Here is a 55399-nt window from a genome sequence, read left to right as displayed (position 1 = left end):
ACCGAGGAGGAGCGGGCCCACTACGCCTCCCTCGGTGTGGCCGCCGAGATGGCCGCGCACCTCTTCGACGCCGAGGGCCGCCGGGTCGGACGCGACCTGGGGGAGCGGTGCATCACCGTCAAGGCGGACCAGCTCCGCCGTATCCCCGAGGTCGTCGCGATCGCGGGTGGGCAGCGCAAGGCGGCCGCGATCGACGCGGTGCTGCGTTCCGGGCTCGTCACCAGCCTCGTGACGGACACGGCGGCGGCGGACTACCTGATGACGGCGGGCTCGACACCGACCCCCGCACTGAACCGGGCGGACCCCGACGGACACTGACCGGACGGACAGGACCTTCCCAGGAGGCGGCTGTGGCAGCGATCGGCACCATGCTGCCGCGGTCCGTCTCCCGCCTGCTCACGGGGCTCCTCGTCTGGCTGACCGTCCTGCTCACCGGGTGCTCGGCCACCGACACCGGCACCCCCGCGCGCGCCCCGTCGTGGGCCGCGCACATGGCCACGGTGGAGGAGAGGCGGCTGCCCGCCGAAGCCCGGCACACCCTCGCCCTCATCGACAGTGGCGGCCCCTACCCCTACGCGCGGGACGGCACCGTCTTCGGCAACGTCGAGCACCGGCTGCCCGCGCGCCAGCGCGGCTACTACCACGAGTACACGGTGCCGACCCCCGGCGCGCACGACCGCGGGGCCCGGCGCATCGTCACCGGGCAGGGCGGGGAGATCTACTACAGCGACGATCACTACAACACGTTCCTGGCGGTGCTGAGATGACCGACGACCTGGCTGACCGGTTCCTGGTCACGCTCGATCTGGACGGTGTCGCCGACAAGGCGGCGTTCATGGAGCGGGTCGTGCGCGCCCTGGACCTGCCGTACTGGTTCGGCCGCAACTGGGACGCGCTCGCCGACTCGCTCACCGACGAGACCGTCTGGCCCGAGCAGGCCGTCGAGCGGGGCCTGCTGCTCGTCGTCCGCGGCTGGGAGGAGTACGCGCGGGCATGCCCGAAGGAGTGGGAGACCGCGCGTGAGGTGTTCTCCCGGGCGGCGGACGACCTGCCGGGCCTGTCCGTGGCACTGACGCTTGGATGAACCCACAAAGACCCTCTGACCTGCCTGGATGATCCGCCCGGGGTTCGTGGAGGGCCCGGCATGGGAGAATGAAGTACGTGCTCTTCCCCCTGGCTGACCTGCCCGGGGGCCACCTCTGATCGACTGGGATGTGCAGCACGTGCGTTTCCTCAATGACATCCGGCCTGCCTACGACCTGACGTACGACGACGTCTTCATGGTGCCGAGCCGCTCCGCCGTCGGATCCCGCCAGGACGTGGACCTCGCCTCCCCGGACGGCACGGGCACGACCATCCCGATCGTCGTCGCCAACATGACCGCCATCGCCGGCCGCCGGATGGCGGAGACGGTGGCCCGGCGCGGTGGCCTGGTCGTCATACCGCAGGACATCCCGATCGACGTCGTCACCGAGGTCATCTCCTGGGTGAAGGGCCGCCACCTGGTGCTGGACACCCCGATCGTGCTGGCCCCCCACCAGACCGTCGCCGACGCCCTCGCGCTGCTGCCCAAGCGCGCGCACAACGCCGGGGTGGTCGTCGACGAGGAGCACCGGCCGATCGGCGTGGTCACCGACACCGACCTCTCCGGCGTGGACCGCTTCACCCAGCTCGAAGTGGTCATGTCCAAGGACCTGCTGCTGCTCGACGCGGGGATCGACCCCCGCGAGGCCTTCAACGTCCTGGACACGGCCAACCGCCGCTACGCGCCCGCCGTCGACAAGGACGGCAGGCTCGCCGGCATCCTCACCCGCAAGGGCGCCCTGCGGGCCACCCTCTACACGCCGGCCACCGACGGGCAGGGCAGGCTGCGCATCGCCGCCGCCGTCGGCATCAACGGCGACGCGGTCGGCAAGGCCAAACAACTGCTCGACGCGGGGGCCGACACGCTCGTCATCGACACGGCACACGGCCACCAGGAGTCGATGCTCAACACCCTCAGGTCCGTCCGGGCGCTGGACCCGCAGGTGCCGCTCGTGGCGGGCAACATCGTCGCCGCCGAGGGGGTGCGCGACCTGATCGAGGCCGGAGCGGACATCGTCAAGGTCGGTGTGGGCCCCGGCGCCATGTGCACCACGCGCATGATGACCGGCGTCGGCCGCCCGCAGTTCTCGGCGGTCCTGGAGTGCGCCGCCGAGGCGAGGAAGTACGGCAAGCACGTGTGGGCCGACGGCGGTGTCCGCCACCCGCGCGACGTCGCGATGGCGCTGGCGGCGGGCGCGTCCAACGTGATGATCGGCTCCTGGTTCGCGGGCACCTACGAGTCGCCGGGCGACCTCCAGCAGGATGCGAACGGCCGCCTCTACAAGGAATCCTTCGGCATGGCGTCGGCGCGCGCGGTCCGCAACCGCACGTCGGAGGAGTCCGCGTACGACCGCGCCCGCAAGGGACTGTTCGAGGAGGGCATCTCGACGTCGCGGATGTTCCTCGACCCGGCACGCCCCGGCGTCGAGGACCTGATCGACTCGATCATCGCGGGTGTCCGGTCCTCCTGCACCTACGCCGGTGCCGGTTCACTGGAGGAGTTCGCGGAGCGGTCCGTGGTCGGCATCCAGAGCGCGGCGGGCTACGCGGAGGGCAAGCCGCTGCACGCCAGCTGGAGCTGACCCGACTCCCTTTCCCGCGGCCCCTGTGCTGCCGCACGCGGGACCACAGGGGCCGTCGGCGTGCCCGGACGGAGGGACCACCGGTCGCCGAGTCGCCGGTGAGGGGCGCAGACATCGAAACGGTCCGCGCAACGAATGCGCGCGAACGTTCGATGAACGCAATGATCCTGCGGAGACGGGCAAGCCGCCGCATTACGCCCGTGAAGGGCGGCGCACAGGGTCTGCGCTGTACGTGGCACGGCGAGGACCCGCTCGGCGGTCCCCCAGGGGGCTGCCGGTCCTCGCACGCGCCCCGCGCCCGGCTTCGCCTTGTGCGTGTGGACGACGGGCAGCCTCTCGGCTGTCACCCGGGCGGTCTTCGGGGTCTGGAGGGCCATCGGGCTCGTGTTCTACTTCCTGTATGGCCACCGGCGTTCCCGGCCGGCCGCCGTGGAAACCGCGGCACCGACGTCGCCACACAGAAGTGAACCATCCGCCTTGCTGAACGATCTCGACGAACGCATCGTGCACGCCCTGGCCGAGGACGCCCGCCGCTCCTACGCGGACATCGGGCAGCTGGTCGGCCTGTCCGCGCCCGCCGTGAAGCGGCGCGTGGACCGGCTGCGCGCGACGGGTGCCATCACCGGGTTCACCGTCCGGGTGGACCCGGGGGCGCTCGGCTGGGAGACCGAGGGGTTCGTCGAGATCTACTGCCGGCGCAACACCTCGCCGGAGACCATCCAGCGGGGCCTGGAGCGCTACCAGGAGGTCGTGGCCGCCTCCACCGTCACGGGTGAGGCGGACGCGATCGCCCAGGTCTTCGCCTCCGACATGCGCCACTTCGAGCGCGTGCTGGAGCGCATCGCGGGCGAGCCGTTCGTCGAACGGACGAAGTCGGTCCTGGTCCTGTCCCCGCTGCTGCGCCGCTTCTCGTCGGGATCGCCCACCCGGTCCGGGTGAGCGGTCACTCGGCCGTCTTGCGTGCCAGCGCGTTGTTGCCGATCGAGTTGCGCACGCTGAAGCTCACGGCGTCCGAGCGGTAGCGGTCGTCCGACCACTCCACCGGGCGGCCCTCGTGCGTGGTCGTGACCCGGCGGACCCGCAGCAGCGGGCTGGTGCGGCGGATGCCGAGCAGGTCGGCGTCCAGGGCGCCCGCAGCGACCGCGTCGATGACGTGCTCGCCGTATGCGAACACCAGGCCCGTGTCGTCGAAGAGCCGCTGGGTGACGGAGGGGCAGTCCGGTTCGATGGCCTCGACCGCCGGGGCGATCCAGTCCGCGTACACGGTCCGCTCCAGCAGCACCGGCTCGCCGTCCAGACCGCGTACCCGCAGGACGTGCAGCACGGGTGTTCCGGCGCGCAGTTGCAGGCGGACGGCGTCCTCCTTCGTCGCCGGGCGGTGCTCCTGCGCCACGACGTGTCCCGTCGCCTCCCGGCCCATCGCCCGCGCCCACTGCGCGAAGCTGCGCAGTTCCTCGAAGCTCTGGCTGCGGTGGCCGGCCAGGACCACCCTGCGGGCGCCCTGACGGGAGCCGATGAGCCCCTCGGCGGTGAGGGCCGCGACGGCCTGGCGGACGGTGCCGCGTGAGACGCCGTAGTGCGCAGCCAGCTCCGTCTCCGAGGGCAGCCGACTGCCGACTGTGTACTCCTCGCGGTCGATCGCCCGCCGCAGCTCGTCGGCGATCTCCTCGTGTCGCGCAGCCATGCTTCCTCTCGAGGTCGGTTGCTGTGCACAGCGTGACCAGCCTAATCGAGACCTGAGCGTGATCTGCAACGGTCTGGATTGTGCATATAACCAGGGCCCAAAGTTTCGCCACGGTTTACAGACAGGACACCGGCAACGGGCGTACTGTGACGCAACTTGTTCAGACAAGTTGTCCCCGTCTCGTCCCGTCTCCTCGCTCGTGCGTACCCCTGGAGTGACAGTGACAGTGTTCCCGCCGAGAACCGCCGTGCTCGCCGGTGGCCTCGCCGCAGCCGCCGCACTCGCCCTCAGCGCCTGCGGCGCCGCCCCCGACAACGCGTCGACCACCGCGAACGGCAAGAGCGCGGCCACCGCGACCTCGGCCGCGGACTTCGGCGGCCTCGACGCCCTGGTGAAGGCCGCCAAGAAGGAGGGCACGCTGCACGCGATCGCCCTGCCCCGCGACTGGGCCAACTACGGCGCCCTGATCGACGGCTTCCAGAAGAAGTACGGCATCAAGGTCGAGGTGGAGAACCCGGACGGGTCCAGCCAGGACGAGATCAGCGCCGTCACCTCGCGCAAGGGCCAGGACCGCGCGCCCGACGTCCTCGACCTCGGTAGCTCGTTCGCGCTCAGCGCCGCCCAGCAGGGACTGCTGGCCCCGTACAAGGTGGCCTCCTACGCCGACATCCCGTCCGGCCAGAGGGACCCGCAGGCCCGCTGGTACAACGACTACGGCGGCTACATCTCCATCGGCTGCGACGCCAAGCGCGTGAAGGCCTGTCCGACGACCTTCGCCGACCTGCTCAAGCCGCAGTACAAGGGCCAGGTCGCGCTCAACGGCAACCCCACCAAGTCGGGTTCGGCCTTCGGCGGCGTGTACGCGGCGGCGCTCGCGAACGGCGGCTCGTTCGACAACATCCAGCCCGGCCTCGACTTCTTCGCCAAGCTGAAGAAGAACGGCAACTACACGCCCGTCGAGTCGACCCCGGCCACCGTCGAGAAGGGCGAGACGCCGATCAGCATCGACTGGGACTACCTGAACGCCGGGTACGCCGACGAGTTCAAGTCCAAGGGCCTGGACTGGAAGGTCGCCGTGCCGACCGATGGCGTGTACGCCCAGTTCTACTCGCAGGCCATCAACAAGGACGCCCCGCACCCGGCGGCCGCCCGCCTGTGGCAGGAGTACCTCTACAGCCCCGAGGGCCAGAACCTCTGGCTCAAGGGCTACGCCCGCCCGGCCCTGATGGCCGCGATGGAGAAGGCCGGCACCCTGGACAAGACCGCGGCGGCCAAGCTTCCCGAGGTCTCGGGCACCCCGTCCTTCCCGACCGAGGCCCAGCAGAGCAAGGCCAAGATGGTCATCGGGCAGGGCTGGGGGAAGGCCGTCTCCGGATGACCGCCGTCCTCACCGAGGCCGAGGCCGAGGTCGCGCCCGCCGCTGCTCCTCAGCAGCGGCGGCGCCGCGCCTCCGGCGCGCTCGCCGTGCTCCCCCTGCTCGCCTTCACGGCGATCGCCTTCGGGATCCCCGCCCTCGCCATGCTGAACGGCGCCTTCACCGTCACGGACCAGACCACCGGCGCCACCTCGTACAGCACGGCCAACCTCACCGCCTCGCTGCACGGCGCCTACCTCACGGCTCTGGTCGGCAGCGTCAAGCTCTCCGCCGTCTCCGCCGCCCTCGGCACCGTACTCGGGCTGCTGTTCGCCCAGGCGGTGGTGACCTCCCGCTTCCCCGTGCTGCGTGAGGCCGTGCTCACCGCATCCGGGGTGCTCGCCAACTTCGGCGGCGTCCCGCTGGCGTTCGCCTTCGTCGCCACGCTCGGCAACTCCGGCGTGCTCACCCGCCATCTGGGCCTGACCGACAAGGGCTGGAGCCTCTACAGCTTCTGGGGCCTGGTGATCGTCTATCTGTACTTCCTGATCCCGCTGATGGTCCTCACCATCACACCGGCCCTCGACGGACTGCGCGTCCAGTGGCGCGAGGCGGCGCAGAACAACGGCGCCACCACCGTCCAGTACTGGCGCCATGTCGCCCTGCCCGTCCTGCTGCCCTCACTGCTCGGCGGATTCGTGCTGCTCTTCGGCAGCGCCTTCGCCGCGTACGCCACCGCCGCGGCCATGGTGGGCAGCGCCGTCCCGCTGGTCACCCTGCAGATCGCCGACGCCATCTCCGGCAACGTCCTGGTCGGCCAGGAGAACGTGGCGCTCGCCCTCAGCCTCGACATGGTTCTGGTCGCGGGCCTGGTCATGGTCGTGTACCTGCCCCTGCAACGACGGAGTGCGCGATGGCTCGCCTGAACCCGTGGCGCTGGGTCGTCCTGGCCTGCGCCGGCCTGTACTTCCTGGTCCCGCTCACCGCGTCCGTGATCTTCACGGTGGACGTGCCGAACCGGGGCGTCACCTTCGACGCCTACACCCAGATCGTCTCCACCGACGGCTTCGGCTCCAGCCTGCTGCTGTCGCTGGAGCTGGCTGCTGCCACGATCGTCCTGGTCCTGCTGCTGATGGTGCCCGCGATGGTCGCGCTGCGGCTCGGTGCGCCCCGGCTGCGGCCCGTCGTCGAGACGGTGTGCTCGCTGCCGCTGGTCGTGCCGCCGATCGCGTTCGTCGCGGGGATCGCCACGGTGCTCAAGTGGGGCCCCGACCATCTCTCGCGCACGCCGCTCTTCCAGACGTTCGTGGCGATCCAGAACCCGGGCTTTCCGATCGTGCTCGTCCTCGCCTACGCCGTGATGGCGCTGCCCTTCGTGTACCGGGCCCTGGACGCGGGCCTGCGCGCCATCGACGTGCGCACCCTCGTCGAAGCAGCGCGCAGTTGCGGGACGAGCTGGCGGCAGGCCCTGGTCCATGCCGTGCTGCCCAATCTGCGCGGCGCGCTGCTGAACGCTTCCTTCCTCACGCTGGCGCTGGTCCTCGGCGAGTTCACGGTCGCCCAGCTGCTGGGCTTCACACCGTTCGCCGTGTGGATCTACAGCGTCGGCGGCTCGCAGGCCCAGCTGTCCGTCGCCGTCTCCGTGCTCAGCCTGCTCGTCACCTGGGCCCTCCTGCTCTCGCTCGCCGTCTTCGGCGGGCGCTCCCGTACCGCCGCCAAGGGATGAACCACATGACGCTCGACATGGCCGCAACCCGCGCGAAGACAGCGACGGTCGAATTCCGGGAACTGCGCCGCGCGTTCGGCCCGACCGTCGCGCTGGACGGACTCGACCTGACCGTACGTCCCGGCGAACTCCTCGCCCTGCTCGGCCCGTCCGGCTGCGGCAAGACCACCGCGCTGCGCATGCTCGCCGGATTCGAGCACCCCGACTCGGGTGCCGTCCTCGTCGACGGGGAGGACGTCACCCGCGTTCCGGCCCACCGCCGCGACGCCGGGATGGTCTTCCAGTCCTACAGCCTCTTCCCGCACCTGAGCGCCCTGGACAACGTGGCCTTCGGGCTGCGCATGCGCAAGGTGCGCACCACGGATCGGCGTGCCCGCGCGGCCGAACTGCTCGACCTCGTCGGCCTCGGCGACAAGGGCGAGCGCTTTCCGCACCAGCTCTCCGGCGGCCAGCAGCAGCGCGTCGCACTGGCCCGCGCGCTCGCCCTGCGTCCGCGCGTCCTGCTGCTCGACGAGCCGTTGTCCGCCCTCGACGCCAAGGTGCGGCTCACACTGCGCGAGGAGATCCGACGCCTCCAGCAGGAGCTCGGCATCACCACCCTGTTCGTCACGCACGACCAGGAAGAAGCGCTGTCCATGGCGGACCGGGTGGCGGTGATGCGGGCCGGAAAGCTCGAACAGTGCGCCGCTCCCGCCGAGTTGTACGGCCGCCCGGCCACCGCCTTCGTCGCCGAGTTCGTCGGCACGATGAGCCGGATCCCCGGGCGGCTCTCCTCGGACGTCGTCGAGGTGCTCGGGCAGCGGCTGCCCGTCGACGGCCACGCGCCCGCCGCGACCGAGGTGGACGTGCTGGTGCGGCCGGAGGCGGTACGGGTGACCGCGGACGACGAAGGGGAAGCACGGGTGATCACTACCGCCTTCCTCGGGGCTGCGGTCCGGCTGACCGTGCGCCTCGCCGACGGCACCGAGGCGAAGGCCGATCTGCCGGCGCACGAGGCCGCCGCCCTCGGCGCCGGCGCCGCGGTCACGGTGACCCTGCCGGACCGCCCGGTCCTGGTCGCCGAGCGCGCCCACTGACCCCTGAACCGAACCCCCCGCGAACCCCCACAGGAAAGAGAGAACCGTGACCCTGCTCCCGCTCCAGGCCGTCCTGTTCGACATGGACGGCACGCTCGTCGACACCGAGCGGCTGTGGTGGGAGGCGGTGGAGCGGGTCGCGGCCGGACTCGGCCGACCGCTCGGCGGCGGCGACCGGCCGGACGTGCTCGGCCGTCCCGTGGAACACACGGCCGACTGGCTGGCCGGGCTCACCGGCGCCCCGGCGGGGGACGTGGCCGCCGAGCTGCACCGGGAGTTCGCCGACCGGGTCCGCGGCGGCGTCGTGCCCCGCCCGGGCGCGGTCGACCTGCTCGACGCCCTCGCCCGCGACGGCGTCCCCACCGCGCTGGTGACCGCGTCCCCGCGGGCCATCGCCGACACCGTCCTGGAGGTACTGGGCGCCGCCCGGTTCGCGGTCTCCGTCACCGCCGACGACACCGAACGCACCAAGCCCGCGCCCGACCCTTACCTGGCCGCGTGCCGGGCGCTCGGAGTCGACCCCGGCGGCTGCGTGGCCGTGGAGGACACTCCGACGGGCGTCGCCTCCGCCGAGGCGGCCGGGTGCGTGGTGCTCGCCGTACCGTCGCTCGCGCCGATCGAGGCGGCGCCCGGGCGGACCGTGCTGGCCAGCCTGGAGCAGGTCACGCCCGAGCGGCTGAGGTCCCTGCTGACCCGCGAACTGCGCGTGATGACCTGGAACCTCTGGCTCGGCGGGAGCATGGTCGACGATCACCGGGCCAAGCAGCTCAAGGCCGTCGTGGAGAGCGGAGCCGACGTGGTGGGTCTGCAGGAGACGGGCGGCACCGCGGCCCAGGAGCTGGCGGAGGCACTCGGCTGGTACCACCACCGGGCGGGTGAGAACCTCGGCGTCATCAGCCGCCACCCGATCACCGCCCGCTTCGGTGACCCCGACGTGGGCTTCTACGGAGCGGCGGGCGTCCGCATCCGACTCGGCCACGGGTGCGAGGTCGACGTCTGGACGGCCCACCTGGACTACACGCCGTACGGGCCGTACGAGTCCGCCTTCGACGGCCTTGCGGCGGCCGAGCTGATCGCCCACGAGGGGGAGCGGCTGGCACAGATGCGGGACACACTGCGCAGGATCGGGGAGTCGGCGGACAGTGGCGTTCCGGTGGTGCTCGTCGGCGACTTCAACTGCCCCTCTCACCTGGACCGGCCCGACGTCGCCTGGCCGGTGACCAGGGCGGCCGAGGAGGCGGGCCTCAGCGACTCCTACCGCGAGGCGCACCCCGACCCGGTCCGCGACCCGGGCCACACCTGGTCCCCGATCCACCCCGTGCACGAGGACGGCAGCGGACGCCCCGAACCGCAGGACCGGATCGACTACGTGCTGCACCGTGGGCTCACGGTCCTGGACTCACGCACGGTCGTCACGGGCACTCCGCGCCCGTGGCCGGACGTCGCCGGCAACGACTGGCCCTCGGACCACGCCGCGGTGCTCACCACCTTCGCCGTTGCGCGGACCGCCTGATCCGGGGCGGCCCCGGCGACCGTGGCCGCCCCCCACCGTCTTCGCGGTCGACGGCCTCCACCGGCTGAGCCCGGTCGAGGACCGCTGCCCGGGCAGCTGCCGCTCGCCCATCGGGCTGACGGTCCCCCCACGTCACAGCAGGGCCCGGCCACGGGGGCTGCGGGCAGCAGGCGCCTCGGGGGGACGCAACGAATCGCCGCCCTCCCGCCGGCGGACGCAACGATTCGCCCATCGGCGCGCAACGGCTCCTCCTTGTCGGGCCCCAGGCGCCGACCGTACGGTCTAACCGACCCCCGAACCCCCTTCCGCACCGGTGGAGAAACACGCATGCGCACCGCCCTGCTCCAGAGCTCCGGACGTCCCGGATCGGTCGGCGAGAACCTCAAGGTCCTCGACCAGGCCGCGGGACGCGCCGCCGCCGCGGGCGCGGGGCTGCTGGTCGCGCCGGAGATGTTCCTCACCGGGTACGCGATCGGCGGTGACATCGACCGGCTCGCCGAGCCCGCGGACGGCGACTCGGCGGACGCGATCGCCGAGCTCTCCTCGCGGCACGGTCTCGCGGTCGCCTACGGCTACCCGGAGCGGGACGGCCAGAGGGTCTTCAACTCCGCCCAGCTGATCTCCGCGGACGGCTCCCGCCTCGCGAACTACCGCAAGACCCACCTGTTCGGCTGCTTCGAACAAAGCCACTTCACCCCGGGTGACCAGCCGGTCGTCCAGGCGGACCTCGACGGTCTGCGCGTCGGCGTCATGATCTGCTACGACGTCGAGTTCCCGGAGAACGTCCGCGCGCACGCCCTGGCCGGCACCGACGTCCTGGTCGTGCCCACGGCGCAGATGCATCCGTTCCAGTTCGTCGCCGAGTCCCTCGTGCCGGTGCGGGCCTTCGAGAACCAGATGTACGTCGCCTACGTCAACCGGGTCGGCAGGGAAGGCGAGTTCGAGTTCGTCGGGCTCTCCACCCTGGCCGGTCCCGACGGGATCGCCCGGGCCCGGGCCGGCCGCGGCGAGGAACTGGTCCTCGCCGACGTCGACCCCGTCCACCTCGCCGCCTCCCGTGAGGCGAACCCGTACCTGAGGGACCGCCGCCCCGGCCTGTACGGGTCCCTGGTCTGACCTTCGGTCCTCCCCGAACCCTCCCCGAGTTCTTCCCGCGCAAGGAGTCCGTACCCCATGACGTCCACGGTGCCCAACGCCGTCGAGCACGCAGACGAGCAGCAGCCGCCGATCACCATGTTCGGCCCGGACTTCCCGTACGCCTACGACGACTTCCTCGCCCACCCGGCGGGCCTCGGCCAGATACCCGCGACCGAGCACGGCACCGAGGTCGCGGTCATCGGCGGCGGCCTGTCCGGCATCGTCGCCGCCTACGAGCTGATGAAGATGGGCCTCAAGCCCGTCGTCTACGAGGCCGACCGGATCGGCGGCCGGCTGCGGACGGTGGGTTTCGAGGGGTGCGACCCGTCGCTCACCGCCGAGATGGGCGCGATGCGCTTCCCGCCGTCCTCGACGGCCCTGCAGCACTACATCGACCTGGCGGGCCTGGAGACCAGGCCGTTTCCCAACCCGCTCGCCGAGGCCACCCCGTCGACCGTGGTCGACCTCAAGGGCGAGTCGCACTACGCCGAGACGATCGACGATCTGCCGCAGGTCTACCGCGACGTCGCGAACGCCTGGAACCGGTGCCTGGAGGAGGGCGCCGACTTCTCCGACATGAACCGCGCCATCCGTGAGCGGGACGTCAAGCGCATCCGTGAGATCTGGTCCAAGCTCGTCGAGAAGCTCGACAACCAGACCTTCTACGGCTTCCTCTGCGACTCCGAGGCCTTCAGGTCCTTCCGGCACCGCGAGATCTTCGGCCAGGTCGGCTTCGGCACCGGCGGCTGGGACACCGACTTCCCGAACTCCATCCTGGAGATCCTGCGAGTCGTCTACACCGAGGCCGACGACCACCACCGCGGCATCGTCGGCGGCTCCCAGCAGCTGCCGCTGCGGCTGTGGGAGCGCGAGCCCGAGAAGATCGTGCACTGGCCGCACGGGACCTCCCTGAAGTCCCTGCACGTGAACGGCGAGCCCCGCCCCGCCGTGACGCGGCTGCACCGCACGGCGGGCAACCGGATCACGGTGACGGACGCGAACGGCGACATCCGCACCTACCGGGCGGCGATCTTCACCGCGCAGTCCTGGATGCTGCTGTCCAAGATCCAGTGCGACGACGCACTGTTCCCGATCGACCACTGGACGGCCATCGAGCGCACCCACTACATGGAGTCCAGCAAGCTCTTCGTGCCCGTCGACCGGCCGTTCTGGCTCGACAAGGACGAGGAGACGGGCCGTGACGTGATGTCGATGACGCTGACCGACCGGATGACCCGCGGCACCTACCTCCTCGACAACGGCCCGGACGGCCCCGCCGTCATCTGCCTCTCCTACACCTGGTGCGACGACAGCCTGAAGTGGCTGCCGCTGTCCGCCAACGAGCGGATGGAGGTCATGCTGAAGTCGCTCGGCGAGATATACCCGAACGTCGACATCAGGAAGCACATCATCGGCAGCCCGGTCACGGTCTCCTGGGAGGACGAGCCCTACTTCATGGGCGCCTTCAAGGCCAACCTGCCCGGCCACTACCGCTACCAGCGGCGCCTGTTCACGCACTTCATGCAGGACCGGCTGCCCGCCGACAAGCGGGGCGTCTTCCTCGCGGGCGACGACATCTCCTGGACGGCCGGCTGGGCCGAGGGAGCCGTGCAGACCGCGCTCAACGCCGTGTGGGGCGTGATGCACCACCTCGGCGGCGCGACCGACCCGGCCAACCCCGGCCCCGGCGACGTCTACGACGAGATCGCGCCCGTCGAACTCCCCGAGGACTGAGCCGCCTCCGGGACGGTCACACCCCGGCCGCCCGCGCCTTCTCGTACACCTCCGCGGCGACGTCCTTGAGCTCCTGGGCGTCCCGCGGGGTGGACTGGAGGTCGAGGAGGATCTCCTCCAGACCGATCGACGTGTAGGGGACCAGGTCTTCGACGATCTGGTCGACGCTGCCCCGGAAGGGCCGGCGGTCGGCGCCGTCGTAGGCCTTGGTCCGGTGCTCGGCGTTCACCCGCAGGACGGTCCGCAGGGGCTCCGGGCGGCCGCGCTCGGCCGCCAGATCCTGCAGTTCCTGCCACCGGGTGGCGATCTGCTCCACTCCCATGCCCACCGGCAGCCAGCCGTCGGCATGGTCGACGAGCCGGGTCAGAGCCTTCCTGTTGCTCGCGGCGAGCAGGATCGGGATCGGTCGGGCAGGCTTGGGACCGACCACCGCGGACGTGATCTTGGTGATACGGCCCTCGTAGCGCACCGGATCCGGGCCCCACACCGCCCGGCACACATCGATCACCTCGTCCAGCACCCGGCCGCGCTCCTCGATCGGGCGGATGCCCGCGGCCGCGTACTCGTCCAGGGACCAGCCGGTGCCGAAGCCGGCGATCACCCGGCCGCCGCTCGCCGCGTCCAGCGAGGCCAGAGCCTTGGCCAGCTGGAACGGCTGGTGCAGCGGGGCGACCAGCACGCTCGAGCCGAGCCGGACCCGCTCGGTGGCCGCCGCGGCCAGGGTGAGGGTGACCAGGGGGTCGGCCACATTGCGGTACGAGTCCGGCCAGGGCAGGCCCTCGATGCCGTAGAGCCCCTGACCGGCGGGCTCCGGGTACAGGGCCCGCTCGTAGACCCACAGGCTCTCGTAACCGATCTGCTCGGCGGTGCGGGCCACGTCGGGCACGTCCTTCCCGATGCGGTACTGCCGGTTCTGCGGAAGGCCGAGTCCCAGCCGAGTCGCCATGCCTGTGCTCCTTCGCAAAGGGGTCTGCGCGAATCAACGTGCAGCGGTCTCAAGGGAGTCCCGGCACGGCAGGCGGGGTCGGCCGGGTCGATGCGGTAGTGGTGTGAGGAGCATCCGGCCGGCGAACCCCACGGCCGCGTCAAGGCGCTGCTCGAACTCGTCGGCGACCTCGGGCAGTTCCCGCAGCGCCCACAGGGCGCGGGCGGCCGACCAGGCCGCCTCGCGTGCCCGCTCCAGGCTCCACGCGCCGACCAGATGGGTCAGCGGATCGGCGATCTCGAGCAGGTCGGGACCGGGCATGAGGTCGTCGCGGATGCGCTCCTCCAGCGCGACGAGGATGTCGCCCACGCGCTCGAACTCGTCCTCCAGACCGGCCGGTTCGCAGCCGAGCGTACGACAGGCGTCCACGACGGCGAGCGCCAGGTCGTGCCCGATGTGCGCGTTGATGCCCGCCAGCGCGAACTGCAGCGGCCGTACGCCGGGATGGCGGCGAAGCTGGAACAGGGGCCGCCAGCAGGCCGGGACCGATGTGCCTTCGGCCACGGACAGGTACCGCTCGGCGAACCGGACGTCCAGCGTGATCGCCTGCCGTCGATCGGCGAAGTACCCGGCGTCCAGGCGCCGGTCGACCTCCTCGGTGACGGCGAGGTAGACCCGGTTGAAGACCGCGACGCCGTCGTCTTCCGGCCAGCTCTCACCGAGCGCGCGCATCCGTGTGACGACCGTGTCCACTTCCGTCGTGCACTGCTCCGACCGCACCATGAGGGCAGAGTTCCAGCCCCGGGCCGACCGGAGCAGCGACGGCCCGCGGACTTCCCCGGAACGGGGGACGGCACCGATGGGCCATGAGGGGGACGGGGGAGCGGTACGAGCGGGAGGTGTCGGGCTCACGTGCCCGGCGGTCGGCCGAGCGCCGGGCCGCCCGCAGGCGGCGCGCCGGAACGGCACGGCGCCCCCCGCGAACACCGCGCCGGTCGCGGTGGCGCTGGTGCCGCCCCGCGCCCGGATCAGGGCACCGGCGTGAGCGCCGTCCGACGCGATGACCGGCTGAGCGATCGCTTACCATGGACGTGCTCCGCGCCGCAGCGTCGCGAGCGCCTCACCAGGTCCTGCCGAGGAGCACCGCCCGTGACCGTCGAAGCCCAGGCCGCGCCCGTCCTGTCGTACGGCAGGCTGATCCCCGTCACCGTCCACTTCGACGACCTGGACGCGCTCGGACTGCTGCACAACGCCCGCTACCCGGTCATGGTCGAGCGCGCCTGGTCCACCCTGTGGCAGGAGCGCGGCTTCCGCTTCGAGGGCGACTGGGAGGCGGCGGGCGACTTCTGCAACGCCGTCAGGGAACTGCGGATCAGCTACGAGGCCCCGGTCGCCAAGCCGGGCCCGTACGCCGTGCACCTGTGGCTGGAGCGGCTCGGGAACACCGGTCTCACCTACGGCTTCCGGTTCTGCTCGGCGGACGGGACGGCGACGTACGCGCACGGTACCCGGGTCCTGGTCCGGCTGGACGCCTCGACCCTGCGGCCGACCTCGTGGAGCGAGCGGTTCAGGGACGCGGGTCGCGAACTGCTGCGCTCGGCGGACTGACCGTCGGCCGGTCGCGGTCGCCGGTCCGGAGGACGCCCGCGAACCCCGCGAGCCCGCACGCCAGCACCGTCACCAGGCCGAACGACACGACCAGGCTCGTGGCTTGGGCCAGAGCGCCGATGGCGCCCGGCGCGACCAGGCCCGATGTGTACGTGATGGTGGCCACGCCCGCGATGGCCTGACTCGGGTTGGGGCCGCTGCGGCCCGCCGCCGCGAAGCACAGCGGGACGACGACCGCGATGCCCAGACCCATCAGCGCGAACCCGCCCATGGCGAGAGCCGGCTGGTCCGCGACGACGATGAGCAGCCCGCCGAGCGCGGCGAGGACGCCGCTCAGCCGCACGGTGCGCACCGCCCCGTAGCGGTCGACCACCTTGTCGCCCGCGATCCGCGCGAGCGCCATGGTGAGGGTGAACCCCGTCGTGCAGGCGGCGGCCAGACCGGCGGAACTGTCCAGCTGGTCGCGCAGGTAGACCGCCGACCAGTCGAGGCTCGCGCCCTCCGCGAACACCGCGCAGAAGCCGACGGCGCCGATGAGCAGGGCCGACCTGGGCGGCAGCGCGAAGCGGGGCGGCGGCTCCTCGCCCTCGGCCGGCTGCAGGTCGAGGACCCAGGTGCAGGCGACGAGACCCAGCACGGTCAGCGCCGCGGCGGCCAGGGCGTGGTGCAGCCGGGCGTCCGAGCCGAGGTGGGCGGCGAGCGTGCCGGCCGCCGAGCCGATCAGGGCGCCCGCGCTCCACAGGCCGTGCAGTCCGGACATGATCGACCTGCCGAGACGGTTCTCCACCTCCACGCCGAGCGCGTTCATCGCGACGTCCGCCATACCGGCCGAGGCGCCGTACGCGAACAGCGCCGCGCACAGGGTGGGCAGGTTGGGGGAGAGGGACGGCAGGACCAGGGACAGTGTCCAGAGCGAGATCAGCCCGCGCAGCGCCGTGCGGGAGCCGAAGCGGTGGCTGATCCGGCCCGCGAGCGGCATCGCCAGGGACGCCCCGAGGGCCGGGAACGCGAGGGCGATGCCGAGCCGGCCCGCGCACGCGGGTGGCGAACGAGCCGGTGACGGCGCCGTGCACGGCGAACACCGCCGCCACGGCGTACCGGGCGCGCCGGACCTCGCGTTGTCGGCTCGATTCGCTCATCCCGCTCATTCTCGGGCCCTCCCGGCTGTGTCCTCCCCGCGCGCCGACGTAAACTATCAGGAACCCTGCCTGATAGATACGGTGCCGAGGCCGCGCCGGGGCGGCGCGGTCACCGATCTGGGAGGATCCCGGCATGCCCGCATCCCCGAGCACCGCCCGGGCCATCAACGACCGGCTCGCCCTTCGCCTGCTGCAGCAGGAAGGCCCTTTGACGGCAGCGCGGTTGAAGCAGCTGACCGGACTGTCCCGGCCCACGGTCGCCGATCTCGTCGAACGGCTCACGGCCGCCGGACTGATCGCGGTGGTGGGGGAGTCGGGCGAGCAGCGACGTGGTCCGAACGCGCGGCTGTACGGGATCGTCGCCGACCGCGCCCACCTCGCGGCCCTGGACGTGCGCACCGAGAGCGTTTCCGTCCTGGTCTCGGACCTGCTGGGCGGGGTGCTCGCCCGGGCGTCCGTACCGATCGGCGGCGACACCGGCACCGGGCCCGCGGTCGAGCAGGCGGTGCTGCTGGTGGAGCGTGCCGCGAAGGAGGCCGGTGCCGACAGGCTGCACACGGTCGGGATCGGTGCGCCCGGGCTCATCGACCCCGCCACCGGCGAACTGCGCGACTCCGCGGGGCTGCCGGAGTGGCACCGCCGACTGGTCGCCGCGCTCCAGGAGCGGCTGCCCGCCAGGGTGATCGTGGAGAACGAGACCAACCTCGCGGCGCTGGCCGAGCAGCGCGAGGGTGTGGCCCGGGACCGCGACACCTTCGTCCTGCTGTGGCTGGGCCATGGCACGGGTGCGGCGGTCGTCCTGGACGGAGCACTGCGGCGCGGTGCCTCGGGCGGCACGGGGGAGATCGGCTTCCTGCCGGTCCCGGGCACCGGCACCCTGCCGTCGGCGACGGACTGCGAGGGCGGATTCCACTCGCTGGCGGGGGCGGCGGCGATCGTCGAACTGGCAGGAGAGCACGGGCTGTCGGCGGGGCCGGACGCGCCCGAGCTGCCGGCGGCGGCCCTGGTGAGGGGCGCGGTCGCGGCCCTCGCGCCGGGCGGCGGGAGCGAGGTGGCGGGCGCCGCCCTCGCCGGGCGGGCCGGCCGTTTTCTCGACACCCTCGCCGACCGGCTCGCCATCGCTGCCGCCTCCGTCGCCGCCGTCCTCGACCCCGGCTGTGTCGTGCTCGGCGGCGAGGTCGGGCCGGCCGGCGGGGACGCCCTCGCCGCGCGGGTCGCGGAGCGCCTGGTCCGCCTGTCACCGCTGGCCACCGAGGTACGCGCCGGCACCCTGGGCGGCGGCGCGGTCCTGCGGGGGGCGCTGCTGACGGCACGGGACGGAGCCCAGGAGGAGCTGTTCGGCCCGCTGGAGCGGTAGGCGGCCGTGCCGCCTGTGCGTGCGGAGGTCCGGCGGCGGGCAAGGGCCTTCGTCGCCGCCGCCGGGCCGTTCGAGGACGGTGTACGGCGCCGCGACCGCCGACCCCAGGAGGGCTGGACCAGGCCCGTCGAGAGGTGTGGACCAATTTCAAATGCCGCTCGAAGCGCGCCGGTTGGCCCCGGCGGCGGGGCGTCCCCTGCACCTGTCGTGGGAGATGTCCGGCATGTGAACATGTGAGGGACCGCACAGTAGTTCACTCGTTTGATCACCCGTGGGTCGTGGCACACTGGGGCTGTACCAGAAGCAGCGCACTCCGGGGTCGGTGAAAGTCCGAACCGGCGGTTAAAGTCCGCGACCCGGCCGCTTCCAGCGGCCGGTTGACCAGGTGGAATTCCTGGACCGACGGTTAAAGTCCGGATGGGAGGCAGTGCGCGGCGGGCGGGCATTCGTGCGCGCCGCCGTCTCGGCTCGTCCATGTGGACGGAGCCCGTCCGGCGTCGCCCCGGTGTCCTCGCCCGTGTCTGCTGTCGTCATCGACAGGCCCCGGAGTCCATGCCCGAACAAGGCAGGAGGACCCGGGAAGTGTTCACCGGAATCGTCGAAGAGCTGGGTGAGGTCACCGCCGTCGAGAACCTCGGCGACTCCTCCCGCTTCCGGGTCCGTGGACCCGTCGTCACCGAAGGCGCCCGTCACGGCGACTCCATCGCGGTCAACGGCGTCTGCCTCACCGTCGTGGAGCACGAGGGCGACGAGTTCACCGCCGACGTCATGGCGGAGACCCTGAACCGCTCCGGCCTCGGCGTCCTCGCCGTCGGCTCCCGCGTCAACCTCGAACGCCCCACGGCCGTCGGCACCCGTCTCGGCGGCCACATCGTGCAGGGCCATGTCGACGGCACCGGCACGGTCCTGGAGCGCAAGCCCTCCGAGCACTGGGAGATCGTGAAGATCTCGCTCCCGGCGGACCTCTCCCGCTACGTGGTGGAGAAGGGCTCCATCACCGTGGACGGCATCAGCCTCACCGTCGTCGAGACCGGAGGAGACCACTTCTCCGTGAGCCTGATCCCGACCACCCTGGCGCTGACCACCCTCGGCCTCAAGCGACCCGGCGACCCGGTCAACCTCGAGGTCGACATCATCGCCAAGTACGTCGAGAGCCTGCTGGCCGGTCAGGGGGCCACCAAGTGAACTGGCTGAACTCCGAGGCGTTCACGCTGTTCGGCCAGCACATCAAGTGGTCCGACATGATCGGCAACGTGATCGGTCTGCTCGGCCTCGTCTTCGGCTGGCGGCGCTCCCTGTGGAGCTGGCCGGTGCAGTTCCTGTCCGGGCTGATCCTCTTCGCCGCCTTCGCCACGGCCCACCTCTCCGGCAGCGCCGGCAAGCAGGTCGTCGTGATGGTCGTCGCCGTCTACGGCTGGTGGCAGTGGAACCGCGGCAGGGGCCGGGCGGAGGACGGCCACATCGCACCGCGCTTCGCCACCTGGCGCGAACGCGGCATCCTGGCCGGCGCCGCGGCCGTGGGCACCCTCGCCGTGGCCGGCCTGTTCACCGCCTACCCGGCACTGTCGTGGGACCCGTGGCCGGACGCCTACATCTTCGTGGGCACGATCGTCGCCATGTACGCCCAGGCCCGCGGCATGGTCGAGTTCTGGTTCGCCTGGCTGCTGGTCGACGCCGTCGGCGTCCCGCTGAACTTCGCCAACGGCTTCGCCTTCTCCGGATTCGTCTACGTCATCTACGGCGCACTCGTCCTGTGGGGCATGCGCGACTGGTGGCTGCGCTCCCGCAAGGCCGCGCGGCCCGTCCTGGAAGGAGCCGCCGCATGAGCACGGCACCGGTGCTGTACAGCACGGACGACATCGAGGACTTCGCGCTCGACCCGGTCGAGCAGGCCATAGCCGACATGGCGGCCGGCCGCCCGATCGTGGTCGTCGACGACGAGGACCGCGAGAACGAGGGCGACCTCGTGATCGCCGCCGAGAAGGTCACCCCCGAGATCGTCGCCTTCATGATGAGCGAGTGCCGCGGCCTGATCTGCGCCCCCATGGAGGGCGAGGAGCTGGACAGGCTGCGGCTGCCGCAGATGGTCGACGAGAACTCCGAGTCGATGAAGACCGCCTTCACGGTCTCCGTCGACGCCTCCGGTGCCCACGGCGTGACCACCGGTATCTCCGCCTCCGATCGCGCCACCACGCTCCGGCTGCTGGCGAGCGGCACGGCGGAGCCCTGCGACTTCGTCCGCCCCGGCCATGTCTTCCCGCTGCGTGCCCAGCCCGGGGGAGTGCTGGTCCGCAACGGCCACACCGAGGCCGCCGTCGACCTCGCCCGGCTCGCCGGGCTGCGCCCGGCCGGCGCGATCGTGGAGATCGCCGGCGAGGACGGCCATATGCTGAGGCTGCCCGAGCTGATCCCGTTCGCCCGCAAGCACGGCCTGACGATCATCTCCATCGAGGACCTGATCGCCTACCGCCGCGCCGCGGACGAACCGACCGTCCGACGGGAGGCCGAGGTCCGGCTCCCCACCGCCCACGGCACCTTCACGGCGTACGGCTACCGGTCCACCGTCGACGGCGTCGAGCACGTCGCCCTCGTGCACGGCGAGATCGGCGACGGCGAGGACGTCCTGGTGCGCGTCCACTCCGAATGCCTCACCGGCGATGTCTTCGGCTCCGCGCGCTGCGACTGCGGACCCCAGTTGGAGGCGTCCCTGCAGCGCATCCAGGCCGAGGGCCGGGGCGTGGTCGTCTACCTGCGCGGTCACGAGGGACGCGGTATCGGACTGATGTCCAAGCTGCGCGCGTACGAACTCCAGGAGCGCGGCCGTGACACGCTGGACGCCAACCTTGAGCTGGGTCTGCCCGCCGACGCCCGGGACTACGCCGCGGGCGCGCAGATCCTGAAGGACCTCGGCGTGAGCAGCGTGCGGCTGATGACCAACAACCCGGACAAGACCGACGCCCTGCTGCGGTACGGCCTCAGGGTCACCGCCCGGGAGCCGATGCCCGTCAAGGCGGGTGAACACAACCTCCGCTACCTGCGCACCAAGCGGGACCGGATGGGGCACGACCTGCCCTGGCTGGACACGACGGCCGTGTCCACCTGCGGCAACCAGTAACAGAGCACTGAGGAGAGACGTGAGCGGCAAGGGTGCACCGGAGCTGTCCGTACGCAATGTGAGCGACCTGCGGGTCGCCGTCATCGCGGCGCAGTGGCACGACAAGGTGATGGACGGTCTGGTGGACGGCGCGCTGCGCGCCCTGCGCGAGCTGGGGATCGACGAGCCGACCCTGCTCAGGGTCCCCGGCAGCTTCGAGCTGCCGGTCGCCGCCAAGGTCCTCGCCGGCCGTGGCTACGACGCGATCGTCGCCCTCGGGGTCGTCATCCGTGGCGGCACCCCCCACTTCGACTACGTGTGTCAGGGCGTGACCCAGGGCCTGACCCAGGTCTCCGTCGAGACCGGTGTCCCCGTGGGCTTCGGCGTGCTGACGTGCGACACGGAGGAACAGGCCCTGGACCGCGCGGGCCTTGAGGGCTCCGCCGAGGACAAGGGGCACGAGGCGGTGACCGCGGCGGTGGCGACCGCCGCCACGCTGCGCTCAGTATCTGAACCCTGGCACTGAGGTACGGTCCTCAGCGCGTAGGGTAAGGACCACCATGTCCAAGAAGACGTTCGAGGAGCTCTTCACCGAGCTCCAGCACAAGGCCGCCCACGGCGATCCCGCCACCTCCCGCACCGCCGAGCTGGTCGGCAAGGGCGTCCATGCCATCGGCAAGAAGGTCGTCGAAGAGGCCGCCGAGGTATGGATGGCCGCCGAGTACGAGGGCAGGGAGGCGGCTGCCGAGGAGATCTCCCAGCTGCTGTACCACGTCCAGGTGATGATGGTCGCGCGGGGAATCTCCCTGGACGACGTCTACGCCCACCTCTGAGCCAAAAACCGAATACGCGTACACCCAGACACCCGTACGAACGAAGGAAGCCGACCTCATGCTGCGCATCGCCGTCCCCAACAAGGGTTCACTGTCCGGCCCTGCGGCGGAGATGCTGCATGAGGCCGGCTACCAGCAGCGCCGGGAGTCCAAGGAGCTGAGGATCGTCGACCCGGAGAACGAGGTCGAGTTCTTCTACCTCCGCCCCCGCGACATCGCGATCTATGTCTCCTCCGGCCGCCTCGACATCGGCATCACCGGCCGTGACCTGCTCATCGACTCGGGGGCGGGCGCCGAGGAGATCCTCCCGCTGGGCTTCGCCCGCTCCACGTTCCGCTACGCCACCAAGCCCGGCACGGCGCACGGCGTGGCGGACCTGAACGGCATGACGATCGCCACCTCCTACGAGGGCATCGTCGCCAAGCACCTCGCGGACAACGGCATCGACGCCTCCGTCGTCCACCTGGACGGCGCGGTGGAGACCGCGGTCCAGCTCGGCGTCGCCGAGGTCATCGCGGACGTCGTCGAGACCGGCACCTCGCTGCGCAACGCCGGCCTGGAGATCATCGGCGAGCCGATCATGAAGTCCGAGGCGATCGTCATCCGCCGCACCGGCGCCGACACCGAAGAGCCCAAGGTCCAGCAGTTCCTGCGCCGCCTCCAGGGCGTGCTGGTGGCCCGGACGTACGTGATGATGGACTACGACTGCCGTGTCGAGCAGCTCGAGAAGGCCGTCGCCCTCACCCCGGGCCTGGAGTCCCCGACCGTCTCGCCGCTGCACAACGAGGGCTGGGTCGCCGTGCGGGCCATGGTCCCGGCCAAGGAGGCCCAGCGGATCATGGACGACCTGTACGACATCGGCGCCCGGGCCATCCTCACCACGGCCATCCACGCCTGCCGCCTCTGAGGAACCGCGCACCGATGTCGGACCAGCTCACCCTCCCCGTCACCTTCCGGCCGGCCCGCACCCGCGTCGTGCTGCTGACCGCCGGTGCCGCGATACTCGTGGTGATCACCACGGTCGCGGTGCTCCTGGACCCGCTCACCCCGGCGGAACGCCTCAGCTTCATCATCACGGCGGCCCTGCTGTTCGGAGGGCTGCTGCTGCTCGCCCGGCCCAAGGTCGTCGCCGACGAGAGTGGAGTCACCGTCGTCAACATCGCCAGCCGACGCCACCTGGAGTGGGCGGAAATCGTCCAGGTCAACCTGCGTCCCGGCGACCCATGGGTGTTCCTGAACCTCAGCGACGGCACGAGTCTGCCCGCCCTCGGCATCCAGCCGGGCATCGCCAAGAAGCGCGCCATCGAGGACGCGCACGCCCTCCGGACGCTCGCCGAGGCCCGCTCCACGGTCCGTCCCGAACGACATCGGGGCTGACTCCGGGCCGTCCACCCTGCCGCACAGGGCGATGTCTTGATTAATCTGGTGGCGGAGGCGCTTTACGTGGCGCCTCCGCCCCTGAGGTTCCACCCGGTGCTCAGGGGTTCCTGCTACCCGAGGAGTGACTCCCCCCGGCGATGGACGGATCGTCCTGCAGTACCTGCGCCGCCCCCTGCCGACATAGCGCGGACCGAACCCACGAGGTTCGCGTGAACGCGGAGGCGGCGGCATCATGACCATCCCCCTGCTGCTCCTCGGGGCGGCGTTCCTGCTGATTCTCGCCAACGGTTTCTTCGTGGCGGCCGAGTTCGGGCTCGTCACGGTCGAGCGCCCGGACGCCGAGCGGGCCGCGGCCGAGGGCGACCGGCGTGCCGGTACGGTCGTCGAGTCGCTCAGGGAGCTGTCGTTCCAGCTCTCCGGCACCCAGCTCGGCATCACCATCACCTCGCTCGTCGTCGGCATGCTCGCCGAACCCGCGCTGGCCGAGGTGCTGCACGCCCCGTTCGCGCTGATCGGGCTCCCCGAGGACGCGGCGAGCGGTATCGCAGTGGTCGTCGGCATGCTGCTCGCCTCGGCCGCACAGATGGTGATCGGTGAGCTCGTGCCCAAGAACTGGGCGGTGTCCCGGCCTCTCCAGGTCGCCCGCTTCGTCGCGGGCCCCCAGCACCTGTTCTCCCGGCTGTTCCGGCCGGTCATCGCGGCCCTGAACGCGGTCGCGAACCGCCTGGTGCGGGCCCTGGGCGTGGAGCCCGCCGAGGAACTGGCCTCCGCGCGCACCCCGGGTGAGCTGGTCTCGCTGGCCCGCCACTCCGCGCAGGCCGGCGCACTGGAACAGGACACGGCCGACCTGTTCGTCCGCACGCTGTCCCTGGGTGAGCTGACCGCTCAGCACGTGATGACCCCACGGGTCAGGGTGAGCGCGCTGCAGTCGTCCGCCACCGCGGAGGACGTGGTCAACCTGACCCGGGCCACCGGTCTGTCCCGGTTCCCGGTCTACCGCGACAAGATCGACGAAATCGTCGGCATGCTCCACCTCAAGGACGCTCTCGCGGTCCCGTCCCACGAACGGCTGCGCACGCCCGTCACCCGGATCGCGCAGGCACCCCTGCTGGTCCCGGAGACGCTGCCCGTGCAGCTGCTCCTGGAGCTGCTGCGCAGCCAGCAGCCCATCGCCGTCGTCGTCGACGAGTACGGCGGCACGGCGGGCGTCGTCACCCTGGAGGACATCGTCGAGGAGCTGGTCGGCGAGGTGCGCGACGAGCACGACGGCCTCGACCTGCCGGAACTCGCCGCCGCGCCGCCCGAGGAGGGGCGCCCCGCATGGGACGCCGACGGCAGCTGCCGGGTCGATGTCCTCAAGCGGATAGGCCTGGACGTACCTGAGGGGCCGTACGAGACCGTCGCCGGACTGGTCGCCGACCTGCTGGGCCGCATCCCCGCCCCGGGTGACCGGGCCGAGCTGCCTGGCTGGCGGCTCACTGTCCGTCAGGTCGGGCACTACCGCGCCGAGCGCGTCAGGCTCGTGAAGCTCGCCGACGCCGCCGCACCGGCTGCGGAGGCGCTGCGATGAGCCTGCTCCAACTCGTCTTCGCGGCGCTGCTGGTGCTCGTGAACGGGTTCTTCGTCGGCGCCGAGTTCGCGCTCGTGTCCGTCCGCCGCAGTCAGATCGAGCCGCTCGGGACCGCCCGGGCCCGACAGGTGCTCTACGGCCTTCAGCGGCTGCCGCAGATGATGGCCGCGGCCCAGTTCGGCATCACGGTGTGCTCCCTCACCCTGGGCGCCGTCGCCGAGCCGACCGTGGCTCATCTGCTCGAACCGGCGTTCGCGGCTGCGCGTCTCCCCGACGAGATCGTCCATCCGCTGGGCTATGTGATCGCGCTCGCCGCGGTCGTCTTCTTCCACCTGGTGATCGGTGAGATGGTGCCGAAGAACCTGGCGATGGCGGCCCCGGAGAAGGCCGCGCTGTGGCTGAGCCCGGGTCTGGTGGCGTTCGCGCGGCTGTGCCGTCCGGTGACGGTCACGCTCAGCGCCTGCGCCCGGGTGATCCTCAAACTGTTCCGGGTCGAACCGAAGGACGAGGTCGAGGCCGCCTTCACCAGTGAGCAGCTCAACCAGCTCGTGGAGGACTCCGGCCAGGCCGGCCTGCTCGACCCCGAGGAGGCGGAGCGGCTGGAGGACGCGCTGGAGCTGGGCTCGCGCCCGGTCACGGACGTCCTCCTGGACCCGGACCTGCTGGTCACGGTCGAGCCCACGGCGACCCCCGGCGAGGTCGTGGCCCTCACCGCGCGCACGGGTTACTCACGCTTCCCCGTGGTCGCGGAGAACGGCGGCTTCCAGGGCTATCTGCACGTCAAGGACGTCCTCGACCTCGAGGAATCAGAACGGGCGGTGCCGCAACAGCTCTGGCGGCCCATGACGACGCTCGCGGCGGAGCTCCCGCTGGACGACGCCCTGACGGTGATGCGCCGGGCGGCCACCCATCTGGCCCAGGTGGCGGACACCTCGGGCCGGGTCCTGGGCCTGGTCGCGCTGGAGGACGTGCTCGAACTGCTGGTGGGCGAGGTCAGGGACCCGGCCCACCGGGAGACGCCGCCTCAGCCGCGCATGGCGGAACCGGCACCCAGGGAAGCGGTCCCCAGCTGACGCCGGGTTCCCCGCGCCCCTTTTCGGGGGCGCGGGGGACGTGCCGGTCAGGGGCGCGGGGACGTGCCGGGGTCTACAGTCCCGAAGGATCCTGCGGCCCCCGCCCGGACAGCACTTCCCCATACGCCTGCATCAGATCCGGCAACCGCAAGGTCGACAAGTCATCCCTCGTCGGCGTCCCCGGATATCCGCTGAGCCGCAGATCCCGGTACGCGCAGCTCTTCTCGTACAGCGTCCGCAGGAACCGCCCGTTCCCGAGCTCGTCGATCCACCCCTGATCGACGACGTGCCCGGCGATGGACCGAAGCTCCTCCAACGCCTCCTCGTCCCACACGTCCCCGTTATCGGCGGCCAGTACTTCGCCGATCGCTGTGAGCTCCAAAGGGCGGTACGAGGGGAAGTCGACGCGAGTGGTGAACCGCGAGGACAAGCCGGGGTTGGCAGCCAGCAACCGGTCCATCCCCTCGGGATACCCCGCGAGGATCACCACCAGGTGGTCCCGGTTGTCCTCCGCCCGCTTCAGCAGGACCTGAAGCGCCTCGTCCCCGTAGGCGTCCCCCTTGCCGTATCCCGAATTGGACAGCGAGTAGGCCTCGTCCACGAACAGGACGCCGCCGATCGCCGAGTCGATCAGCTCGTTCGCCTTCACGGCCGTCTGGCCCAGGTACTCGCCGACCAGATCCGCCCGCTGCGCCTCCACGAGGTGGTCGCCGCCGAGCAGGCCGAGCGCGTAGAAGACCCGGCCCAGGATCCTGGCCACGGTCGTCTTGCCGGTGCCGGAGGGCCCCGAGAACACGAAGTGCCGTTTCGGAGGCTGCACGGGTAAGCCCTGGCCGGCCCGCAGCCGGGCCATGTTCAACTGCGCCGACAACGCCTTGACCTGGCGCTTGACCGGTTCCAGGCCGACCATGCGCTCCAGCTCGGCCAGCGCCTCCTCCAGCAGTGCCGGATCGGTGGGCCCGGCAGGCCACGACTGCGCCGACGCCGAGGCGGCCTTCTCACGCACGAGGTCGCCCTGCGCCGGCAGCGGACCGGTCGGCGGGGGTTCGGGATCGGACAGCTTCACGTCCCGGCCCTCGGCGCCGAAGAGCGGATCCAGGCCGTCCGGCGCCTCCAGCGTGTCGCCGCCGCCGGTGAGCGCCATCGTCGCCAGGTCGGCCGCCTCGTCGTACCCGTCGCCCTCGGCGATCGCGGCGAGCCGCGCCGAGGTGTCCATGAACGCAGGGTCCACCCGGTGAACGGCCCGGTAGAGGGGGAGCGCGGCGGCCGAGCGGCCCGTGCCCTCGTGCGCCCGGGCCAGCCAGTACCGCAGCTCCTTGCGCTGCGGCTGCTCACTGCGGCAGCGCATCAGGGCGGCGGCGAGCAGCGGCTCGGCCTGCCCGTACATCTCCAGACGGACCCGGGCCATGCCGCCGAACAGTCCGGCCTCTATGCCGAGCATGGGATCGTGGATCAGCGGATCCGTGTGCCGGACCAACTGCTCCCAGTCCTTGACCAGGTACGCCCGGCAGGCGTGCAGAAAGCGCACCTGGGGGTCGGTGTCGACCGGCGGCAGGCCCGCCAGCGCACGGTCCAGCTCGGGGACGTGACGGCCGTCCAGCCAGTGCGAGGCGTGCGCGAGCAGCAGGTCGCGCGGGCTCTCCAGGACCGGCTGCACCCACCAGCCCAGCCAGTACCAGGAGTTGAGGGTGCGCCGGTGCCGCGTCCGTTGCTCCCCGAAGCGGTCGCGGTGGCGGTACATCCTCAGCAGCGCGGTCGTCGTGTCGACGCGCAGCGCGTGCAGCCCGAGCCAGCCGTCGGCCATCCCCGGATCCGTCCGGACCGCGGCGCGGAACTCCTCCTCCGCCTGCGGATAGGCGCCCATCGTGTAGGCGTCGACCCCTCGCAGCCAGGCGAGGTCGGCCGGGGCCTGAGGGCCCTGCGTGCCGAAGTCCATCACGTCCCCCACATACCGTGCCCCCGCTGGTTCACCGCCGGGCCGCTGCCCGTCGGCCGCCTTGCTCGAACCGCTGTGCCGCGGACCGGAGTTGCCACGGTGCGCAGAGCAGTGTCCGAACGTCGCACCGAGAGGCATCGTACCTGCGGGGGAGTGACGTACGAAGGGTGCCGCACGGGCCGTTCGGCGAGGTGGGAGCAGACGGGGCGCACGGCGCACGGTGACCGAGGGTGAGCGGATCACGTCTCTCGGCGCCCGCGGAAGGTGTCCCGGGCAGAACGAAGCCCCCGGTCACGGGGGAACAACCGGGGGCTTCGCGTCTGGGTGCGACCTCGAAAGACGCACATTGAGAACGTAAGACCTGTGCGGCTCCCCGGTCAAGCAGACTTGGGCACTCGAGGAGGAACCCCCTCGGTGAGGGTCTTCACGACTTCAGCACACTGCCGATGGGCCGTCACTGTCGGTGAGATCCCGAGTCGGACCAGGAGACCCGGCAGGCCCCGGCAGTACCTCATACCCCCGTGGTTTCTGACGTACCAGGAGCGAGGCGTGGGGGTGTGAAGGGTCCTTCGCGAAGTGCCGGAGCTCCGCTTCGACCCAGCCGTCCCAGAACGCGCGCTGTTCCTCGCCGTCCCTGGCCCGCCCGCGTGTCCACGCCTCCTCGTGCGGCACGTCCATCCACAGCAGCTGCGCGAGATACGGGCGCAGCGCCCGGCGACCGGCGCCGACTCCCTCGATCAGGATCACGGGGGCGGGCAGCAGCGCACGGGCGGGTCCGAAGCGCCGTGCGCGCCAGTCGTAGGCCCGGTAGTGCGCGGTCCGGCCGCGGCCGAGCGGCTCGATCACCTCCCGCAGCAGCCGGTTCGTCCAGGAGAACAGCTCGTCATGGGTGGCGATGTCGTCCAGGTGCAGCACGGGCGCGCCGCCGAGTGCGGCTGACAAGTGTCCTGCGAACGTGGATTTCCCCGACCCCGCGTGTCCGTCGACGCCGACGAGGCGGACAGGGCCGCAGGAGGGCGGCAGGTGCCGCAGACGGGATGCTTGAGCGTGAATGGCGATTCCCGGACGAGAGGGGGTGAAAGAAGACATCGGAATGTTTTCGAGGGGAGAGTTTACTCGGGCAGCGGAACTGTCCCTCCTCGGGGGAAAGCGGGCTCTCGCTCCGGGATTTCCCGCTCATTCGGGTCGGGTGAGAACGCGGGTGGTTCGCCCCTCGGAATTTCCTGGCTCCCTTCCGGGGTACCGCCACAGGCCCGGACCCGTATCGGTGGGCGCGTCGAGGGCCGAGATGCTGGCATAAGTCCGTGCTCGGCGGCCATATTTGGCGCACACCGTGCGTCCGAACCGCTGCTTGAAGGACTCCTGGGGGTCACCCGCCGATGACCAGAGCTGCAGAGCCGTCCCGCAGAACCCTCCTCACCGCGGCGGTCGCCGCGGCCACGGCGGCCGGTGCCGCGGACCCGGCGGCCGCGGCAACCCCGGCCGCCCGGCCGGCGAAAGCGCCCCCGGGCCTCGTGGACTACCGCCCCTGGACCTCGTACCCCGACTGGCGAAGCGGCACCGCGCAGGGCGTCCGCGCCGTCGCCGGTCCCCGCCCCGGCCTGGTGATCGCCACTCCCGCCGGCCGCACCGACTACACCGACCCGCACACCGGAAGGACCGCCGCCTGGGAGTACGCCACCTGGACTGCCCCGGCGCACCGCCTCGCCGTCCCGTCCACCGAGATCATCGCCTCCTGGAACGCGCACACCCCGCCCGGCACCTGGCTCCAGGTGGAGCTGACGGGCACCGGCTCCGACGGCACGGACACTCCCTGGTACGTGATGGGCCGCTGGGCGGCCGGCGACCAGGACATCCGCCGGACCTCCGTGGACGGCCAGAGCGACGGCAAGAGCGCCGTCCGGACCGACACCCTCGCCATCGCCGATCCCGCCTCGGGTCTGCGTCTGGTGTCGTACCGCCTGCGCCTGACCCTGTACCGCACACCCGGCGCGCGGAGCACGCCGACGGTGTGGCGGCTCGGCGCCATGGGCTCCGACATCCCCGACCGGTTCACCGTCCCGGCGTCCACGCCCGGGCCGGCCGGGGAACTGATCGTCCCCCGGTACTCGCAGGAGATCCACAAGGGCCAGTACCCGCAGTACGACAACGGCGGGGAGGCCTGGTGCAGTCCCACGTCGTCACAGATGGTCATCGAGTACTGGGGGCGCAGGCTCACCCCCGAACAACTGTCCTGGGTGGACCCGTCCTACGCGGATCCGCAGGTCTGCCACGCGGCCCGCTCCACCTACGACCACCAGTACCAGGGCTGCGGCAACTGGCCCTTCAACGCGGCCTACGCGGCGACGTTCAAGGACCTCCAGGCCGTGGTCACCCGGCTGTCCTCCCTCACCGACCTGGAGAGGCTGATCGGGGCGGGCATCCCGGCCATGACGTCGCAGTCCTTCCTCGAGGACGAGCTGACCGGGGCCGGGTACGGGACCTCGGGGCACCTGATGTCCGTGATCGGGTTCACCGCCGACGGCGACGTGATCGCCAACGACCCGGCCTCGCCGAGCGACGAGGCGGTGCGGCGCGTCTACCGGCGGCGGGAGTTCGAGAACATCTGGCTGCGGACCAAGCGGTACAACGCCTCCGGCAAGGTGGCCTCCGGCACCGGCGGGGTCTGCTACCTGTACTTCCCGGCCCGTCCCACCTCGCGCCAGCGCCTGGCGCTGGCGGCGGTGGGCGTCCGCTGACGGGTCGGGCGAGGAACCGACGGCACATTCCCCAACAGCGGCCGACTCCCTCGATCAGAGTCGAACATGCCGGTGGTGTCATTCTGCAATACTGCGGATGTCCCACCGGCAGTCGGAGACTTGGGTCGAAAGTGAAAACCAGTCAACAGCGAGGTGCCGTCCGCGCTCGGGCGCGCGGCACCGATCGCTCCCTGGCGCGTCGCGCCGCGCTCATCGCCGTCGGACGGAAGTTATTCGCCGACACGTCCTACGACGCGCTGTCGATGGATGACATCGCCCGCCACGCCCAAGTGGCGAAAGGGCTCATCTACTACTACTTCAAATCGAAACGCGGCTATTACCTCGCCATTGTCGAGGATTCGGTGGCCGACCTCGTGACCTCCGCCGCCGCCGGCCTGGACCTGCCGCCGGTGGAACGGGTGCACCGCACCATCGACCGCTATCTGCGCTACGCCCAGCACAACCAGGCCGCCTACCGCACGATCGTCAGCGGCGGCGTGGGTTTCGACGCACAGGTGCACGCCGTCCGGGACGAGGTGCGCGAGGCGATCGTCACCACCATCGCCGAGGGAGCGTACGGGCGGCACGACGTCGCTCCACTGGTGCGCACCGGACTGCTCGGCTGGGTGTGCAGCGTGGAGGGCGTGACCCTGGACTGGGTCGACCGCCCGGTACTGTCCCGCGACACGATGTGCGACCTGCTCGCGAAGACGCTCGGCGGCACCCTGCGCGCGATCGAGGAACTGGAACCCGCGTACACGGCCCCGCCGCCGGCCCGCCGGCCCACCTGACGCCACCGGAACCGGAAACCCGCGCCTTCCACCCGACCGGGCCGCCCGGGCGAGCGGAACCGGCCTCGGGCCGCCCCCGGTCGGCCGGATGTGGATCAGCGCTCTGAGCACGGCATCCGCTTTCTTGAAGTAAGCGGTCGTTAACCGGTGACGTCGTGCCTCGGATCGGGCATACTCCAAGCGCCACAACCGCTGGTCAACCGCCTCCGCGACCCGGAGCGGCGAGCATCGGCCAGGCCCAGTGAGACCCGGCGGCGCCGCCCCACCCAAGGCGCGTGTCCGCCGATGTGCCCAAGAGGGAGGAGAGCGTCGCCATGCCCGACCGCGCCCCGCAGCCGGTGGACCGACAACTGCCCACGGACGAGGCCCGGGATCTGATCTCGCTCGTCCGTGACATCGCGCAGCGCGAGATCGCCCCGAAGGCGGCCGAGGAGGAGCACGCCGGACACTTCCCGCGGGCGGCCTTCCGCCTGCTCTCCGACTCCGGACTGCTCGGTCTGCCGTACGACTCCGAGTACGGCGGTGGTGACCAGCCGTACGAGGTCTACCTCCAGGTCCTCGAGGAGCTGGCCGCTGCCCGCCTCACCGTCGCCCTCGGTGTCAGTGTCCACACCCTCGCCTGCCACGCCCTGGCGCACTACGGCACCAAGGAACAGCAGCTGGAACACCTGCCCGCGATGCTCGGCGGCGGCCTGCTGGGTGCCTACTGCCTGTCCGAGCCGTCCTCCGGGTCGGACGCCGCGTCGCTGCGCACCAAGGCGGTCCGGGACGGCGACACCTGGGTGATCACGGGCACCAAGGCATGGATCACCCATGGAGGGATCGCCGACTTCTACACCGTGATGGCGCGCACCGGGGAGGAGGGTCCCCGTGGCGTCACCGCGTTCCTGGTGCCCGGCGACGCAGGGGGACTGAGTGCCGCGGCGCCCGAGAAGAAGATGGGCATGAAGGGGTCGCCCACCGCACAGGTCCACTTCGACGGGGTGCGCGTGCCCGACGAACGGCGCATCGGCGAGCAGGGGCAGGGCTTCGCGATCGCGCTGTCCGCGCTCGACTCCGGGCGGCTCGGCATCGCCGCCTGCGCCATCGGCGTGGCCCAGGCGGCGCTCGACGAGGCCGTCGCCTACGCCACCGAGCGGAGGCAGTTCGGGCGGCCCATCGCGGACTTCGAGGGGCTGCGCTTCCTGCTCGCCGACATGGCGACGCAGATCGAGGCGGGCCGGGCGCTGTACCTGGCGGCGGCACGGCTGCGCGACGCCGGGCGGCCGTTCGCCAAGCAGGCGGCCATGGCCAAGCTGCACTGCACCGACACCGCGATGAAGGTCACCACCGATGCCGTGCAGGTGCTCGGCGGGTACGGCTACACCGCGGACTTCCCGGTGGAGCGCTACATGCGTGAGGCCAAGGCGCTGCAGATCGTCGAGGGCACCAACCAGATCCAGCGCATGGTCATCGCCCGTCACCTCGCTGGTCCCGAGTCCCGCTGAACGACTCCTCGCCCGCCGCGAGCCGACGCGGCCCGACCGGGGGCGCCGCGAGCCGCACCCACTCCGGGTCGTGGCGCCCCGGGAGCGTGCGCCCGCGGTCGGCCCAGGTGCGCATCAGCGCACGGTAGATGGGCGGATCCTGCGGCTGCGGCGGCGGCACCGACGCCGCCGGCACCGGAACGAACACCGGCCGCCGGGGCCCGGTCGCCGAATACGTGGGGCTCATGCACGGAGCAACGCCCCGACGCCCGCCGAGGTCACCGACCCCGCTAATCGAGCGTGAGTTCCGCGGTGGGACCGCCGGGGGAACAGGCGCCGGCTCGTCGGCCCGGGTGTCCCCGCGAGGTGAACCGGGCCACGGGCTCCGCAGCTCGGCAACCGCCCTGCGCCCCGAGCTGTGGAGCGGCAAGGGCGCGGGGTGACGTGCGTGGAGTGTCAGGCGGCCTGCCGGCGCAGCGCCGCCGGACGCAGCGGGCGCGAGCCCGGACCACCGACGTGCGAGAACGGCTGCGTGCGCCAGTCGAGCCCCTGGGGGAGGGTCAGCAGCAGGGCGGTGTCCTGCTGCTGTGGCTCCACGGACTCGTCCGCCGGACGGGCGTCGGCCGCCGCGCGGCCCGTACCGGAGCAGACCGTGAGACCGAACGGGTTCCACGGCGAGGCGCACAGCGCGTGCTCGGGCAGAACCTCCTCGTCCGCCAGGAGCGCGATGGGCTGTGCACAGTCCGGGCAGATGACCCGGTACATCTCGAAGGTGTCGTACGCGTCGAACTCGTCGTCGACGCCTTCGACGCCCTCCGGCTCGGACTCGATGACCGGCTGCTGCCGCTTGGGCACGGTACGACCAGGGCGCTTGGGATTCTGCATGGGTTTCTCCCCCTCGGGCTGGGCCGACAAGGCACTGCGGCCTCGACCACAGCAAGCACTTCCCGTCCTGTCTCCGGGGTAATCACGAGCACATCACGAAGCCTGGCCGGATACTGTGGCGTTCGTCACATGCCGTGCGCAGGTGCGCGGCGGGGCCGCGGCTCACCCGGGCGGCGCGCAGACGGCGCCCTCCGACATCACAAACCGGGTATGACCTGCGCTGCTGAGGTATCCGCGAGGTCAGGGCGCACTGTAGGTTCTAGCGCCATGGAGGAGCTGGACCGACAGATCGTGCAGCTGCTCGTCAAGGACGGGCGGATGAGCTACACCGACCTGGGCAAGGCCACGGGCCTGTCCACGTCGGCCGTGCACCAGCGGGTGCGCCGGCTGGAGCAGCGGGGCGTCATCCGCGGGTATGCCGCCGTCGTCGACCCGGAGGCCGTCGGCCTGCCGCTGACCGCCTTCATCTCGGTGAAGCCGTTCGACCCCAGCGCCCCCGACGACATCGCCGAACGCCTCGCGGGCGTCCCGGAGATCGAGGCCTGCCACAGTGTCGCGGGCGACGAGAACTACATCCTCAAGGTCCGCGTGGCCACGCCGCACGAACTGGAGGAGCTGCTGGCCCGGCTCCGGACCCTCGCGGGCGTGTCGACGCGCACCACCGTGGTCCTGTCCACCCCCTACGAGGCGCGGCCGCCCCGGATCTGATCGCCCTCCGTGCAGGGCGCCCGTCGCCAGGGGCGACACTGTTGCCCATGAGTGAGCGCACCGCCGAGCCGAAGACCGTCCTCCTGCGCCGCGGAGAGATCCACAGCCCCGCCGACCCCTTCGCCACCGCGATGGTGGTGGAGGCCGGACATGTCGCATGGGTCGGTTCCGAAGGCGCGGCCGATGCCTTCGCGGACGGCGTCGACGAGGTGATCGACCTCGACGGCGCCCTCGTCACTCCCGCGTTCACCGACGCGCACGTGCACGCCACCGCCACCGGCCTCGCGCTCACCGGCCTCGACCTGTCCGGTGCCCCGTCGCTGACGGCCGCCCTCGCCCTGGTGCGGGACTTCGCCGCCACCCGGCCGGACGACCGGGTCCTGCTCGGTCACGGCTGGGACGCGGCACGCTGGCCCGAACGGCGGGCGCCCCGACGGGAGGAACTCGACGAGGCCACCGGTGGGCGTCCCCTCTATCTCAGCCGCATCGACGTCCACTCCGCCGTCGTCACCACCGCCCTGCTGGACCTCACCCCCGGCGTGCGCGGCAAGGCCGGCTTCACGGACGGCGAGCCGCTCACCCGCGACGCCCACCACGCCGCGCGGGCCGCCGCGTTCGCCGCCGTCACCCCCGCCCAGCGCACCCGGGCCCAACGCGCCGCCCTGGCCCACGCCGCCTCCCTCGGCATCGGCTCGCTCCACGAGTGTGCGGGCCCGGAGGTCTCCTCCGAGGACGACTTCACCGGGCTGCTGCACCTCGCCGCCGAGGAGGCCGCGCCGCGCGTCGTCGGCTACTGGGCCGAGCAGGACGTCACCAAGGCCCGGGAGCTGGGTGCGCTCGGCGCCGCGGGCGACCTCTTCGTCGACGGTTCCCTCGGCTCGCACACCGCCTGTCTGCACGAGCCGTACGCGGACGCCGCCCACACCGGCGCCGCCTACCTGGACGCCGACGCGGTCGCCGCGCATGTCGTCGCGTGCACCGAGGCCGGGCTGCAGGCGGGGTTCCACGCCATCGGCGACGCTGCCGTCTCCGCCGTGGTGGAAGGGGTGCGCACCGCCGCCGAGAAGGTGGGCCTGGCCCGGATCCGCGCCGCCCGCCACCGGGCCGAGCACGTCGAGATGCTCACCCCGCAGACCCTCGCGGCCTTCGCCGAACTGGGCCTGACCGCTTCCGTCCAGCCCGCCTTCGACGCACTGTGGGGCGGCGAGGAGGGCATGTACGCCGAGCGCCTCGGCGTCGAACGGGCCCGCACACTGAACCCGTTCGCGGCCCTGCTGCGCGCCGGCGTCCCGCTCGCGTTCGGCTCCGACAGCCCGGTGACCCCCCTCGACCCGTGGGGCACTGTCCGTGCCGCGGCGTTCCATCGCACCCCCGAGCACCGGGTCTCCGTACGCGCCGCGTTCACCGCGCACACCCGCGGCGGCTGGCGGGCGATCGGACGGGACGACGCGGGTGTTCTGGTACCGGGTGCCCCCGCGGACTACGCCGTGTGGCGCACCGGCGCACTCGTCGTCCAGACCCCCGACGACCGGGTGGCCCGCTGGTCCACCGACCCCCGCTCCGGCACTCCCGGACTGCCCGATCTGACCCCCGGCACCGATCTTCCGGTCTGCCTGCGCACCGTGGTCGGCGGCCGGACCGTGTTCGTACGGCCGGGCGAGTGATCTCCCGCGGTGGCGTGGCGGCGACCGCCCGCCCCCACCCCGTGGTGCGACCTGCGTATCCTCTGCTGCGACCAGGCCCTTCGCCGAAGGCCCGCAGGTGGGAGGCCTGTTGACAGTGAGGCGCGGGGGGCCGGTAGGTTCGGCCGCGTCCACCGTCGAAACGTCCGGCCGGGGAACCTCCGCGCAGTCGCCCGAGCGCCGCTGGGTCAGGGATGATGTGCCGCGCCGGCGCATCGCCACTGGGAGCCAGGCTCAGCGCCCGCGCCACGGCGAGGGCAACGTTCCGGTCGGTCGGCAGGGTGTGACCCGGGTGGGGCCCGGACGTCCAGTAGACAACGGCTTTCGGTCGACCCGCAGCCAGCGGGTCCCAGGTCGGCCCGAAGGACGCCGGGCCCCGATCCGCAACCTGGGCCGGCTCGGCGCGCACCGGGCGTGCACCGGGTCCCGAAAGCGCGAGAGGCATCCTTACCCGACTCTTATGGAATCGACACCTCCAAACGAACCCGCGGTGGCGATGCCCCCTCACGCGACCACTATGGTGGACCTCTGCGTACGGATGTGAAGGGGCAGCAGTGAACCACGGCGACGGGACCCTCGGGGCAGGAGCCCAGGGCAGGCAGTTCGGTCCGCTCGGCACCGCCTTGGTGATCATTCCGACCTACAACGAGGCGGAGAACATCAAGACGATCGTCGGCCGGGTGCGGTCGGCGGTGCCCGAGGCGCATGTCCTCGTGGCCGACGACAACAGCCCCGACGGCACCGGCAAGCTCGCGGACGAGCTCGCGGCCGAGGACGACCACGTCCACGTCATGCACCGCAAGGGCAAGGAAGGGCTGGGCGCCGCGTACCTCGCCGGCTTCCGCTGGGGTCTGGAGCGCGACTACGGCGTCCTGGTCGAGATGGACGCCGACGGCTCCCACCAGCCGGAGGAGCTGCCGCGCCTGCTGACCGCGCTCAAGAGCGCGGACCTGGTCCTCGGCTCCCGGTGGGTGCCGGGCGGACGGACCGTGAACTGGCCCAAGTCCCGCCAGTTCATCTCCCGGGGCGGCAGCCTCTACTCGCGCCTCGCCCTCGGCCTGCCGCTCCGCGACATCACCGGCGGCTACCGGGCCTTCCGCCGTGAGACCCTCGAGGGCCTCGGTCTCGACGAGGTGGCCTCGCAGGGGTACTGCTTCCAGGTCGACCTGGCGCGCCGCGCGGTCAAGGCCGGTTTCCACGTCGTCGAGGTGCCGATCACGTTCGTGGAGCGCGAGCTCGGCGACTCCAAGATGAGCCGGAACATCGTCGTGGAGGCGCTGTGGCGCGTCACGGCCTGGGGCGCGGAGGAGCGCCTCGGCAAGGTCCTGGGCCGGGGCGGCAGGACGCGCCGGTAGAGGCGAGGGCGGCGTCACGGGCGCCGCTGATCGGCCCCTTATCCCGCACTGAGCCGGGCCCGGGCACACTGGGAGCATGACGACTGGCGCTTCGACCTCTCCCCGCCCCGCGACCCGGTCCCGGCGCTCCCGGCTGCGCACGTTCCTGCCACTGGGCATCGCGGCGTGGCTGGTGCTGGAGATCTGGCTGCTGACCGTGGTGGCGGGTGCCACGAGCGGATTCGCGGTGTTCCTGCTGTGGGTCGCCGGCCTGGTGCTCGGCTCGGTGGTGATCAAGCGGGCGGGCCGCCGCGCCTTCCGGAACCTGAACGAGGCGCTGCACAGGGGCGGCTCCCCGTCGAGAACAGGCGGCAACGGCCTGATGATGCTCGGCGGCCTGCTGCTGATGCTGCCGGGCCTGATCTCCGACGCGGCGGGGCTGCTGCTCCTGCTCCCGCCCGTCCAGCGGGCGGTCGGCCGGTACGCGGAGCGCACGATGGAACGCACCCTGCGCCAGTCCCCGTACGGCGGCTTCGGCGACGCCTTCCGGCAGGCTCGAATGCACCGCCCCGATGGCAAGGTCGTCCAGGGTGAGGTCATCAGGGACGACGCGCCGGCGGACGACCCCGGGGAACCCCGGCCGCCCCTGCCCCGCTGACCCGGCGCCCCAGCGGCACCCGCATCCGGAGACAACGGTGGGCGCCGAACGTCAGAGACGTTCGGCGCCCACCGTTACTCGCGTGCGCTGGATACCGCCGATCCCCGGGGGGACGGACTACGCGGACTTGCGGCTGTCCCGCGGATGTACCGCGATGTTCATCGCCCCGGACCGCAGAACCGCGAGACGCTCCTCGAGGACCTCTTCGAGCTCCTCACGGGTGCGCCGCTCCATCAGCATGTCCCAGTGCGTGCGCGCGGGCTTCGCCTTCTTCTCCTCCGGACCTTCGCCGTCCACCAGGAGCGCCTGGGCACCGCAGACCTTGCACTCCCACTCCGGCGGGATCTCCGCCTCGACCGAGAAGGGCATCTCGAAACGGTGCCCCTTCTCGCATGCGTACTCCACGGCCTGGCGCGGAGCCAGGTCGATGCCGCGGTCCGTCTCGTAGCTGGTCACCACGAGGCGCGTGCCGCGAAGAGCTCGCTCACTCATGAATCGTGCCTCCCGGGCTTGTCGCCCACAGGACAGGTGTCGCTGTCGTCGTCATCCGGTCAACGTCCGGTCGGCGGTAAAGATTCCCGTTCCGAGTCCCGTTCCGGGTCATGCGTCGCCGTCGTAGCCGCCCCTTGTTGTACCCACCGGCGCCCGGTTTGTCACATCTGCTAGCAGATGTCACCCAGCGTTTCGGCTCCTTTGACGCGCAGTAACGGTACGCCTGGCAGGCCAAACGCGTACACTACCGCCCTTTGCCCTCGGACGCTAAATCCTCTCGGGAACCGGGTTGCCCGCGTCGCGCACCGCCTCGCGTACCGGAACCCGGGCCAGCAGCACGAACCCCACGGCGAAGAACGCCACCAGTGAGATGATCGCGTCGCGGTAGCTGCCCGAGAGCTGGTAGGTGATCCCGAACAGCAGCGGGCCCAGCCAGCTCATGCCGCGGTCGCTCAGCTCGTACGCGGAGAAGTACTCGGCCTCCTTGCCGGGCGGCACCAGATGCGAGAACAGCGACCGGGAGAGCGCCTGGCTGCCGCCGAGGACCAGCCCGATGCAGGCCGCCAGGGCGAAGAACCCGCCCGGCGCGCCCGCAGGCAGGAAGTAGCCGGCGGCGAGTGTCACCGTCCAGGCGACCAGCGAACCCAGGATCGTGCGCTTGGCGCCGTACGTCCGGGCCAGCCGGCCCATGCCCAGCGCGCCGCCCACCGCCAGCACCTGCACCAGCAGGACGGCGGCGATCAGCGTCGACTGGCCGAGGCCCAGCTCCTGGGAGCCGTACACCGACGCCTGCGAGATCACCGTCTGGATGCCGTCGTTGTAGATGAGGTACGCCAGCAGGAAGGCGAGGGTCAGCGGGGTGCGGCGCATGTCCCGGACCGTGGCGGCCAGTTGCCGCCAGCCGTGCACCGCCGCAGCCGTGGACGTCGTACGGCGGTCGCGCAGGCGCCGGAGCGGGATCAGGGTGAAGGCGCCCCACCACAGGCCCGCCGAGGCCAGGCAGATGCGGACCGCCGTCGACTCCGAGACGCCGAAGGAGTCGTGGGCCGTGAAGAGGACCAGGTTCGCGATCAGGACCAGCGAACCGGCCGCGTAGCCGAAGGCCCAGCCGCGTGAGGAGACCGCGTCACGCTCCTCGGGTGGGGCGATCAGCGGCAGATAGGAGTTGTAGACCACCATGGAGACGGCCACCGACGCGTTCGCGACGATCAGCAGCAGACCGCCCAGCAGATACCGGTCGCCGTCCAGGAAGAACAGGCCCGTGGTGGCCGAGGCGCCCAGGTACGCGCACAGGGCGAGCAGCGGCTTCTTGCGGCCGGTGCGGTCGGCCGCCGCGCCCGCGAGCGGCATCACCACGATCGCCACGACGACCGACGCCGAGACGCAGTACGCGAAGAACGAGCCCGCGCGCACCGGCACGCCCAGCGGGTGCACGTAACCGTCCGCGTCCGCCGCCGACTTGGCCACCGCGGTGAGGTAGGGGCCGAGGAACACGGTCAGCACGCTGGTCGAATAGACCGAGCACGCCCAGTCGTAGAAGTACCAGCCGCGTTGTTCGCGCCGTCGCTCGGCGGCCTCGTCGCCGGCCTGTGCCCGCACGGTGTCGGTGCCCACCCGTGCCCTCGCTTCCCCGTGGAACGGTGATCGTGCGCGGGGCGCTCAGGCCCAGGTGCCCCGGGCTTCGAGGACCGTGCGCAGTGTGTCGATGTGATCGGTCATGATGCCATCCACTCCCAGGTCCAGGAGCCGGTGCATGCGATCGGGCTCGTTGACCGTCCACACATGGACCTGCAGTCCCAGCGCGTGGGCGGTCCGCACAAAGCGGTGATCGACCACGCGGACGCCCGACTGGTACTCGGGCACCTGGGCGGCGATCGCCGAGCGGCGCACCACCGCCGGCATCCCCCATGAGCGCAGCCGCAGGTTGAGGACGCCCCGGGTGCCGTACGACGTCGCCAGCCGGGGCCCGGCCAGGCGCTGGGCACGCGCCGCACGCGCCTCGGAGAACGAGCCGACGCAGACCCGGTCCCAGGCGTCGGTGCGCTCGATCAGGCCGAGCAGGGGCAGCAGCGCCGGCTCCGCCTTGACGTCCACGTTCCAGCGCACGTCGGGGAGCTCCTCCAGTACCTCCTCGAAGAGGGGCACCGGCTCCTTGCCCGCCACGCGCGCCTGCCGCACGTCCTCCCACGGCAGGTCGGCGATACGGCCCGCACCGTCGGTCACCCGGTCCAGCGTCGCGTCGTGGAACGCCACCAGCTTCCCGTCGGCCGTGGCGTGCACGTCCGTCTCGATATAGCGGTAGCCCGCCGCGACCGCGCGCCGGAACTGCGCCATTGTGTTCTCCAGACCCCTGGCCGCGCCGCCCCGGTGGGCGAAGGCGATCGGGCCGGGATGGTCGAGGTAGGGGTGGCGTATCAGGGTGGTCACGGACGCAGTATCGCGCGCTCCGGTTGCCCGGTGGCAACGACCTTGCTGCGCCCCGATGCCGCGGAGGCGGCGAAGACGCGCAGGAAGAACTGGGCGAGCGGTCCGATGGACAGCGCATAGACGATGGTGCCGAGCCCGACGGTGCCGCCGAGCGCGAAGCCGGTCGCGACGACGGTGATCTCCACGGCCGTGCGGATCAGCCGGATCGAGCGGCCCGTGCGCCGGTGGAGTCCGGTCATCAGGCCGTCGCGGGGGCCGGGACCGAAGTCGGCGGCGATGTAGAGGCCGGTCGCCACCCCGTTGAGCACCACGCCGGCGGCCAGAAGGGGCACGCGGACGGCCAGTGAGTGCACCTCGGGGAGCACGGCCAGCGTGGTGTCCAGGGCCGAACCGATCACCAGGACGTTGGAGACGGTGCCGAGGCCGGGGCGCTGCCTCAGCGGAATCCACAGCAGCAGGACGGTCGCGCCCACGATCGTCAGCACGACGCCCATGCTGAGCCCGGTGAGCTCGGACAGACCCTGGTGCAGGACGTTCCAGGGCTCCAGGCCGAGGCCCGCCTTCACCAGGAGGGCGGAGCTCGCGCCGTAGAGGGCGAGGCCGGCGTAGAGCTGGAGGAGCCGTCGTCCGGGACGACTCCTCATGGACGTGTCAATGGACGGGTCGTCCGGAGAGTCGGCAGACAAAAGGTGCCCCCCTGTGGTGGTAGTGGACTGGCGCATGTCACTCTGTGGCTTGGAAGGACAAGCCATCCATGGCCAATTCCGGGAAGGTGGACTGGGAATCATGGCGCAGTGGACCTCGGCGGTGGGCGCGGCACAGCTGGCCCGGCTGCTCACCTCGCAGCAGGACCGTCCCGCGGGGCCCGGCAGCCGCCGCCCGCCGGCCTATCGGGCGCTCGCGGACGGCATCCGACTGCTCGTGCTGGAGGGCCGGGTGCCGGTCGCCGCCCGACTGCCCGCCGAGCGGGAGCTGGCGCTCGCCCTGTCGGTGAGCCGGACCACGGTCGCGGCCGCGTACGAGGCACTGCGCACCGAGGGATTCCTGGAGTCCCGCCGCGGAGCGGGCAGCTGGACCGCGGTGCCGGCCGGGAACCCGCTGCCGGCGCGCGGCCTCGAACCGCTGCCGCCCGAGGCGCTCGGCTCCATGATCGACCTGGGCTGTGCCGCGCTGCCCGCGCCCGAGCCCTGGCTGACCCGCGCCGTACAGGGTGCCCTCGAGGAACTGCCGCCGTACGCGCACACCCACGGCGACTACCCGGCGGGCCTGCCGGCACTGCGCTCCATGCTCGCCGACCGCTACACGGCGCGTGGCATCCCGACCATGCCCGAGCAGATCATGGTGACCACCGGCGCCATGGGGGCGATCGACGCGATCTGCCACCTGTTCGCCGGGCGTGGTGAGCGCATCGCCGTCGAGTCGCCCTCGTACGCCAACATCCTGCAGCTGATGCGGGAGGCGGGTGCCCGACTCGTCCCCGTGGCCATGGCCGAGGGGCTCGGCGGCTGGGACCTGGACCGTTGGCGCCAGGTGTTGCGGGAGGCCGCCCCGCGGCTCGCCTACGTCGTCGCCGACTTCCACAATCCGACGGGTGCGCTCGCCGACGAGGACCAGCGCCGCCGCCTGGTGGAATCGGCCCGCTCCGCCGGGACGGTCCTGGTCGTCGACGAGACGATGAGCGAGCTGTACCTGGAGGAGGGGGTCGAGATGCCGCGCCCGGTATGCGCCTTCGACCCGGCGGGCTCCACCGTCATCACCGTCGGCTCGGCGAGCAAGGCGTTCTGGGCGGGCATGCGTATCGGCTGGGTGCGGGCCGCCCCCGATGTCGTCCGCAGCCTGGTCGCGGCACGCGCCTACGCCGACCTGGGCACCCCGGTTCTCGAGCAGCTGGCCGTGAACTGGCTGCTGAGCACGGGCGGCTGGGAGGAGGCGGTCGACCTGCGGCGCGGCCAGGCCCGGGAGAACCGGGACGCCCTGGTCGCCGCGGTGCGCAAGGAGCTGCCGACGTGGGAGTTCTCGGTGCCCCGGGGCGGCCTGACGCTGTGGGTGCGCACCGGCGGCCTGTCGGGGTCCCGGCTCGCGGAGGCCGGGGAACGGGTCGGTGTCCGGGTGCCGTCGGGGCCGCGCTTCGGTGTGGACGGCGCGTTCGAGGGCTATGTGCGGCTGCCGTTCACCGTGGGCGGCGCCGTGGCGGAGGAGGCGGCGGTCCGGCTGGCGGCCGCGGCCCGCCTGGTCCAGACGGGCGCGTCGGGGCCGGCGGATGCTCCGCGGACGTTCGTGGCCTGACCGGGGAGCGGGGCAGGGCGGCGGTCAGCCTTCCACGGCCAGTGCCTCGGTCGGGACCGACTCGACCGGTGCGCCGCCGTCGGTCGGCTTGTCGCCCTCGATCGGGGCGCTGGAGGCGATCGGGGTGCCGGCGGCGGTCGGGGCGCTGGAGGTGATCGCTTCGCTGCGGCGGGGCAGCAGGCCGAGGACCGCCTGTCGGTGCTGTTCGTCAGCGGAGTCGTCGTACGGGTCCGGGGTGGCCGGTACCTGGAGACGGTGGACCGGGCCCGAGCCCAGGCGGGCGTACCCGCGGCCGGGCGGTACGTCCTTGACGGGGGTGGTGTGCGGCGGCGCACCGAGCACCGCCTCCAGTTCGTCGGGAGCCGCCGGGCCGAGCACCACGCGCGCGCGGGTGTGCTGCAGGACGGCGTCGGACAGGGCGTCCAGGGCGTCCAGCTGCTCGGCGACCACCACCGTGACGTTCGCCGCGCGGCCGTGCCGCAGCGGCACCTGGAGCAGGGCCTGAGGATCGGTGCGGCCGTCGGCGGCGGCGAGCTGCCCGAGGACGGTCGGCCGGTCCAGCAGAATCCACAGCGGGCGCCTGACGTCGTCCGGCGAGGGCTGCCCGGCCTGCCGGGCGCGGTTCGCGGCGATCAGCCGACGCTCCGTCTCATGGGTCGCCCACTCCAGGCTCGCCGCCGCTCCGGCGAGCCCGGACTCCACCGCCAGCACCCCGTCCCGGCCCGTCAGGAAGGCGTACTCGCCGGTGCCGCCGCCCTCGACGATCAGCACGTCCCCGTACCGCAGCGCCTGCAGGGCGAGGGAGCGCACCAGCGTCGTCGTGCCGCTGCCGGGTGTGCCCGCGATCAGCAGGTGCGGCTCGGTGCACCGCGGGCCCGTGCGCCACAGCACCGGAGGCACGTCGCGTCGCTCCTCGCCGTGGGTGAGGGGAAGCGTGCGCTGGACGCCGGTGGGGTCGGTGAAGCCGAGGACCGTCTCGCCCGGGGCGGTCACGAAGCGCTGTGCGGCGATGTCGGTGGGCAAGGGAGGCAGCACGGTGACCGTCAGTTCGTTGCCCTCCTCGTCCCAGGCGAAGTGGTACTCCCGGCCCCGGCCCGACTTGGCGTGCAGAAGCTGCTCGATCCTGGCCCGTGATGCGGGTTCGCCGTCGGTGAAGTAGGCGGGATAGCGGACGACGAGGCGGGAGACGCGGCCGGTGTCGTCGAACTCGCAGCAGGAGAAGGCCTGCGTGAAGTCGCCGCCGTGCGCGTACAGCGGAGCCGGGTCCTCGGCGGCCGAGAAGTACGGCACCAGGGCCTCGTACAGGGCGCTCAGCCGCTTGGTCTGCGCGGGGTCCGGGCCCGGCGGCGCCGTCGGCCTGCCTTCCCGGCCCGTCCAGGCCGACGCCGCCATCAGCGTGATGGCGGCGAGCAGCGGCCCGTACGGCAGCAGCGCCACGACCAGGATCACCGAAGCCACCAGGAAGAGCAGCGGTCCCCGCCCGTCCTTCGGGGTGTCCGCCCACCTGCGCCGCCCGGCTGCGGCCAGCCGGCGCAGGCCGCGCGTGATGGTGATCAGCGGGTGGAGGACGTCGGTGGCGCCGCCGGCCGCCGCCCGCGCCAGTTCCCGGCTGCGGGCGATCCGGACGCCGCCGTCGCTCAGAATGCGGGGGAGGGGACGCCTGGCCACGTCGTTCTCCTGACGGTGTGTGCGGACGGAAGCCGGGTCAGAAGTTGATCCCGCCGAGGAGGCCCGCGAGACTCGCCCCGCCGGCCTTGATGCCCGGCGCGATGGCGGTGCTCGACAGGTAGAACCCGAAGAGCCCGCAGATCGTCGCGTGCCGGCCCTTGAGGCCGTCCTTGCGGCAGAAAAGGAAGACGACGGTGCCGAGCAGCAGGACGCCCGAGATGTTCAGAATCATTTGCTCTCTCCTGGTCCGTGGGGACAGTCACCATGAGTCCTTCCAGGCTCACAGAATGTATCCATACGATAAAAGGTGCAACTGGGTGAAATGCGCCGGATTTCCTTCGGTCGGCGGAGCCGTCGTCGGCCCTTGACCGGCTCTGACGCCCGCCACGGACCTCGCCGTGATCTTTGCCGAGTACGGTGCCGGTCATGTGTCGCGGCAGCCAGTACGCTGGCGATTCACCCGTACGGGTCACCGGTTCCGGCACCCGTGGGGCACCAGTACCAGCAGCCGTAGTGGAGAGGCGGTCCGGCCGATGAGTGAAGCCCCCGACCCCGAGGTCGTGGAGCTCGCGACCAAGATCTTCGATCTGGCGCGCCGAGGCGAGACCGAGACGCTCGTGGCATACGTCGACGCGGGCGTTCCGGCCAACCTCACCAACGACCGCGGTGACACCCTGGTGATGCTCGCCGCGTACCACGGCCACGCCGACGCCGTCCGGGCCCTGCTCGGGCGCGGAGCTGAGGCCGACCTGGCCAACGACCGAGGCCAGACACCGCTCGCCGGAGCGGTCTTCAAGGGTGAGGCCGAGGTCATCCGGGCCCTCCTCGACGGCGGCGCCGATCCGGCCGCGGGCACTCCCTCGGCGATCGACACCGCCAGGATGTTCGGCAAGGCGGACCTGCTCGAACTGTTCGGCGCGCACTGATCCGAACACACTGACCAGCGGAAACGACGAAAACGGGGGAGGCGGTACCGGACCGCCCGAAATAAGGTCGCGGCAGCGCGAGAGCCCGGGTCATCATGACGTCGTGATTCACGGACGCGATGGCCGGGCAGGTGATGCCGCACCGCGCGGACCGTGATCGGTCCACACGGGCCACCAACGAGAGGCAGAGGAAGATGGTCTTCAACAAGCAAGAGACGGCGGGCGCCCCGACGTGTTGTCACGCGGCCTGGTAATGCGTGTCCCCGGTTGCGTCGACGCTTGATGTGAGGCTGTTTCCCATGTTCGAACCGGTCATAGCGCCCAGCGGTACGCTGCTCGGCCTGCTCCAGCGAGGCCGTGGCGACGGCACCCTGCACGCGCTCACCGCCCCCCGCGCCGAGGCTCTCGCGGCCCTCGACCACTGTGTGCTGCGCGACCCCCGCCACGACTGGCAGGTGGAGAACCGCTCCCTGTACTACGCCCGGCTCTACCTCGATCTCGGGGGTGAGCTGGACGCCATCGAGGCGCACCTGTTCGGCGCCGAGGACGTCCTCGACGCGGACGAGTGCCGCACCGGGCTCGCCCTCGCCGTGCTCGGTCACCTCGCCTCGTACGGCAGGCGCGACGCGCTCGAACTCCTGCGCAGGTACGCCGCCTCGGGCACCAACTGGGCCTGGGCCCTGGACGAGCTCGCCCTGCGCGACGACGACGCGGGCCTGCGCGCCCTGGCCGTCCCCGTCCTGGCCCGCTTCCCCGCGGACCCCGAGGGCGAGGCCGAACTCGCCGCCGCTGTTCGGGACGCCTTCGAACCACGGCCCTGGCGGCTGTGGGCCGACGACCCCCGCGCATCCATCGCCTCGCGCGTGCGTGCCGCACAGGAGGCCGGCTGCTTCGACCGCTGGCAGCGGCAGATGCGGCCCCAGGGGCCGCGCCCGGGGTGGAGCGTGCGGGCCGTCTTCGACTGGGCCCAGCAGGGCATCGAACGCGGTGCCGCGCTGCACGTGCCCGCCGCGCGCTGCCTCACCGCCGTCGCCGGCCCGGAGGACCGCTCGGAGATCGTCGAGGCGGCCCGGTCGGGCAGCGACGGAGCCCGCTCGACGGCCCTGCGCTATCTCGCCGACGGCAACGATCCCGACGCCCTCGAACTCATCGAGGACGCCGTGTCCACGGGTTCCGCGCTCGTCGTCGACGCGGCCGTGGACGCCTTCGAACGTATGTGCAGTATCGCCGCCGTGGACCGGGCGCGGAGCTGGGCCCGCCGGCCCGACGCCCTCGGGGCCGCCGCCGGTCGCATGCTCGCCTGTCGTGGCGGTGCCCAGGACCGTGATCTGGTCCTCACCGCGCTCCGGGAGGCGGTCCGGGGCGAGGGCCCCGACGCGCCGACCCTGTGGACCCTCGTGGACGGCGCCGGACGGCTCGGCATCGCCTGCGCCGCACCCGTCCTGCGCCATGTCTACCGCGAGACCGCGTCCTCCCATCTCCGCGGGCGCGCCGCGCGCGCGCTGGCCGCCACCGACTCCTCCTTCGCCGCGGGATTCGCCGTCGAATGCCTCTGGGACTGCGAGGAGTCCACCCGCGAGATCGCCGCACGGCACGCCGAGACGGGAGACGCCCGCGTCGTGGAGCGGCTGCGCCGGCTCGCTGCGGATCCGGCCGAGGAGGCCGAGGTGCAGACCGCCGTACGCAGCCGGATCGGGCCCGACACGCCCGCCGTGTGAACTCCCGGTGACCCGCGTGTCAGGAGCACGTGGACACGCGGCAGCCTGCTCGGCTGCGCAGCTCAACGCTCATGGGACGTTCCCCGGCCGGAAAGATCGACGTTGACGCGGCCACGTCCCGTGCGGCGAGAACACGGGTATGCGTGTCGTCATCGTGACCGAATCCTTTCCCCCCGATGTGAACGGCGTGGCCCACTGCGCGGTGCAGACCGCCCGGCACCTCGTCGATCGCGGTCATGTTCCCCTCGTCGTCGCACCGGCAACGTCCCCCAGGTTCTCGGCTTCGCCCGAACCGGGAGGCGTCCTCGCCGGCAACGGGCCCGACGCCCTCGCGCCGTGCCCCGTCGTCCGTGTCCCCTCCCTGCCGCTCCCCGGCTACCCCCAGGTGCGTGTGGCCCTCCCCAGCCGACGCGTCGCCGCGGCCATCACCGAACACCGCGCCGACATCGTGCACCTGGCCAGCCCCTTCATCCTCGGCGTCCGCGGCATGGCGGCCGCCGCCCGGCTCGGCATCCCCGCCGTCGCCGTCTACCAGACCGATCTCGCCGGATACGCCCGCACCTACATGGGCGCCGGCGAGGCGGCGGCCTGGCGGCGCATCCGCTCCGTGCACGCCGCCGCCGACCGCACCCTGGCGCCCTCCAGCGCCGCCCTGCGCGACCTGGAGACACACGGCGTGCCCCGGGTGCAGCTGTGGCCGCGCGGCGTCGACACCGTCCGTTTTCGGCCAGAGCTGCGCGACGAGGCGATCCGCCGTGAACTCGCCCCGAACGGTGAGCTGATCGTGGGCTATGTCGGCCGGCTCGCCCCCGAGAAGCACGTCGAACTCCTCGCCGGCGCCTGCGGCCTGGACGGCGTACGCGTCGTCGTGGTGGGCGACGGGCCGAGCGAGACCACCCTGCGCACCGCCCTGCCCGGTGCCGCCTTCCTGGGCCGCCGCACCGGCGACGAACTCGCCCGCATCTTCGCCTCGCTGGACGTCTTCGTGCACACCGGCCCCTTCGAGACGTTCTGCCAGACCGTGCAGGAGGCCATGGCGAGCGGTGTGCCGGTCGTCGCCCCCGCCGCGGGCGGTCCGCTCGACCTGGTGGCCCACGGCCGCACCGGCCTTCTCGTCCCGCCCGGGGACGCTGCCGCCTTCCGGGACGCCGTGTGTTCCCTGGCCGCCGACCCGGCGCTGCGGGCCGCCTTCGGGGCCGCGGCGCGCGCACTCGTCGAGGGCCGCACCTGGGCCGCCGTCGGTGACCAGCTCATCGGCCACTACACGGACGTGCTCATCGCGCGCGAGACGGTGGTGGCGGCATGAGCTTCGCCACCGAGCGGAACGGCGCCGGCCTGCGTATCGTGCGGCTCGCCAACTTCGTCGCCCCGGCGTCCGGCGGTCTGCGCACCGCGCTGCGCGAGCTGGGCAAGGGCTTCAGGGAGGCCGGGCACGAGCCGGTGCTCGTCGTGCCCGGCGAGCGCCACACCGACGAGATGACCGAACAGGGCCGGGTCATCACGCTGCCCGGACCCCTGCTGCCCGGCACCGGCGGCTACCGCGTCCTCGTGGACAGGCGCCGGGTCGCCGCCCTCCTGGAGGAACTGGACCCCGACCGTCTCGAGGTCTCCGACCGCACGACCCTGCGTTGGACCGGCAAGTGGGCCCGGCGTGCCCGGGTCCCCGCCGTGATGGTCTCCCACGAGACCGCCGACGGCGTCCTGCGCACCTGGGGGCTGCCCGAGACGGCATCCCGGCGCGCAGCCGACGCCCTCAACATCCGTACGGCGCACACCTACACGCGCGTGGTGTGCACCACCGAGTTCGCCGAGCGGGAGTTCGTGCGCATCGGCGCCCGCAACGTCGTACGGGCACCGCTGGGCGTCGATCTCGAACAGCGGCACCCGGCGCTGCGCGACGCAGGGCTGCGCGCACGGTACGCGCGCGGGGACGAGACGCTGCTCGTCATGTGCTCCCGGCTGTCCGTCGAGAAGAGGCCCGGCACGGCCCTGGACGCCCTGGAGGCCCTGGTGCACCGCGGGCGGCGCGCGGTGCTGGTGGTCGCCGGGGACGGGCCGCTGCGGGCGCGGCTGGCACAGCGGGCCGAGGAGCGGCGGCTGCCCGTCACCTTCCTCGGCCACGTCGCCGACCGGGACCTGCTCGGCGCGCTGCAGGCCACGGCCGACGTGTGCCTGGCCCCGGGGCCCGCCGAGACCTTCGGGCTCGCCGCCCTCGAGGCGATGGCGTGCGGCACCCCGGTGGTGGCCAGCGCCCTCTCCGCGCTGCCCGAGGTGATCGGTTCGGCCGGGGCGACCGCCGTGAACACCGGTGAGGCCTTCGCGGACGCGGTGGAGCTGCTCCTGGAGCGGTCCGGGTGCGAGCGCCGGGAGAAGGCACGCGCGCGTGCCGAGTGCTTCGGCTGGAAGACGGCGGTGGACGCGTTCCTCACGGCCCACGACGCCCTGCCGTACGACGTGCCGCAGGCGGCGGGTGACGCCCGCCTGCGGGAGGCGGCCCGGGAGGGCGTGGGATGAGGCCCCTGCGGTTCGTCGCGCTCGGCGACTCGCTGACGGAAGGCGTGGGCGACCCCGTCGGGGACACCTGGCGGGGGTGGGCCGCGCTCCTCGCCGACGGGCTCACCCCGGCGGACACCCCCGCGGCGTTCACCAACCTCGCCGTCAGCGGCGCCCAGACCCGGGACCTCCTGGAGCGGCAGATCCCGGCCGCGCTCCGTCTGCGCCCCGACGTCGTCTCCGTGGTCATCGGCGTCAACGACACCCTGCGCTGCACCTTCGACATCCACGCCGTGGCCGCCCGCCTGGACCAGGTGTACGCCGCGTTCCGCGCCCAGGGCGCGGTGCTGCTCACGGCCTGCCTGCCCGACCCGGGGACGATGCTGCGGCTGCCCGGCCCACTGGCGCGCCCGCTGGCGCGGCGTCAGCGGGCCGTCAACACGGTCGTGCACGCGCTGTCCGAGCGGTACGGGGCGGTGCATCTGCATGCGGCGGACGGGGACTGGATCAGCGACCGCGCGATGTGGAGCGCGGACCGGCTGCACCCGGGCGAGCGCGGGCACCGGCAGCTCGCCCTGCGCTTCCACGCGTTGCTCGCCGACGCGGGGCTCGCAACCGGCGCCGCTCCCTCGGCGGAGCCCGAGTCTCCTGCGCCCAGCCGCTCGGCGAGCCTGTGGTGGCTGGCCACCGCCGGGACGGGGTGGGTGGCCAGGCGGTGCACCGACCTGCTGCCGCAGCTGCTCACCCTGGCCGCCGACGAGGTCCGCCACAGGGCCGGGGGAACCGGCGCGCGGCTGGACCTGAGCGCCTCCCACGCGGTGACGTCCGCGCTGGCCGCGCTGTCGGTGGCGGAGCAGCCGGACGCGGCGTGAGCGGTCACGGCACTACCGGCGGCTCACGGCCGTGAACCGCACGGGGCCCCGGGGCCGCCTGGGCGGCGGCCGCGAGATCGGCGGCGCGGACGACCGCGATCACCGGGTACCCCCCAGTGGTCGGATGGTCGGCCAGGAACACGACCGGCCTGCCGTCGGGCGGCACCTGCACCGCGCCCAGAACCATGCCCTCACTGGGGAGTTCACCGGCCCGGGCCCGTTCCAGGGCGGGTCCTTCCGTGCGCAGGCCGATGCGGTTGCTTCGCGGCGGACACCCGGTAGGCGCGCGTGAGGAATGTGCGAAGTGCGCCCGGCGTGAACCAGTCGGCGCGCGGCCCGAGCGTCACCCGCAGCACCAGCTCGGCCGGCGGGCCCGGCTGTGCGGCGACGTCCACGCCCGCGTGGGGGCCGGCCGGCCCAGAGGCAGGACGGCACCGTCCGCGAGCGGTGGCGGGCCGAGCCCGGAGAGCAGGTCGGTGGAGCGGCTGCCGAGCACCGGCTCCACGGCCACTCCGCCCGAGACACCGACGTAAGCGCGTACTCCGGCCCGCGCGGGCCCCACGTCCAGCAGCGCCCCGCCCGGCACCCGGACCGGCGCTCCCCAGGGGGCGGGGCGGCCGTCCACGGTGACCGCGCAGGGCGCGCCGCCGACCGCGGCGGTGACCGTCGACCGCGGGCGCAGCGCGCAGCCGTTGAGTGTGGTCTCCAGGACGGCGGCTTCCGGCGGGTTGCCGACCAACCGGTTGACCAGCGCCGCCGTGGGCGCGTCGAGCGCCCCGGAGCGCGGCACCCCCAGATGGGCGTGGCCGGGCCGTCCCCGGTCCTGCACGGTGGTGAGCAGCCCGGCACGCACGACGACGAGAGCCCGATCGGTCATCACGACCCCACCGGGACGAAGCGGACACGGACCCCCGGGGTGAGCAGAGCGGCCGGCACGCGCGCGTGGTCCCACAGCACCGCGTCGGTCGTGCCGATGAGCTGCCAGCCGCCCGGCGACGAGCGCGGATAGACCCCGGTGTACGGACCCGCGAGCGCCACCGAACCCGCCGGGACGGCCGTGCGCGGGGTGGCCCGGCGAGGCACGTGGCAGCGGTCGGGCAGGCCGGTGAGACAGCCGAACCCCGGCGCGAACCCGCAGAAGGCGACCCGGAACTCGGCCGCCGCGTGGATCCGCGCCACCTCCTGCCGCGGCACGCCCCACAGGGCGGCCACTTCCGCAAGATCGGGACCGTCGTACCGTACGGGGATCTCGACCGGCTCCTCCGCGCGCGTTCGCGCCCCGAGTGGGCCGCGACGGTCCCGGAGCGGGCGAGGCCCACGGCCAGCTCGTCGGGCGGCACGTCCATCGAGCGCCGCCCGAATCCGGCCAGGTCCCGGTAGGAGACCTGGGCGCCGATCCGTACGCCGCGCTCGGCCGCCAGCTCGCACACCCGGCGCATGGTGGCCGCGTCCCCGGCGTGGAAGCCGCAGGCCACGTTGGCGCTCGTGACGACCGACAGCAGCCGCTCGTCGTCGGTGAGATGCCAGCGGCCGAAGCCCTCGCCGAGATCGGCGGTCAGATCGATCATGGTCCCTCCTGGTCGGGCGCCGTCGGGCGACGCGGTACCGGTCGTCCGGCGACGTGGTACCGGTCGCCGTCAGCCGACGCGGTACCGGTCGTCGCGGGCGTCGGTGATGAACATCCGCCCCGGTGCGTGGGTGATGGCGAACGGCGGGCGCGAGGCCATCACCGCGGCCTGCGGGGTCACGCCGCAGGCCCAGAACACCGGCACGTCGTCCGGCTCCGCGTCCACCGGGTCGCCGAAGTCGGGCCGGCCGAGGTCCTCGATGCCCAGGACCGACGGGTCGCCGCAGTGTACGGGGCCACCGTGCACCGCGGGGAGCAGACTGCTCTCCCGGATCGCGGCGCCCACGTGGGCCGGCGGCACCGGGCGCATGGACACCACCATCGGGCCGTGCAGCCGCCCCGCCGGACGGCACTGGCGGTCCGTCACGTACATCGGGACGTTGCGGCCCTGCTCGATGTGGCGCAGGGGCACGCCTGCCCCGGTGAGCGCCCACTCGAAGGTGAAGCTGCATCCGATGAGGAACGACACCAGGTCGTCCCGCCAGTAGGCGCGCACGTCCGTCGGCTCGTCCACCAGTTCGCCGTTCCGCCACACGCGGTAGCGCGGCAGATCGGTCCGCAGATCGGCGCCCTTGGCGAGGACCGTCGTCGGGGAGCCCGCGTCGGTGACGTCCAGGACCGGACAGGGCTTCGGATTGCGCTGGCAGAACAGCAGCGTGTCGTACGCCCAGTCGGCGGGCACCGAGATCAGGTTGACCTGGGTGTGGCCCGCGGCGACCCCGGCGGTGGGGCCGCTCAGACCCTCCCGGACACGGGTCCGGGCGTCCTTCGCGCTCCACGCGTGCGCGTGCTCGTCGACGAGGATCAGCGGGCGGTCCTCTGTGAGGGGCGGGGGGAGGTTCTCCGTACGGTTCACCGCAGTTCCTTTCCACGCGTCTCCGGCAGACCCAGCAGCGCCAGTGCCGCGATCCCGTATCCGACCGCTCCGAAGACGAGCGCGCCGCCCACGCCCCAGCTGTCGGCCAGGAAGCCCACCAGGGTCGGGAAGGCGGCGCCCACGGCGCGGCCGGTGTTGTAGGTGAAGCCCTGTCCCGTGCCGCGCACCGCGGTCGGGTACAGCTCGCTCAGGTACGAGCCGAAGCCGCTGAAGATCGCCGACATGCAGAACCCGAGCGGGAAACCGAGCACCAGCAGCAGGGTGTCGGCACCGTGGGGGATGTTCGTGTACACCAGCACGCAGAGCGCCGAGAGCAGCGCGAACAGCCAGATGGTGTGCCTGCGGCCGAGCCGGTCGGTGAGGTGGCCTCCGGTGAGGTAGCCGATGAAGGCTCCGGAGATCAGGAACGTCAGGTAGGAGCCGGTGCCCACGACGGACAGGCCCCGTTCCGTCTTCAGGTACGTCACCACCGTGATCATCAGTGCCTTGACCCGTCCGACGCGGTCGGCGACCACGCCCGCTGCGGCGCCGCCGATCGCCGACACGACCAGGGTGACCGTGGTGAACAGGCCGGTCCGGCCGCTGTTCAGGCCGAAGTACGCGGCGAGCGCGACCATGCTCAGCGGGAGCGTGAAGTAGTCGTACGAATCCAGGGCATAGCCGCCGAAGGCGCCGGCGAAGGCGCGGCGGCCGCGCGGGCCGAGGGCGTGCAGCCAGCCCAAGGCGCCGTCGTCGTCGGCACCTTCACCGGCGCCGGAGCGGGCGCCGGCGGTCGGGACCGGGGAGGGGGGAGTCGTGCTCATGGGCACCTCGCAGTGAGGGACGGAGGGTGCTTGCGGGTGAGCCGTGCGGTGCGGAAGCCGCGACGCCACGGTGGAGCGGAGTGGTGCCGTGTGCAACAAGGTAGAGGATCGTTGAACGATCCTTCAATACTCGTGTTGTTTCGTCCTTGTGTCTGCGCTTGAATTCCGGGCATGGCAGAGGAGCTGACGGGACTGGCCGACGACCGTGCCCTGCTGGGGCGTACCAGCACCGCCGAGCGGGTCTCCGACATCCTCAGGAGCCGGATCGCCGACGGCTTCTTCCCGCCCGGCACCCGGCTGTCGGAGGACAGCATCGGCGGCGCGCTCGGCGTCTCCCGCAACACGCTGCGCGAGGCGTTCCGGCTGCTCACCCACGAGAGGCTGCTCGTCCACGAGTTGAACCGCGGGGTGTTCGTACGGGTCCTGACGGTCGAGGACGTGGAGGACATCTACCGCACCCGCAGCCTCGTCGAGTGCGCCGTCGTACGAGGGCTCGGCGAGCCGCCGTACGCGCTCGAGGGCCTCGCGGGGGCCGTCGCCGACGGGCGGAAGGCGGCGCGCGAAGGTGACTGGAAAGGTGTGTCGACGGCCAACATCCACTTCCACCGGGAACTGGTGGCACTCGCGGCCAGTGAACGCACGGACGAACTGATGCGCAGCGTCTTCGCCGAACTCCGGCTCGCCTTCCACGTGGTGGACGACCCCCGCCGGCTGCACGAGCCGTACCTGGCGCGCAACCGGCAGATCCTCGACACGCTGCAGGCGGGGCGGAGGGACGAGGCGGAGAGGCTGCTCGCGGCCTACCTGGACGACTCACGGGCGGGCCTGGTCGTGGTGTACGGGCGCCGGGTGGCCGACGCAGGCCGGTGACGCGGAGCTCGGACATGGGCGGCTTTGCCGCGGGGCGCGGCCGCGGAGCACACCCGGCGATTTGGGCCGTTGTCAGACCCAGGACCTAACCTCGCCGTTTCGGTTGGAGTGATGAGACGTCGTTGAGGGTGACCGTCGGGGTGGCCGACGCGATTTCGGTGTTCGGACATGACGGAGACCCGGCGCGGTGGTCGGGTTCTCCGAGGTCCTTCGGTCGTGGGCGGTCAGGGGTTTGCCGGTCAGCTGGCGGGACGGGGCAGTGCGGCGAGGCGA

53 protein-coding genes, 3 pseudogenes and 1 riboswitch (1 of these 57 cut by a window edge) are annotated in these 55399 nt (G+C 72.2%); of the genes and pseudogenes, 37 read left to right on the top strand and 19 right to left on the bottom strand.

The window, feature by feature from the left end:
- From AC5WS8_RS11325 to AC5WS8_RS11305, 5 genes are all read left to right on the top strand, one after another.
- A protein-coding gene (locus tag AC5WS8_RS11325) for a sugar-binding transcriptional regulator (RefSeq protein WP_496103522.1) crosses the window boundary here: on the top strand, positions 1–318 show its final stretch. It extends 726 nt beyond the left edge of the window; 318 of the gene's 1044 nt are visible here — the last part of the coding sequence; its start codon lies off the left edge, out of view; the stop codon is at positions 316–318.
- Positions 319–368: 50 nt separating this feature from the next.
- Entirely contained in the window at positions 369–767 is a 399-nt protein-coding gene (locus AC5WS8_RS11320; protein WP_496103521.1) for a guanyl-specific ribonuclease, read from the top strand.
- Positions 764–1084, top strand: a complete 321-nt coding sequence (locus AC5WS8_RS11315) for a barstar family protein (protein WP_496103206.1) — start codon at positions 764–766, stop codon at positions 1082–1084. The genes AC5WS8_RS11320 and AC5WS8_RS11315 overlap by 4 nt, the downstream gene beginning before the upstream one ends.
- Before the next feature lie 139 nt (positions 1085–1223).
- Entirely contained in the window at positions 1224–2666 is a 1443-nt protein-coding gene (locus AC5WS8_RS11310) for a GuaB1 family IMP dehydrogenase-related protein (RefSeq protein ID WP_496103205.1), read from the top strand.
- Positions 2667–3143: 477 nt separating this feature from the next.
- Positions 3144–3605, top strand: coding sequence for an Lrp/AsnC family transcriptional regulator (locus tag AC5WS8_RS11305; RefSeq protein WP_496103204.1), 462 nt, complete (start codon positions 3144–3146; stop codon positions 3603–3605).
- A gap of 4 nt (positions 3606–3609) precedes the next feature.
- Here the strand turns inward: AC5WS8_RS11305 and AC5WS8_RS11300 are convergent, their stop codons facing one another.
- Complete coding sequence (locus tag AC5WS8_RS11300; RefSeq protein WP_496103203.1) at positions 3610–4350, bottom strand: GntR family transcriptional regulator; 741 nt, start codon at positions 4348–4350, stop codon at positions 3610–3612.
- A gap of 220 nt (positions 4351–4570) precedes the next feature.
- Between AC5WS8_RS11300 and AC5WS8_RS11295 the strand changes: the two genes are divergently transcribed.
- The 7 genes from AC5WS8_RS11295 to AC5WS8_RS11265 all read left to right on the top strand — a co-directional run bounded on the left by AC5WS8_RS11295 (position 4571) and on the right by AC5WS8_RS11265 (position 12890).
- On the top strand, positions 4571–5728 hold the full coding sequence (locus AC5WS8_RS11295; protein ID WP_496103202.1) for an ABC transporter substrate-binding protein: 1158 nt from the start codon (positions 4571–4573) through the stop codon (positions 5726–5728).
- Positions 5725–6630 carry an ABC transporter permease gene (locus tag AC5WS8_RS11290; RefSeq protein ID WP_496103201.1) on the top strand — a complete coding sequence of 302 codons (906 nt, stop codon included), beginning with the start codon at positions 5725–5727 and terminating at the stop codon, positions 6628–6630. Before AC5WS8_RS11295 ends, AC5WS8_RS11290 begins: the two co-directional genes overlap by 4 nt.
- Positions 6618–7430, top strand: coding sequence for an ABC transporter permease (locus AC5WS8_RS11285; protein WP_496103200.1), 813 nt, complete (start codon positions 6618–6620; stop codon positions 7428–7430). Before AC5WS8_RS11290 ends, AC5WS8_RS11285 begins: the two co-directional genes overlap by 13 nt.
- 5 nt (positions 7431–7435) lie before the next feature.
- Positions 7436–8506 carry an ABC transporter ATP-binding protein gene (locus tag AC5WS8_RS11280; RefSeq protein WP_496103199.1) on the top strand — a complete coding sequence of 357 codons (1071 nt, stop codon included), beginning with the start codon at positions 7436–7438 and terminating at the stop codon, positions 8504–8506.
- A gap of 46 nt (positions 8507–8552) precedes the next feature.
- Entirely contained in the window at positions 8553–10019 is a 1467-nt protein-coding gene (locus AC5WS8_RS11275) for an HAD-IA family hydrolase (RefSeq protein WP_496103198.1), read from the top strand.
- A 327-nt stretch (positions 10020–10346) separates the two neighbouring features.
- Positions 10347–11135, top strand: coding sequence for a carbon-nitrogen hydrolase family protein (locus tag AC5WS8_RS11270; protein ID WP_496103197.1), 789 nt, complete (start codon positions 10347–10349; stop codon positions 11133–11135).
- A gap of 57 nt (positions 11136–11192) precedes the next feature.
- Entirely contained in the window at positions 11193–12890 is a 1698-nt protein-coding gene (locus tag AC5WS8_RS11265; RefSeq protein WP_496103196.1) for a flavin monoamine oxidase family protein, read from the top strand.
- 16 nt (positions 12891–12906) lie between these two features.
- Here AC5WS8_RS11265 and AC5WS8_RS11260 read toward each other — a convergent pair whose 3' ends face one another.
- Positions 12907–13836, bottom strand: coding sequence for an LLM class F420-dependent oxidoreductase (locus tag AC5WS8_RS11260; protein WP_496103195.1), 930 nt, complete (start codon positions 13834–13836; stop codon positions 12907–12909).
- A gap of 33 nt (positions 13837–13869) precedes the next feature.
- Complete coding sequence (locus tag AC5WS8_RS11255; RefSeq protein WP_496103194.1) at positions 13870–14598, bottom strand: DUF5995 family protein; 729 nt, start codon at positions 14596–14598, stop codon at positions 13870–13872.
- A gap of 366 nt (positions 14599–14964) precedes the next feature.
- Between AC5WS8_RS11255 and AC5WS8_RS11250 the strand changes: the two genes are divergently transcribed.
- Positions 14965–15423: an acyl-CoA thioesterase gene (locus tag AC5WS8_RS11250; protein WP_496103193.1), complete on the top strand. Its 459-nt coding sequence runs from the start codon at positions 14965–14967 to the stop codon at positions 15421–15423.
- Here AC5WS8_RS11250 and AC5WS8_RS11245 read toward each other — a convergent pair.
- Positions 15383–16562 (bottom strand): annotated as a pseudogene (locus tag AC5WS8_RS11245) (MFS transporter). The gene AC5WS8_RS11250 and the pseudogene AC5WS8_RS11245 overlap by 41 nt on opposite strands.
- Positions 16563–16695: 133 nt before the next feature.
- On the opposite strand from AC5WS8_RS11245, the gene AC5WS8_RS11240 reads away from it, so the two are divergent.
- From AC5WS8_RS11240 to AC5WS8_RS11195, 10 genes are all read left to right on the top strand, one after another.
- The gene (locus tag AC5WS8_RS11240) at positions 16696–17919 is read left to right on the top strand and encodes an ROK family transcriptional regulator (protein ID WP_496103192.1); all 1224 of its coding nucleotides are present in this window, start codon (positions 16696–16698) and stop codon (positions 17917–17919) included.
- 304 nt (positions 17920–18223) lie between these two features.
- Positions 18224–18354: riboswitch (FMN riboswitch) on the top strand.
- A 147-nt stretch (positions 18355–18501) separates the two neighbouring features.
- Positions 18502–19104, top strand: coding sequence for a riboflavin synthase (locus tag AC5WS8_RS11235; protein ID WP_496103191.1), 603 nt, complete (start codon positions 18502–18504; stop codon positions 19102–19104).
- The gene (locus AC5WS8_RS11230; RefSeq protein ID WP_496103190.1) at positions 19101–19745 is read left to right on the top strand and encodes a nicotinamide mononucleotide transporter family protein; all 645 of its coding nucleotides are present in this window, start codon (positions 19101–19103) and stop codon (positions 19743–19745) included. The genes AC5WS8_RS11235 and AC5WS8_RS11230 overlap by 4 nt, the downstream gene beginning before the upstream one ends.
- Positions 19742–21034 (top strand): bifunctional 3,4-dihydroxy-2-butanone-4-phosphate synthase/GTP cyclohydrolase II, encoded by a 1293-nt coding sequence (locus tag AC5WS8_RS11225; protein ID WP_496103189.1) that lies wholly within the window; start codon positions 19742–19744, stop codon positions 21032–21034. Before AC5WS8_RS11230 ends, AC5WS8_RS11225 begins: the two co-directional genes overlap by 4 nt.
- Positions 21035–21053: 19 nt before the next feature.
- Entirely contained in the window at positions 21054–21539 is a 486-nt protein-coding gene (gene ribH, locus AC5WS8_RS11220; RefSeq protein ID WP_496103188.1) for a 6,7-dimethyl-8-ribityllumazine synthase, read from the top strand.
- Positions 21540–21573: 34 nt separating this feature from the next.
- Positions 21574–21846 (top strand): phosphoribosyl-ATP diphosphatase, encoded by a 273-nt coding sequence (locus AC5WS8_RS11215; RefSeq protein WP_061930286.1) that lies wholly within the window; start codon positions 21574–21576, stop codon positions 21844–21846.
- A gap of 58 nt (positions 21847–21904) precedes the next feature.
- Positions 21905–22753 carry an ATP phosphoribosyltransferase gene (hisG, locus tag AC5WS8_RS11210; RefSeq protein WP_496103187.1) on the top strand — a complete coding sequence of 283 codons (849 nt, stop codon included), beginning with the start codon at positions 21905–21907 and terminating at the stop codon, positions 22751–22753.
- Positions 22754–22767: 14 nt separating this feature from the next.
- A complete protein-coding gene (locus AC5WS8_RS11205) occupies positions 22768–23223 on the top strand; it encodes a PH domain-containing protein (protein ID WP_496103186.1) in 456 nt (151 codons plus the stop codon).
- Positions 23224–23458: 235 nt separating this feature from the next.
- Entirely contained in the window at positions 23459–24796 is a 1338-nt protein-coding gene (locus AC5WS8_RS11200) for a hemolysin family protein (protein ID WP_496103185.1), read from the top strand.
- Positions 24793–25869 (top strand): hemolysin family protein, encoded by a 1077-nt coding sequence (locus AC5WS8_RS11195; RefSeq protein WP_496103184.1) that lies wholly within the window; start codon positions 24793–24795, stop codon positions 25867–25869. The genes AC5WS8_RS11200 and AC5WS8_RS11195 overlap by 4 nt, the downstream gene beginning before the upstream one ends.
- Positions 25870–25942: 73 nt before the next feature.
- On the opposite strand, the gene AC5WS8_RS11190 is transcribed toward AC5WS8_RS11195, so the two are convergent.
- Both AC5WS8_RS11190 and AC5WS8_RS11185 read right to left on the bottom strand, forming a co-directional pair.
- Positions 25943–27805 carry an AAA family ATPase gene (locus AC5WS8_RS11190; RefSeq protein WP_496103183.1) on the bottom strand — a complete coding sequence of 621 codons (1863 nt, stop codon included), beginning with the start codon at positions 27803–27805 and terminating at the stop codon, positions 25943–25945.
- Positions 27806–28237: 432 nt separating this feature from the next.
- A complete protein-coding gene (locus AC5WS8_RS11185; RefSeq protein WP_496103182.1) occupies positions 28238–28894 on the bottom strand; it encodes a uridine kinase family protein in 657 nt (218 codons plus the stop codon).
- A 290-nt stretch (positions 28895–29184) separates the two neighbouring features.
- Between AC5WS8_RS11185 and AC5WS8_RS11180 the strand changes: the two genes are divergently transcribed.
- From AC5WS8_RS11180 to AC5WS8_RS11170, 3 genes are all read left to right on the top strand, one after another.
- Positions 29185–30543 (top strand): C39 family peptidase, encoded by a 1359-nt coding sequence (locus tag AC5WS8_RS11180; RefSeq protein ID WP_496103181.1) that lies wholly within the window; start codon positions 29185–29187, stop codon positions 30541–30543.
- A gap of 131 nt (positions 30544–30674) precedes the next feature.
- Positions 30675–31334, top strand: a complete 660-nt coding sequence (locus AC5WS8_RS11175; protein ID WP_496103180.1) for a TetR/AcrR family transcriptional regulator — start codon at positions 30675–30677, stop codon at positions 31332–31334.
- Positions 31335–31648: 314 nt separating this feature from the next.
- On the top strand, positions 31649–32821 hold the full coding sequence (locus AC5WS8_RS11170) for an acyl-CoA dehydrogenase family protein (protein ID WP_496103520.1): 1173 nt from the start codon (positions 31649–31651) through the stop codon (positions 32819–32821).
- Here the strand turns inward: AC5WS8_RS11170 and AC5WS8_RS11165 are convergent.
- Together AC5WS8_RS11165 and AC5WS8_RS11160 are read right to left on the bottom strand one after the other, a co-directional pair.
- The gene (locus AC5WS8_RS11165; RefSeq protein ID WP_496103179.1) at positions 32784–33047 is read right to left on the bottom strand and encodes a hypothetical protein; all 264 of its coding nucleotides are present in this window, start codon (positions 33045–33047) and stop codon (positions 32784–32786) included. The genes AC5WS8_RS11170 and AC5WS8_RS11165 overlap by 38 nt on opposite strands.
- Positions 33048–33256: 209 nt before the next feature.
- Entirely contained in the window at positions 33257–33685 is a 429-nt protein-coding gene (locus AC5WS8_RS11160; protein ID WP_496103178.1) for a hypothetical protein, read from the bottom strand.
- 267 nt (positions 33686–33952) lie between these two features.
- Here AC5WS8_RS11160 and AC5WS8_RS11155 point away from each other — a divergent pair, with 267 nt between their 5' ends.
- The 4 genes from AC5WS8_RS11155 (at position 33953) to fxsA (ending at position 38067) form a co-directional block, all read left to right on the top strand.
- A complete protein-coding gene (locus AC5WS8_RS11155) occupies positions 33953–34393 on the top strand; it encodes an Lrp/AsnC family transcriptional regulator (protein WP_103842293.1) in 441 nt (146 codons plus the stop codon).
- A 47-nt stretch (positions 34394–34440) separates the two neighbouring features.
- Positions 34441–36057: an amidohydrolase gene (locus tag AC5WS8_RS11150; RefSeq protein WP_496103177.1), complete on the top strand. Its 1617-nt coding sequence runs from the start codon at positions 34441–34443 to the stop codon at positions 36055–36057.
- Positions 36058–36629: 572 nt separating this feature from the next.
- Positions 36630–37430: a polyprenol monophosphomannose synthase gene (locus AC5WS8_RS11145; protein WP_496103176.1), complete on the top strand. Its 801-nt coding sequence runs from the start codon at positions 36630–36632 to the stop codon at positions 37428–37430.
- A gap of 76 nt (positions 37431–37506) precedes the next feature.
- Entirely contained in the window at positions 37507–38067 is a 561-nt protein-coding gene (gene fxsA / locus AC5WS8_RS11140; RefSeq protein ID WP_496103175.1) for an FxsA family membrane protein, read from the top strand.
- A 117-nt stretch (positions 38068–38184) separates the two neighbouring features.
- Here the strand turns inward: fxsA and AC5WS8_RS11135 are convergent, their stop codons facing one another.
- The 4 genes from AC5WS8_RS11135 to yczE form a co-directional block, all read right to left on the bottom strand.
- Complete coding sequence (locus tag AC5WS8_RS11135) at positions 38185–38559, bottom strand: RNA polymerase-binding protein RbpA (protein WP_099500427.1); 375 nt, start codon at positions 38557–38559, stop codon at positions 38185–38187.
- A gap of 267 nt (positions 38560–38826) precedes the next feature.
- Positions 38827–40173 (bottom strand): MFS transporter, encoded by a 1347-nt coding sequence (locus tag AC5WS8_RS11130; protein ID WP_496103174.1) that lies wholly within the window; start codon positions 40171–40173, stop codon positions 38827–38829.
- 45 nt (positions 40174–40218) lie between these two features.
- Entirely contained in the window at positions 40219–40986 is a 768-nt protein-coding gene (locus AC5WS8_RS11125) for a glycerophosphodiester phosphodiesterase family protein (RefSeq protein ID WP_496103173.1), read from the bottom strand.
- Positions 40983–41708 carry a membrane protein YczE gene (gene yczE / locus AC5WS8_RS11120; protein ID WP_496103172.1) on the bottom strand — a complete coding sequence of 242 codons (726 nt, stop codon included), beginning with the start codon at positions 41706–41708 and terminating at the stop codon, positions 40983–40985. The genes AC5WS8_RS11125 and yczE overlap by 4 nt, the downstream gene beginning before the upstream one ends.
- A gap of 64 nt (positions 41709–41772) precedes the next feature.
- Between yczE and AC5WS8_RS11115 the strand changes: the two genes are divergently transcribed.
- A complete protein-coding gene (locus tag AC5WS8_RS11115; RefSeq protein ID WP_496103171.1) occupies positions 41773–43272 on the top strand; it encodes an SCO1417 family PLP biosynthesis transcription factor in 1500 nt (499 codons plus the stop codon).
- Positions 43273–43296: 24 nt separating this feature from the next.
- Here AC5WS8_RS11115 and AC5WS8_RS11110 read toward each other — a convergent pair whose 3' ends face one another.
- Together AC5WS8_RS11110 and AC5WS8_RS11105 are read right to left on the bottom strand one after the other, a co-directional pair.
- Entirely contained in the window at positions 43297–44940 is a 1644-nt protein-coding gene (locus AC5WS8_RS11110) for a P-loop NTPase family protein (protein WP_496103170.1), read from the bottom strand.
- Positions 44941–44977: 37 nt separating this feature from the next.
- Positions 44978–45172: a hypothetical protein gene (locus AC5WS8_RS11105; RefSeq protein ID WP_496103169.1), complete on the bottom strand. Its 195-nt coding sequence runs from the start codon at positions 45170–45172 to the stop codon at positions 44978–44980.
- Positions 45173–45473: 301 nt separating this feature from the next.
- Between AC5WS8_RS11105 and AC5WS8_RS11100 the strand changes: the two genes are divergently transcribed.
- From AC5WS8_RS11100 to AC5WS8_RS11080, 5 genes are all read left to right on the top strand, one after another.
- Entirely contained in the window at positions 45474–45866 is a 393-nt protein-coding gene (locus AC5WS8_RS11100; RefSeq protein ID WP_496103168.1) for an ankyrin repeat domain-containing protein, read from the top strand.
- Positions 45867–46165: 299 nt separating this feature from the next.
- Positions 46166–47584 (top strand): HEAT repeat domain-containing protein, encoded by a 1419-nt coding sequence (locus AC5WS8_RS11095; protein ID WP_496103167.1) that lies wholly within the window; start codon positions 46166–46168, stop codon positions 47582–47584.
- Between the two features lie 139 nt (positions 47585–47723).
- Entirely contained in the window at positions 47724–48890 is a 1167-nt protein-coding gene (locus AC5WS8_RS11090) for a glycosyltransferase family 4 protein (RefSeq protein WP_496103166.1), read from the top strand.
- Entirely contained in the window at positions 48887–50098 is a 1212-nt protein-coding gene (locus tag AC5WS8_RS11085; RefSeq protein WP_496103165.1) for a glycosyltransferase, read from the top strand. Before AC5WS8_RS11090 ends, AC5WS8_RS11085 begins: the two co-directional genes overlap by 4 nt.
- Entirely contained in the window at positions 50095–50949 is an 855-nt protein-coding gene (locus AC5WS8_RS11080) for an SGNH/GDSL hydrolase family protein (RefSeq protein ID WP_496103164.1), read from the top strand. Before AC5WS8_RS11085 ends, AC5WS8_RS11080 begins: the two co-directional genes overlap by 4 nt.
- 4 nt (positions 50950–50953) lie before the next feature.
- On the opposite strand, the pseudogene AC5WS8_RS11075 reads toward AC5WS8_RS11080, so the two are convergent.
- The 5 genes and pseudogenes from AC5WS8_RS11075 to AC5WS8_RS11055 all read right to left on the bottom strand — a co-directional run bounded on the left by AC5WS8_RS11075 (position 50954) and on the right by AC5WS8_RS11055 (position 54256).
- Positions 50954–51826: pseudogene (locus tag AC5WS8_RS11075) on the bottom strand (5-oxoprolinase subunit C family protein).
- Positions 51826–52311, bottom strand: a complete 486-nt coding sequence (locus AC5WS8_RS11070) for a 5-oxoprolinase subunit B family protein (protein WP_496103519.1) — start codon at positions 52309–52311, stop codon at positions 51826–51828. Before AC5WS8_RS11070 ends, AC5WS8_RS11075 begins: the two are co-directional and overlap by 1 nt.
- Positions 52257–52517: pseudogene (locus tag AC5WS8_RS11065) on the bottom strand (LamB/YcsF family protein); the annotation flags it as partial. The pseudogene AC5WS8_RS11065 and the gene AC5WS8_RS11070, both read right to left, overlap by 55 nt.
- A gap of 69 nt (positions 52518–52586) precedes the next feature.
- The gene (locus AC5WS8_RS11060; RefSeq protein WP_496103163.1) at positions 52587–53432 is read right to left on the bottom strand and encodes a putative hydro-lyase; all 846 of its coding nucleotides are present in this window, start codon (positions 53430–53432) and stop codon (positions 52587–52589) included.
- Complete coding sequence (locus AC5WS8_RS11055) at positions 53429–54256, bottom strand: MFS transporter (protein WP_496103162.1); 828 nt, start codon at positions 54254–54256, stop codon at positions 53429–53431. Before AC5WS8_RS11055 ends, AC5WS8_RS11060 begins: the two co-directional genes overlap by 4 nt.
- Positions 54257–54427: 171 nt before the next feature.
- Between AC5WS8_RS11055 and AC5WS8_RS11050 the strand changes: the two genes are divergently transcribed.
- A complete protein-coding gene (locus AC5WS8_RS11050; RefSeq protein ID WP_496103161.1) occupies positions 54428–55126 on the top strand; it encodes a GntR family transcriptional regulator in 699 nt (232 codons plus the stop codon).
- Positions 55127–55399: the final 273 nt, after the last annotated feature.

It is taken from the genome of Streptomyces sp. PTL18 (assembly GCF_059510295.1).
Note: the sequence above shows the minus strand (reverse complement) of the source record. Positions and strands in the feature narration are given on the sequence as shown.

Bases quoted from the DNA above. Each gene is read 5' to 3' on its own strand.
- AC5WS8_RS11300 (WP_496103203.1), bottom strand. From the start codon at position 4,350: ATGGCTGCGCGACACGAGGAGATCGCCGACGAGCTGCGGCGGGCGATC.
- AC5WS8_RS11085 (WP_496103165.1), top strand. From the start codon at position 48,887: ATGAGCTTCGCCACCGAGCGGAACGGCGCCGGCCTGCGTATCGTGCGG.
- AC5WS8_RS11205 (WP_496103186.1), top strand. From the start codon at position 22,768: ATGTCGGACCAGCTCACCCTCCCCGTCACCTTCCGGCCGGCCCGCACC.
- AC5WS8_RS11240 (WP_496103192.1), top strand. From the start codon at position 16,696: ATGCCCGCATCCCCGAGCACCGCCCGGGCCATCAACGACCGGCTCGCC.
- AC5WS8_RS11055 (WP_496103162.1), bottom strand. From the start codon at position 54,256: ATGAGCACGACTCCCCCCTCCCCGGTCCCGACCGCCGGCGCCCGCTCC.
- AC5WS8_RS11105 (WP_496103169.1), bottom strand. From the start codon at position 45,172: ATGATTCTGAACATCTCGGGCGTCCTGCTGCTCGGCACCGTCGTCTTC.
- AC5WS8_RS11225 (WP_496103189.1), top strand. From the start codon at position 19,742: ATGAGCACGGCACCGGTGCTGTACAGCACGGACGACATCGAGGACTTC.
- AC5WS8_RS11260 (WP_496103195.1), bottom strand. From the start codon at position 13,836: ATGGCGACTCGGCTGGGACTCGGCCTTCCGCAGAACCGGCAGTACCGC.
- AC5WS8_RS11150 (WP_496103177.1), top strand. From the start codon at position 34,441: ATGAGTGAGCGCACCGCCGAGCCGAAGACCGTCCTCCTGCGCCGCGGA.
- AC5WS8_RS11095 (WP_496103167.1), top strand. From the start codon at position 46,166: ATGTTCGAACCGGTCATAGCGCCCAGCGGTACGCTGCTCGGCCTGCTC.
- AC5WS8_RS11255 (WP_496103194.1), bottom strand. From the start codon at position 14,598: ATGGTGCGGTCGGAGCAGTGCACGACGGAAGTGGACACGGTCGTCACA.
- AC5WS8_RS11190 (WP_496103183.1), bottom strand. From the start codon at position 27,805: ATGGACTTCGGCACGCAGGGCCCTCAGGCCCCGGCCGACCTCGCCTGG.
- AC5WS8_RS11100 (WP_496103168.1), top strand. From the start codon at position 45,474: ATGAGTGAAGCCCCCGACCCCGAGGTCGTGGAGCTCGCGACCAAGATC.
- AC5WS8_RS11200 (WP_496103185.1), top strand. From the start codon at position 23,459: ATGACCATCCCCCTGCTGCTCCTCGGGGCGGCGTTCCTGCTGATTCTC.
- AC5WS8_RS11320 (WP_496103521.1), top strand. From the start codon at position 369: ATGCTGCCGCGGTCCGTCTCCCGCCTGCTCACGGGGCTCCTCGTCTGG.
- AC5WS8_RS11270 (WP_496103197.1), top strand. From the start codon at position 10,347: ATGCGCACCGCCCTGCTCCAGAGCTCCGGACGTCCCGGATCGGTCGGC.
- AC5WS8_RS11290 (WP_496103201.1), top strand. From the start codon at position 5,725: ATGACCGCCGTCCTCACCGAGGCCGAGGCCGAGGTCGCGCCCGCCGCT.
- fxsA (WP_496103175.1), top strand. From the start codon at position 37,507: ATGACGACTGGCGCTTCGACCTCTCCCCGCCCCGCGACCCGGTCCCGG.
- AC5WS8_RS11195 (WP_496103184.1), top strand. From the start codon at position 24,793: ATGAGCCTGCTCCAACTCGTCTTCGCGGCGCTGCTGGTGCTCGTGAAC.
- hisG (WP_496103187.1), top strand. From the start codon at position 21,905: ATGCTGCGCATCGCCGTCCCCAACAAGGGTTCACTGTCCGGCCCTGCG.
- yczE (WP_496103172.1), bottom strand. From the start codon at position 41,708: ATGCGCCAGTCCACTACCACCACAGGGGGGCACCTTTTGTCTGCCGAC.
- AC5WS8_RS11180 (WP_496103181.1), top strand. From the start codon at position 29,185: ATGACCAGAGCTGCAGAGCCGTCCCGCAGAACCCTCCTCACCGCGGCG.
- AC5WS8_RS11265 (WP_496103196.1), top strand. From the start codon at position 11,193: ATGACGTCCACGGTGCCCAACGCCGTCGAGCACGCAGACGAGCAGCAG.
- AC5WS8_RS11160 (WP_496103178.1), bottom strand. From the start codon at position 33,685: ATGCAGAATCCCAAGCGCCCTGGTCGTACCGTGCCCAAGCGGCAGCAG.
- AC5WS8_RS11115 (WP_496103171.1), top strand. From the start codon at position 41,773: ATGGCGCAGTGGACCTCGGCGGTGGGCGCGGCACAGCTGGCCCGGCTG.
- AC5WS8_RS11215 (WP_061930286.1), top strand. From the start codon at position 21,574: ATGTCCAAGAAGACGTTCGAGGAGCTCTTCACCGAGCTCCAGCACAAG.
- AC5WS8_RS11155 (WP_103842293.1), top strand. From the start codon at position 33,953: ATGGAGGAGCTGGACCGACAGATCGTGCAGCTGCTCGTCAAGGACGGG.
- AC5WS8_RS11280 (WP_496103199.1), top strand. From the start codon at position 7,436: ATGACGCTCGACATGGCCGCAACCCGCGCGAAGACAGCGACGGTCGAA.
- AC5WS8_RS11090 (WP_496103166.1), top strand. From the start codon at position 47,724: ATGCGTGTCGTCATCGTGACCGAATCCTTTCCCCCCGATGTGAACGGC.
- AC5WS8_RS11185 (WP_496103182.1), bottom strand. From the start codon at position 28,894: ATGTCTTCTTTCACCCCCTCTCGTCCGGGAATCGCCATTCACGCTCAA.
- AC5WS8_RS11050 (WP_496103161.1), top strand. From the start codon at position 54,428: ATGGCAGAGGAGCTGACGGGACTGGCCGACGACCGTGCCCTGCTGGGG.
- AC5WS8_RS11315 (WP_496103206.1), top strand. From the start codon at position 764: ATGACCGACGACCTGGCTGACCGGTTCCTGGTCACGCTCGATCTGGAC.
- AC5WS8_RS11135 (WP_099500427.1), bottom strand. From the start codon at position 38,559: ATGAGTGAGCGAGCTCTTCGCGGCACGCGCCTCGTGGTGACCAGCTAC.
- AC5WS8_RS11165 (WP_496103179.1), bottom strand. From the start codon at position 33,047: ATGAGCCCCACGTATTCGGCGACCGGGCCCCGGCGGCCGGTGTTCGTT.
- AC5WS8_RS11285 (WP_496103200.1), top strand. From the start codon at position 6,618: ATGGCTCGCCTGAACCCGTGGCGCTGGGTCGTCCTGGCCTGCGCCGGC.
- AC5WS8_RS11080 (WP_496103164.1), top strand. From the start codon at position 50,095: ATGAGGCCCCTGCGGTTCGTCGCGCTCGGCGACTCGCTGACGGAAGGC.
- AC5WS8_RS11170 (WP_496103520.1), top strand. From the start codon at position 31,649: ATGCCCGACCGCGCCCCGCAGCCGGTGGACCGACAACTGCCCACGGAC.